Source organism: Sulfitobacter sp. L-8, assembly GCF_056859255.1.
Genome location: NZ_JBSXOD010000042.1, coordinates 111,845 through 169,515, shown reverse-complemented (window position 1 = coordinate 169,515; position 57,671 = coordinate 111,845). Strand labels below are relative to the sequence as shown.

The window sequence follows — 57,671 nt, the reverse complement described above, 5'->3', positions numbered from 1 at the left end:
TCAAGGTCGCGCCGTCTTTGAAGTGTTCGCGGGCAAGGATGGCGGCTGGCCTGCAACCGCGCGCGGCGAAGGTCGGTTGAGCTTTGGACAAAGCTGGCGGGCCGGTCGCTGGATTTCACTGTTCGGGATCGGCGCGACAGCGCTGATCTATGCGGTGGCCCCTGATCTTATGCTATGGTTGCTGCCGGTCTCTGTCCCGATGTCGGTTGCGCCCGCTCTTATCGCGATAACATCCCGCCCTTTGAAAAGCAGCGTATTTTCGTCCCCGCATGACTTGCATGTGCCGCCTGTTATCCAGACCTACCGCGCGGCCTTGGCGCAGATCTCGGCCGAGAAAGACCCATCCTATGGAACGTTCCCCCGCTCTGTCTGATCATCCGGGCCGCCCGACATCGCGCAGCGTATCCACCCCGGTGCGTGCGCGCGATGCCCGTATTGATGCGTTTCGCGGGTTGGCGCTGATCATGATTTTAATTGATCATATGCCGGGAAACCCGTGGGAGGCGTTGACCATACGCAATATCGGCTTTTCCGACGCGGCCGAGGCGTTTTTCATCATGTCCGGCATCGCGGCCGGCATTGCATATTCACCCGCGATCATTCGCTGGCTGAACCACGATACCCGCCTGTGGGATGCCGTGGGGCCGATGTGGAAACGAGCCTGGAAACTTTATACCGTCCACATCCTGCTGACTGTCGTTGCCATCGCCCTTTATGCTTGGGCAGCCGAGATGTTCTTGCGCGAAGAGTTCCGCATCGTCCACAATCTGGGTATTTTGTTTGACCGCCCTGGCCCCGCGATGATTGGGATGGTGACGCTTGGCTATCAGATCGGCTATGTCAACATACTGCCGACATATATGGTTTTGTTGATCATCGGTCCCATGGTAATCGCCGCCGGGCTGTACGCACCCCGCCTGACGATCCTTGCCGCCTTCGCGCTATGGCTATTCGCGGGGGCTACGCAACTGAACCTTCCAAACAATTCCGGTGGCGGAGGGTGGTTTTTCAATCCGTTCACCTGGCAATTCATTTTTGTGATCGGGTTGGTCATCGGGATAAGCCACCGGACCAACAGCCGCTTTTTCCCTTTGTCACCTTTGATGTTCAAGATCGCATTGGGTTTTCTGATCTTCGCATTCGCCTGGCGGTATATGCCTGTGCTGGGACCATTCATGAACCACAAGATGTCGCAACTCGGCGCATTGGGTGCCCCTGCAAATATCGTGACCCATGACAAATCAATGCTGGCGCTACCGCGTTTGCTGCATGCGGTTGCGCTGGTGTATGTGCTCGCTTCGCTGCCGGTCGTATCAAGAATTTGCGCACACCGCGCAGCAGCACCTTTGCGATTGATGGGAAGACAGGGCCTGCTGGTTTTCGGGCTGGGAACGGCGCTCGCGTTGTTTGGCCAGATCTTGATGGTGATCGAACCCCATGTCATGTGGCTCCCTTGGGTGCTGCCCGTGGTGGGAGCCGGACTTTGCTATGGTGCCGCTGTCATTGCTGACACCGCAAAACACCAGTTCCACAGCAAAGCCAAAGGACAGACATTCAGCACCGCCGCTCCGGTGTCCATTACTTGACCGTCCCCGGTGGTGGGAGCGAAAGAGCGTGTGGTTCAGCGGGAGGTCGCAAATTGACACTGCGCCAGCAACAGCCGGTCAAGGCCTGCCAACCCCGGTTCTGACCGGCGTTTTTCGTGCCCTGAACGAAAACAGGCGTCCGTCTGTCACGGCGAACCCCAGGCCAATGATGGCAAACCCGATCCAGGCATCAAGCTCCATTCTTTCACCAAGAAACAGCGCGCCAAGCCCAATGGCGAACGGTGGGATGAGCAAGGTGACAAGCAATAGATTGGCGGCTCCGGCGCGCCCCAGAATGGTGAAGTAAAGCACAAACGCCAATGCTGTCGACAACGCCGCCATACCTAACAGGGCACCCCAAACCTGTATTGAAAGTGCAAATTGCGGCGGACCGTCAAACACGAATACAATGGGGATCATCAACACCGTACTGCCGGTCAACATGCCCAAGGCATTCATAAGCGGTGGCTGGCCAGCAAGCGCAATTTTTGCCCACACACCTGCAAATGCGTAACACAATGTCGCTCCGAGGACGGCGAGCTGTGCAAGATTGCTGAGGCTGAAATTGGTCAACGCCTCTGGTCCCATGATAAAGGCCACGCCCGCGACACCCAAGGCTGCGCCCACAATCTTCTTCATTGTCAAAGGCTCGTCCGGCAGCAAAGCCCCTGCTACAACGGCCGCAAACACGGCGGTGGTGCCGTTCAGGATCGATACCAGTCCGCTGTCAATCTGCGTCTGTCCCCAAAATATCAAGGAAAACGGAATGGCATTGTTAAGTGCCCCCATGACTAGATATGCGCCCCACACCCGCAAAGATCGTGGAATCTCAATCCCCTTGGAGAGCACGACCAACGCCAATATCGGTGCCGCCCAAAATACGCGATGCAACGTAATGGTGAGCGGCGGCACCTCGGTCAGAGCGACTTCGCTAAAGAAAAACGAGCCTCCCCAGACTGCGGCGAGCAGTACCAACATGATCGTCGATTTCAGATCCAGGGTGAGCGCCGGGGCTTTGGTCATGTCTGACGGTTCCAGATGGTTAGGTTGCTATCCTCTGGTAACCTGGCAAGCCTGCTGAAAACGACCCGATTCGTGCGGATAGGATCAAGGCCGCCCATTGCGAGGCGTCAAGCCCCGTTACCACCGCGCGCGCCGTGGTGCGTTCCCAGTGAGGGCAAGACCACATACCAACTGCCACGCCTTCCAAGTTAGCCGTTCCAAGTCGCGCTCCCCCAGAGGGACGCCCCAACCAAAAAAGGCAACGCCACCAAAACACACAGGTGGCGTTGCCTCAGATCAAACTCGTTCCCGACACTGGTTATCCTGAAACTCGTGATACTCGTTAAAAAAACAATTCTGAAGAACCGCCCGCCGCTGACGCAAACAGGGGCGGAAATACGTTATTGCGCGTAATTTTCGTATTCCTTGCGCAATAGGTTCTTTTGGACCTTGCCCATCGTATTGCGTGGTAACTCGCGCACGAAGATGAGCGCGCGCGGCTGTTTGAACCGCGCCAGTGACGTCGAGATATTCCTCAATATCTGGTCCGGCTCGGGGTTTGCGGAGGGTTTTGCGACTACTATACCCAGGACGGCTTCACCGAAATCCGGGTGCGGCACCCCGATAACGGCGCTTTCCAACACTCCGGGTTGATCGTCTATCAGCAGCTCTATTTCCTTGGGATAGATATTATAGCCACCGGAAATGATCATGTCCTTGTCACGTCCGACGATGCTGACATAACCGTCATCGTCGATCCGGCCCAAATCACCGGTGATGAAAAAACCGTTCTCGCGTAGTTCCGCAGCAGTTTTTTCGGGCATTTCCCAATAGCCCTTGAATACATTGGGGCCACGCACTTCGATCTGGCCGATCTCTCCGTTTGCAAGGGTATCACCGGTGGCAGGGTCTGTTATCTTGAGCTCAACCCCCGGCAACGGGAAGCCGACTGTCCCGGCCCTGCGTTCCCCGTCATAGGGGTTTGAGGTGTTCATATTGGTTTCGGTCATCCCGTAGCGTTCAAGAATGCGGTGGCCGGTGCGATCTTCGAAATGAACATGTGTCTCGGCCAAAAGCGGTGCTGAACCCGAGATGAACACGCGCATGTCCCGGGTCCGGTCACGGGTAAACCGGGGGTCGTCCAGTAACCTGGTATAAAACGTCGGCACGCCCATCATCGCCGTTGCGCGGTGCATGTTTTCCAGCAGAAAATCCAAATCGAACTTGGGCAGGAAAATCATCGACCCACCCGCGGCCAGCGTCACATTCACCGCCACGAACAACCCGTGGGTATGAAAGATCGGCAAGGCATGAAGCAACACGTCCTGTGCAGTAAACTGCCAAAGCTCTGCCAGGGCTTGCGCGTTCGACAGCAGATTGTTTTGGGTCAGCATAGCCCCTTTGGACCGCCCGGTGGTTCCCGACGTATAAAGGAACGCAGCCAAATCATCGCCGTCACGGTCGACCGTGTCAAAGTCTGCTGGTTGCCGGTCTGCGCGTTTAGCAAGGCTGCCGCCCTGATCTTGGTCAAGCGTTTCAAGGAACACCCCGGCGGACTTGGCCAACACTGACATTTCGGCGCGACGATGGTCCTGGCAGACAAAAAGGGCCGCACCGGAGTTTTCGACGAAATAGCTTACTTCATCAGCCGTATAACCGGTATTCAGTGGTAAAAAGACCAGCCCCGCTTGCGCGCATGCTGCATAAAGCGCAAGCGCATCCGGTGACTTGTCGATTTGGGCAGCAACCCGGTCACCGGGTCTGACCCCCAGCGATACCATCGCATGAGCAAGTTGAGCCGCCCGCGCTAGAAAATCCGCGTGGCTTAGCGATGTGCCATTCTCAAGGTGCAAGAACGGGGTGGTTTTACCTGCGTGGCGGCCAAACAGGGTCTCATACAAAGGGTTGGACATCAGATCGTTCCTTTGGTGTCGTTCTTTTTGGCAGCTCGGGCGAGCGCTTTAACATCGGTCGAGGCAGCAACGGCGAAAGAATCCGCGAAACCCTCGTGGTTCTGCGCGTTTGCCGACAAATCATAAAGATAGTTCACCATTGCCCCATATGACTGCACCTGACCGCTTTCCGATGTGTCTGCCTTGACATGTACCGCATGTACCATCGCCCCATTTCCCAGATGAAACCGAGCGACCGGATCACGCGGTGCCCCGTCGTCGCGTTTTGCGTTCAACAGGTAATGCGCCGCGAGCGATTGAAGATTGTCCGGCGTGACGGTCTCCTCGATCCCCATATCCTTGGCCCAGGCGGCCAAGCCGGGTATGGGCGAAAGCGTGACAAACGTCTTGAGACCGGGAAGCTGTCTGGAAAGATCATCCACCACTTGCTTGATCAACGAGTTGCCAAAGGAAATACCGGCCAGTCCTGCCTGACAGTTCGAGATCGAATAGAACACAGCCGTGTCGGCCTTGTCGGCATCCAGAACATCGCGCCCGTCGGCAAGAACCTTCTGGATCGATCCGGGCACTCCCTTGGTCAACGCCACCTCGACAAATATCAATGGTTCATCCGGCATCGCGGGGTGGAAAAAGGCAAAGCAGCGCCGGTCCGTAGGTTGCATGCGCCGCCGCAGATCGCTCCAGCTATCAATGGCGTGTACGGCTTCGTATTGGATGATCTTTTCAAGAATATGCGCCGGGCTTTCCCAGTTTATCGGCATCAGCACCAGAAATCCGCGATTGAACCATGATGAGAACAGATGCCTGAAATCCAGGTCCAGAGCTTCCAGACTCGGGTTTGCCCGCGCCATTCCAAGCAGGTCGCGACGCATCGCCACCAGACTGCCTGTCGCGCTTGGAACCTGATTCAGCCTGCGCACGAACTCCTGCCGCCGGGGTTCTGCTGCCTCCATATAGGCCCGGTAATTCGCCTTTGACGGGGTCGCCTCGTACATCTCCAAGGTCGCACGTACCTGAGCAGGGTCGATATCGAGATCCACGGCGAGATGCGTGAAGAACCCCAGCTTTTCGGCATCATCCATCACGGCGTAACGGTCAAGAATTTGCCGCGCGAGGGTCATGCCGCGAATTTCGCCCCGATTCCCGATAAGATCAGCGATCAGTTGCTCTATGGGGCGGCTATCCCATTTCGCACGCGATATCGCCCGCGACGGCCGGTCAAAGACGGTCGATAGCAAGTCAGCCAGCAAGCTCATACCGCCGCCCCCATAACCAGATCCGGCAGCCATGTAGCGATCCCGGGAAACAGGCACAGCAACAGGATCGCCAACACCATGCAGAGAACGAATGGCATTGATCCTGACAGGATAGTCTTGAGCGGGATATCAGGCGCGATGCCGTTGATGACATAGAGGTTCAGCCCTACCGGCGGTGAGATTAGACCGATTTCCATGTTGATGGTCAGCACAACAGCGAACCAGATCGGGTCGAAACCCGCGGTCACGATGATGGGCAGCAGGATCGGAGCAGCCATCAGAATGACCGCGACCGGCGGAAGAAAGAAACCGGCAATCAAGAGGAAGATATTGATCGCCCCCATCAGCCACCAGCGGTTGACGTCCAGCGTGCCGATCCATTCGGCGATGGACTGCGTGATGTACAGGCTCGACAACATATAGGAAAACACACCCGCCGCCGCGATGATAAACAGGATCATCACCGATTCACGCGTGCTGTCACGCAGCACCACCCATAGATCGCGCGGGTTCCATAGTTTGTAGATCACCATTGCGATCAAAAGACACAGCAGCGCGCCGACAGCCGCAGTTTCCGACGGTGTCGCAATACCACCGTACATCGCGTACAGCACACCCAGGATGATGATCAAAAATGGCAATACACGCGGCAGGATTTCAAATTTTTCCCGCCAGCTATATGCGCGTGCGGTCAGCAGCTCTCGGTCGCCGGAGCGCGCGGTGGAATAAAGCGACCAAGCCATGAACAACCCGACCAGCATCAGACCGGGCATGACGCCTGCCAGAAAAAGGCGGCCGATCGAACTTTCCGTCGCGATCCCGTATACGATCATCGTTACCGAAGGTGGAATCAAGATACCCAATGTGCCGCCAGCGGCGATCGATCCCGCCGCGACCCCATCCGGATAACCGCGCTTGCGCATCTCGGGGATGCCCATTTTACCGATCGCCGCGCAGGTTGCCGGGCTAGACCCGGACATGGCTGCAAACAATGCGCAGGCTCCGAGGTTTGATATCACCAACCCGCCCGGCACACGGGTCAACCAGCGTTCGAGCGCCTCGTAAAGATCAGCGCCGGCCCGGGTGGAGGCAATGGATGACCCCATGATGATGAACATCGGAATGGCCAGCAGAGCGAAATTATCAAGTTTGCCAAACAATATTTCGGGCATCAGCTCTAGCGAGCGGGCACCATCAAACACCAGAAGAAAGCCGGCAGACACAATAAGCAATCCGATTGCCACGGATACACCGGAAAAGAGAACGAGAATCGTGGTCAGGGCGACAAGGCCGCTAAGCGTGAGCGGATCCATCAGGAATCCTCCAGTCCGAAAGGGAGATCAATTTTCAGTACGACAGCAACCAGGTCAGCGGTCAACTGAAGCATGAGAAGCCCCAACCCGACCGGCAATGACAGATAGGGTATCCACAGACGGACCCCCCAGACCGTATCGGATTTCCAGCCGCGCTCGTAAGCAAAGTGCCAGAATTCCGCACCATACCAGAACATCACCGCGATGATCGCAATGGAAATTGTCAGCGTCAGAATACACAGATAAAAGCGCACGGGTCTGGGTAACATCAACGGGATCAGGTCAACATTTACGTGCCCCCGTAGACGCTGCACATAAGGTAGACCGATCAGCGTGGCAGCGATCACCAGATAGACCACCATCTCGGTTTGCCAGATCGTCGAATGGTTCAGAACGAAGCGCACAAAGATCATCTGGCAGGTGATGGCGACAGCCAGGACGATCATGGTGGCAGACGTCCACCCTGCCAGTGTGGAAATAGCCCCAACAGCCTTGAGAAAATAGTTGTTGCCCACGCGCGCTTGCGTGACGGTTTGGTGGCCTGTCATCAGAACACTCACATATAGGAAAGAACGGGGATGAGGCGGCAGCGCCTGCCGCCTCGGTTAAGGCTATTCGACGGCCAAGGCCATATCGAGCAGCTTTTGTCCGTCTGGCGTGTCTTCCACGAATTTCGCGTAAGACGTTTTTTGTGCCAGCGCACGCCATGCATCGAAATCAGCCTGGCTCATCGTTGCGATCTCGACGCCAGCTTCGCGGAATACATCAGCCGAAGCTGCGTCTTCCTTTTTCGCTTCCTCAAGATAGAACGCCTGCGCCTTGGCGGCGGCATCAAGCAATGCAGCTTGCTGTTCTTCGTTCAGAGCTTCAAATGTGGATTTGTTCATCAACATCGGCTGATACATGAACCACAATGCCACATCACCGGCAGGCGTATAGCATTTCACCTGTTCGTAAATGCGATAGGACACAAATGACGATGAAGACGTGTTGGCAGCGTCCAGAACGCCGGTCTGCATTGCATTGTAAATTTCAGATGACGACATGGAGGCAATTGACGCGCCGGCACCGGCCAGCATCTGTTCAAACGCCTTGCCCGCCGCACGGGTCTGAAGCCCGGCTACGTCTTCGGGCTTGGTGATACAGCCCTTGGTGCCCGCGAAGCCCCCGGCCAGATAACCGTGCACCAGCACCATCACATCATCCTGGGCCATTATTTCTTGCAAGGCCTTCATGAAATCTGAATTGTTCAACCGTGCCGCGTGATCATGGTTTTTCACCAAACCCGGCATCAACGTCAGGTTATAGGCAGGTTGCTGGCCGCCGGCATAGGAAAGCGGCAGGATTGTCATGTCCAACTGACCACGGCTTAGCGGTGTATATTGCTCGCGCGCTTTGAACAGCGACTGAGAGCCGAAAATTTTGATGTCCAGATCAACATCGGCCGCAGCCACTTCGTCGGCGACGATTTGTGCAACCTTGTTACGGACGTCCTGATTTGACCATTGGTGCGACAGGCGCAATTCTTCAGATACGGCAGCCCCCGCGACGAAAGTCGCAAGTGCCGCAACAGTGGACAGCAGTTTCAATCTCATTGTGTTTCCTCCCAGAAAGCTCGGCCCCTTTTTTACAGACCTTACAGCGCACAGTCCTGCCTGCTGGATTACAAGTCAACCTTTTTGTATACAAGAATTACATCCTTGCGTTTATTTTGGCTCGGTATATCGTTGCCGCATGAACATCCGTACCGCTGACAAAATTTCAAAAGAACTGGAACGCCTTGTTTTTACCGGCGAATTACAGAATGGAGAGCGATTGGATGAGATAAAGCTCGCTACTTTATTCGGTGTCTCACGCACCCCCGTCCGCGAAGCGATCCAAAAGCTCGCCACCTCCGGGCTTGTCCGACAAGAGCCCCGGCGCGGGGCCTTTGTCCACCAGCCCGGCCCGATGGAGCTGATTGAGATGTTTGAATTCATGGCGGAAATCGAAGCGACCTGCGGGCGATTGGCGGCCAAACGTATTTCGGAAGAGGCGCTTGCTGAGCTCGAGCTTGCCAATGAAAAATGTCAGCGCTCTCTCGATCAGGGGGATGCAGACCAATACTATCTTGAGAACGAACATTTTCACCACCTCATCTACAAGAGTGCGGGAAACGAATTTCTTGAACGCGAAGCACTGAAACTGCACAGACGGTTGAAGCCGTTCAGGCGTATTCAGCTGCACCTGCGTGGGCGTATGAAACAATCCATGGACGAGCACCGCGAAATTGTGAAAGCGCTTACCGATGCGGACAGTACCCGCGCAGCGGATACCTTGCGCGATCACGTGGCAATTCAGGGCGAAAAGTTCAATCACCTGATGACGAGCCTCAAGGACAAGTCAATTTAGCGACAGTTCGGGTGACCCGCGCACCATCCCCGCCGAACGGAACCTACCCGATGGCGTTTTCCGTTCAGAGCCCAGGACAAAGCGCACCTACGGGCTTTCGACGGGCCAGCCGTTACGTCATACGATAGAAAGCGGGTGGACAAAGAGACAAATCCTCTATGTTTTCTGCAATGCTATGGCAAAAAAAGAGAGACTTCATGACAAATTCCCGATTGGTCCCGATGGCGAAGCAAACCTGGCTTACGTTGTTCGGGGCGTTTTTAGTCGCGCTCCTTCTTTCTTTCGTACCTGCCATCGCCAACGCGCAGTCGTTTTTTACCGGGGGATCGTCAAAGACTGAGGCCCCTGCGTCAGAAAGCCCGACAGCGGATCCGGCCAACGCGGACCCGCTGGCCACGCTGCTGACAGTTCTCAAGGACGACAAGGCGCGAGCCGCACTTATTGCGGATCTCGAGTCGTCCGTCGGGGGTGCCGCCCCGACCACGACGACCGACGTACCAGTCTTGGAAAAGGTCGTGAAAGTCGCAAAAGAAGACGGCACTTCGCTTGGGCGTCGTATCGCTTTGGTGACGCAAAGGGTCGGCGAAGATACCGTAGCAACGTTGTCGGGCTTCTGGGCATCGCTCAAGGGCGGCGGCGGCGTGTTTTCCGGGCTTAGTGGGGCCGAGCTTTCTGTATTGCTCGATGCGATCCCCGGCCTGCTTACGGTTATTGCCATCACTGTCGTCTTGTTCGTGGTCCTGCGCAGGTTGGCACGTGGTCTTTACGCCCGAATGGGCCGCACTGCCGAAAACGGCGGCTTGCTTCGGTCGATCGGCCTTTTTCTCGGGTCGAACTTGCTGGACGCGCTGATCGTCGTGGTCGCATGGGCAGCGGGGTATCTGATCACAATCCTAGCTGTCGGCGATTTCGGCCAGATAGGTATCCGCCAAACCATGTATCTGAACGCCTTTTTGCTGGTAGAAATGACCAAGGTCGTCATCCGGTCATTCCTGTCGCCTATCGCTTCGGGTCTGCGGCTGGTACCGGTCAGCGATTCAGCCGCAAGATCGCTGACGCGGTACCTTAGCATCGTGGTCAGCGTCCTGGGCTACGGTCAGCTGCTTATTGTACCGATCGTGAACCAAAGCGTGAATACAGCCGCGGGTGCCGGTGTGTCGGCGGTTCTGTCGGTTCTCGTGTTGCTCTATCTGGTCTATATCGTCCTGCGCCGCCGCAAGGACGTGACGCGATGGCTGCAAAGCGAAGCGGATCCGGCCATGGCCGAAGACGCCGAAGGCGTCGACCCCGTGGTTATCCAAAAAGCCCGGAACGGATTTATCGCGCGAATGCTGAACGGCTTAGCGGGTATATGGCACTGGGTCGCCCTGTTGTATATCGCGGTAATGTTCACCGTCTTGATGACGCAATCTGCCGAAATCACGCTGAATGCCATTGTCGGGTCGGGTAAGATACTTGCTGCCATTCTTATTGCCGCCTTGCTGTCGGGCTGGTTAACCAAAGCTGTACATCGCGGCATTCCGTTACCCGAAGATATCAATGCCAAGCTTCCGTTGCTAGAGCGCAGGATCAACCGGTTTGTACCGCGCGCCTTCAGCGTGTTACGACTGATCTTGCTGGTATTGGTTCTAATGTTCACTCTGGACGTTCTGGGGATGATCGACATGCGCGGCTGGCTGGAAAGCCAGGTCGGGTTGTCGGTAACCACTGCGCTTATCTCGGTCGGGTTGATCCTGTTCGTATCCTTCGCCATCTGGCTCGCCCTGACGTCTTTCGTGGATTATAAACTGAACCCTGAATACGGTGCGATACCGTCGTCGCGTGAAACCACGCTGCTGACATTGCTGCGCAACGCGGCCACCATTGCACTGGTCATCCTGACATTGATGTTTGTGCTAAGCGAGATCGGGCTGGATATCGGGCCGCTTCTGGCCTCTGCCGGGGTGCTGGGTCTGGCGATCGGTTTTGGTGCGCAAAAGATGGTGCAGGACATCATCACCGGCGTGTTCATTCAGTTCGAGAACGTCATCAACGTAGGCGATGTGATAACCGTAGGCGGCACTACCGGCACGGTGGAAAAACTGTCTGTGCGATCCGTTTCACTGCGCGATGTGCAGGGCGTGTTTCACATGATCCCGTTTTCCACTGTGGATATGGTCAGCAATTACATGCGCGGCTTTGCATACACGGTCACGGATATGGGCATCGCCTATCGCGAAAACGTCGAAGAAGCCAAACAGGCGATGTTCGATGCATTTGAGCGGATGATCGAAAAAGAGCCCGATATTTCGACCAACGTCATCGGAGATCTGGAATGGTTCGGGGTGCAATCGCTGGGAGACAGCGCCGTTGTCCTGCGCACCCGCATCAAGACTGAACCAGGCAAGCAATGGGGCATCGGTCGAACCTTCAATGGCTACCTCAAGGCTGTATTCGACGAACGCGGTATCGAGATTCCGTTCCCGCAACAGACGATATGGCTTGGCGAGAACAAGGATGGATCGACCCAGCCTTTCAAGATCGCACCGCCTTCGGATGGGCGCAGCGAGCCTACACCCCCAAATACCCCCACAAAGGAAATCACGTCTGACGATGTTCCAGACAGTGACGATTTCGACGCTGGCCCGGATCGCTGAGCCTTATAAACGAATAAAAAGCCCGCAGTCGTTGATCTGACTGCGGGCTTTCTGTCACCGTTCAGGTGTAATTCACATCACGGCTTCTATGAGATAGGGTCCTTTGGTCGCCAACCCGGTCTCCAGAGCCAGTTCCAGCGCTGCGCAATCGGTTACCTGTGTTGCGTCCACGCCCATGGATTTTGCCATTTCGACAAAGCGCAACGTCGGTTGGTCCAACGAAAGCATGTCGATCGCCTTGGGACCTGCGTTGCTGACGCCGACATTGGTCAGCTCACCCCGAAGGATCTTGTAGACCCGGTTGGCGAATATCACGATCGTCACGTCCAGGTTTTCCCGGGCCATCGTCCACAACGACTGAATGGTGTACATCGCGCTTCCGTCGCCCACCAAGGCAAGAACCTTGCGTTCGGGGCAGGCCACGGCAGCGCCGATTGCAACCGGCATGCCATAGCCGATAGAGCCGCCGCAGTTGTTCAGCCACGTATGCCGCGGCGCGCCAACGGTCGCCGGAAAAAAGCTGCGTCCGGTCGTGATTGCTTCGTCCACGACAATAGCGTCACGAGGAATGCTTCTGGCCAGTACATCGGCGATACCGCCCGGCTCCAACGGACCTGTGGGTTTATCTGGCACCGCGTTTGGCGCAATGCCGGCGGGTGGGGTTTCGGCGGCCCCCACGTTGTCGCATACAGCGTTCAGCGCCCCCGCGATATCCTGCGATGTCCGGCAAAGGTCGATGATCTGCGTGCCCTCAGCCGTCAGGATCGCCGGTTTGTCCGGATAGGCGAAAAATCCGATGGGCGCGCGGGCACCGATCAACACGATACGCTTGAACGGCTTCAATACCTCTAGTGCTTGGTCGATCGGGTATGGCACCCGATTTATCACGACCCGCCCTGCCCCACGTTCGAGCCGGGCGTTGGCCCACTCACACAACAGCTTGCAGCCGGTTTTCGCCGATATCCGACCTGCGATTTCCAGCATATCCTCGGTCAATGCCGCGCCGCCCAACAACAGCAGGCTGTCAGGACCCGATAGCGCCGCGACGGCATCATCCAAAGCGGTCGCATCGAACGGTGGCCGCAGTAGCGATGCCAGTGGTTCAGCAACCTTACCACCCGTGTTCCATGCGGTGTCACTGGGCAACATCAATGTCGCCACCTGCCCCGGTGCCAGATTGGCAGCCTGAACTGCCTTGGCCGCGTCTGCCCCGACGTCTGAGGCTGACATCGACGTATGCACCCAGTGCGAAACGGGTCGCGCGATCCCTTCGATGTCGGATGTCAGCGGGGCGTCAAGCTCGATATGGCTTACCGCGTGTTCGCCCACAATGTTGACGATCCCTGAACCGGCTTTCTTGGCATTGTGCAAGTTCGACAACCCGTTGGCCAACCCCGGCCCGAGGTGTAACAACGTGCAGGCCGGTTTGCGGGCCATCCGAAAATACCCGTCTGCGGCACCTGTCGCGACACCTTCCTGCAGCACCAGAATGGATCTCATTCCCGGCACATGATCCAGCGCGGCGACAAAGTGCATCTCGGAGGTGCCGGGATTGGTAAAGCACGTGTCCAGCCCGCTCTCAAGCAAGGTTTTCACCAGGCTTTCGGCACCATTCATAAGCGTATCATCGGTTGATTGACTCACATCTAATTCCTTTGAATCATGTTTTCACCGCGTCCCAAAAGGGTACCCGCAGTTCTTTTTTGAGGATCTTGCCGATAGAGCTGCGCGGCAGCGTATCACGGATTTCGACAGCGGAGAGCCGTTGGCTTTTCCCCAGCTTTGCATTGGCATCAACGCAGATCTGGTCACCGGTTCGGGTCGCACCTGCACGAAGCACCACAAGACCATAGGGGGTTTCGCCCCACGCTTCGGACGGCACGCCGATGACAGCGGCATCGATCACATCCGGATCCGCCAGCAACATCAGTTCAAGGTCATCAGCATAGATGTTCAAGCCGCCCGAAATGATCATGTCTTTCTTGCGGTCCGACAAGATCAGGAAACCGTCCTTGTCGAAGCGACCCATATCACCGGATCGGAAAAACACTCGCCCCGCATCGTCGCGCCAAATATAATCTGCCGTCAAGTCATCGCGCCCGTAGTATCCGGCCATCATGGTGGGGCCGCGGCCGCAGATTTCTCCGACTTCGCCGCTTGGCACTTCGTTCCCTGCTTCGTCAATCAAGCGGATCTCGTTTCCGGGGGCCGGTTGGCCGACCGTATGCAACTTGTCGGGATGCTCTGCCGAATTCAGGACGGTGACACCCCCGCCTTCGGTCAGCCCGTAGTATTCCAGCAGCTTGCCAGGGAACCGCGCCAGAACGTCGGCCTTGACCGCGGCGCGCAGCGGCGCAGAGGTCGAGAACTTGACCTTCATCGAGGTCAAATCGAACGCTTCGAAATCGGGAACGTCCATGATCCGTTTATACTGCACCGGCACAAGCATTGTATGGGTGATCTTTTCGCGCTCAACGATTTCCAGATATCCGCGCGCGTCGAATTTCGGCATCAGGTATACGGTGGACCCGCCGTATAGAGTGGGAAGGAATGACACAATCGTGGTGTTGGAGTACAGCGGCGTCGACAGCAAGGTTCGCGCGTCATCATCATAGCCGTTGGGGGACACCCGATCCATCTGCGCGGCGCGCATCCAGTGGTTATGCAGGATCCCTTTCGGCGTGCCGGTCGTGCCTGACGAATAGATCAGGTTAAATGCATCAGACATATCGATGGCGATGTTCGGGTCCGTGACATCCGCCTGTTCCACCGCCGCGCTGAAGGATTGGAAAGCCGGATGATCAAAATCAAGCGCGAACCGGGCGATATCAAGATCGGTGACAAACCCTTCGACAAGATCAAGATATTGCACCGCGACAAAGATCGCCTTTGCACCACAATCGGTTAACATTTTCTGTAACGCATCCGGAGACGCCATCGTCGACAGTGGCGTCACGCAGGCCCCCGCCCGCAGAATACCCATGAAAAGCGCTGCATACGGGATCGAGTTGGGCGAAATAATCGCGATGTTATCGCCCTTGGCAACGCCCATCGACAGAAGCAGATTGGCAATCTTGTTGATCTGCCTATCGAACTCTCGCCAGCTTATCGACGTGTTTTCACAGACCAGCGCCAGTTTGTCCGGATGGGTCTGGGCGTTGGCCCGCACGACTTCCACGATTGTGCGGGTAGGTGCAGTTGCAGGCGCAGGAGGATTGATCGGTAACATGGGGGCTTCCTGATTTGATTCACGCAAATACCGCGCAACATTATTGCGTCGGCATCACGTGAATCAGTTGTAACGATCAGGAAGAAACTTGCAAACGGATGTATCCTATTCCGTTTGCGTAGTGAGCGCCCTATACGCCTCGTGTTGGGACAGGAATACGCGGCCAGTCAGATCCTCGATGAAATGCTGTTTTTTCAAGCGATCCATTACAGGGCCTTTGACCTCTGACAGGTGAAGCTGAATCCCCATATCCCTGAGCCGGGCGTTTACTGCCTCGAGCGATTCCAGTGCGCTTAGGTCGATCTCGTTTATCGCGGAACACATCAGCACGACGTTCTTCAGCTTTTTGTCGTCCGCCAAGCGGTCATAGATGTAATCTTCGAGAAAATGAGCATTGGCGAAATACAGGCTTTCGTCGATGCGCAGCGTCAGCAACGTTGGGTCGGTTTCGACCTTGTGGCGGTGGATGTTACGAAAGTGTTCAGTGCCGGGGACCAAGCCGACTTCGGCAATGTGCGGTCTGGTGGTTTTATACAGATGCAGGAAAATCGACAGGATCACGCCGCAGGTGACCCCCAGTTCAACACCGTCCCCCAGCGTCACCAGCATTGTCGCCAACACAGCCGCGAAATCAGCCTTGGAATAAGCCCAGGATTTCTTGAGAATGCTGAAATCGACCAACGTCAGTACAGCGACAATAATTGTCGCGGCCAAGGTAGCCTGCGGCAGGAAAAACACCAACGGCGTCAACGCGAGGGCCGCGATGGCAAGTCCTACGGCGGTAAAGGCCCCCGCCGCCGGAGTTTCCGCCCCTGCATCAAAGTTCACCACAGAACGTGCAAAGCCACCGGTCACAGGAAACCCCCCTGTGAAAGCTGCGCCGATGTTGGCAGTCCCCAGGCCAATAAGTTCTTGATCGGGATTGATGCGCTGGCGTCGCTTCGCCGCCAGGGTTTGTGCAACTGAAATCGATTCAACAAACCCGATAACCGAGATCAAGATCGCAGGTAGCAGCAGGCTCCCCATCATGTCGAGAGAGAAGTCGGGAAGTGTCAGCGGCGGCAAGCTTTGTGGTACCGACCCCACAATCCGCACGCCCATGTCGGCAAGGCCCAAGATCCAAACCGCGACAGTGGTCAAGACCACTGCGGCCACTGGTCCGGCTTTGGTCGCCACGTCTGCGACCCTGGCACTGGCACCTTTTGATTTCAGAAAGGGTTTCAATCCTCTGCGGACCCAAAACAGAAACGCTGTGGCTGAGACACCGATGATCACCGTGACCCAGTTGGTATTGCCCAAATTTTGCCAAAGCGAGACAAGAAGCGAAATCAAGTTGTCGCCAGATGCGCTGATACCTAGGATATGCTTGATCTGGCTTGCCGCGATGATGACACCCGAGGCGGTGATAAACCCAGCGATGACCGGGTGTGACAGGAAATTGGCGAGAAAACCCAGCTTGAATACACCCATCGTCAGCAAGATCACGCCCGATAGAAACGCCAAGGTCAATGCGGCTACGGCATAGCCCATCGTGCCTTGGTCGGCGATATTGCCAAGCGCCGCTGCGGTCATCAGCGACACAACAGCCACCGGGCCTACCGCCAACGCCCGGCTGGTACCGAATACCGCGTATAGCAGGATGGGTACGATGGATGCGTAAAGCCCCGCTTCGGGCGGCAGCCCGGCCAGCAAGGCATACGCCAATGATTGAGGGATCAGCATGATCGTCACGATCACTGCCGCCATCAGGTCATTCGATAGAGTCGCCTTGTTATAACTGCGCCCCCAATCAAGTATGGGCAAATAGTTCCGCAGTCTTTGGGGCATCTTGACGCCTGCTTTCATTCTCTATCGCCCCCCCCTTGCTCGGGGGCGCAGTCTTTATCTCATCCTCTGGTTGCAGAGGTATTTATTATGGGGAAACGTCCTTTACGCGCGGATCACAAGCCATTCACCGGTACTTTCAGCACCGGGTTCCCGTCTTTATCCTTGGGCATATGACCAGCCCGCATGTTCACCTGAAGCGACGGAATAATAAGTTTGGGCATCGCCAGCTGCGCATCGCGTTCGGTGCGAAAAGCGATGAATTCCTCTCGGGTCTTGCCCCCGCCTACGTGAATGTTATGCGCCTTTTCCTCGCCGACCGAGGTCTCCCACTTGATATCGCGACCGTTGGGGCCGTAATCGTGGCACATGAACAAACGCATATCATCCGGGAGCGCCAGGACTTTTTGTATGCTGTCATACAGCTCTCCTGCGTCGCCACCCGGAAAGTCGGCGCGAGCGGAGCCGCCATCGGGCATGAACAAAGTATCCCCGGTAAAGGCAGCGTTACCCATGACATGCACCATGCAAGCGGGGGTGTGACCCGGCGTATACATCGCGAAACAGGTCATCTTGCCGACATTGTAAGTGTCGCCATCCTTGAACAAGGCGTCGAATTGCGATCCGTCGCGTTGAAATTCGGTGCCTTCATTGAAAACCTTGCCAAAGGTTTCCTGAACGGTCATGATCTTTTCACCAACGCCGATCTTTCCGCCCAGTTTTTCCTGAATATAGGGTGCCGCCGACAAATGGTCGGCATGAACATGTGTTTCAATAATCCATTCGACGGTCAGCCCCCGCCTTTCGACCTCGGCAATTAGCGTATCGGCGTGGTCATAGGTGATCCGCCCGGCGGCATAGTCGATATCCATGACAGAATCGATTATGGCGCAAGAGGTGGATTCCGGATCACGCACCACATAGCTGATCGTATTTGTGGCAGGATCGAAAAACCCTGATACCTCGGGCACGACGTTCATGTTAACAGGATAGCCTGACATCATCGTATACTCCGTCTTGTACGTACTGCGCTTGATCAAGAAGGCTTGCCAAGCTACTACATATTAAACATATTCATACTATGGAATTTTTAAAGGGGAAAGTGGTTTATGCAAATTGACAGGCGTGCGTTCCTGGCACAAGGCTTCGCGACCAGCGTCCTTCTTGGATTTCCGGGCCTGCTGCATGCACAGATGACGTTGGGGCAGATGACGTTGGATGTAGTCAGCGATGGCCATCTTGTCCTTCCAGGCAGCTTTGCGTTCAACGATATGCCCAAGGACGAGCTCATGCCGATCCTCGAACGGATGAACCAGCCCTTTGACCAGCTTACCCCCCCGTGCAATCTTAGCCTGCTGCGGGGCAACGGGCGTGTGGTGCTGTTCGACGCGGGATCCGGCACCGAATTCATGCCCACCGCCGGCAAGTCACTTGCGGCGCTGGAAGCATTGGGCGTCAGTCCCGATGATATCACTGACCTGATTTTCACCCATGGCCACCCCGATCACCTTTGGGGCGTGCTGGACGATTTCGGGGACTCGTTGTTCTCGAACGCCACGCATTATATGGGGCAAGCGGAGTGGGATTACTGGACCGACCCCAATACCGTCAGCACAATCGGAAACGCGCGGCAGGCTTTCGCCGTCGGGGCCGAACGCCGGCTTCAGGTTATTGCCGAACAGACAACGTTTTTCTCGGATGCCGAGGAAATACTACCTGGTGTGGGCGCACGTATCACGCCGGGGCACACCCCGGGACACATGTCTTTCGAGGTTCGCGACGGCAATAGTGCCGTGATGATCGTCGGTGACAGTATTGGCAATGACCACATCGCGCTGGCGCGTCCTGACTGGTTGTCACCAGCAGACCAAGATCCGATTTTGGGTGCGCAAACCCGCGTGGGATTAATCAATGATCTCGTGGCGGCGCAGATGCCTATCGTAGGCTTTCACCTGGGCCAGGGTGGCCTGGGGCGGATCGAGAAAACCGATGACGGATTTTCCTTCAGGACCGAGGTTTAAAGATATGAAGCGTTTCGTTTTTACCGCCGCTGTGGCGCTGACCACGGTGCCAGCCTTTGCCAGCGAAGATATCGCCGATCAATACCCCGGTTCGGTTCTGTATTCAAAACCGTACGAATTCATCCCCGGCGTCTATTCCGCTATCGGTGCGACGGCCCCGCCCACCTATGAAAATGCCGGTCATAACAATAACCTGAGCTTTATCGTCACCGGCGACGGCGTGGTTGTGATCAACGGCGGCGGATCCTACCAGCTTGCCAAGGCGCTGCACGACGAAATCAAGGCGGTTACCGACCAACCTGTCAAGCTGGTGCTGGACGAAAACGGTCAGGGCCACGCGATGCTGGGCAACAGCTATTGGGCTGAACAAGGCGTCGCAATCGTGGCCCACACTGACGCCGCCAAAGCGTTCGAAGAAAACGGCGCGCAATCCCTGCGGTCCGCTCAGTCCATCGCCAAGGAACGCGCCGACGGCACCGAACTGGTACCGCCCACCGAAACATTCGATGACAAATACGTTGTCGACATGGGGGATTTCCATATCGAGGCGCTTTACCTTGGCCCCGCGCACAGCCCCGGCGACATTGTCGTATGGCTGCCAGAGCAAAGCCTGGTGATATCTGGCGACATGGCCTTTAATGAACGTTTGCTGCCGATATTTTCCGATACGATAACATCAGAATGGCTGGAGACATGGGACAACGCGTTCGAGCCTCTGAACGCTACTTATGTCATTCCCGGTCATGGGCATCCGACAAACATGGCGCAGGTCCGTCGCGATACCAAGGGGTATTTGGAATATTTGCGCGGTAAAATCGCAGAGCATCTGGATGCCGGCGGCACGCTTGCAGATGCCTATTATGTCGATCAGTCCCCCTATGCCAACCTTGACACATTCGAGGAACTGGCGACGATCAACGCGGGTCGAGTGTTTGAACAGATGGAGTTCGAATAGAGGGTTTAAAACCCGTCCAGAGCGGTTTTGGTAATCTCATCCAACAGCGCCTGGACCTCTTGCATCGGACCGTCGGGGAACGTGGGGTATCCGACGGTGACTTTGCCTTCGATATCGGCAACGAAGATGCTGTACGGGCAATGTACGATATTCATTGGGTCTGCTTCCATCACCCGTCGCGATACCACGGCCGAACAGAATAGATACACGTCAGCCGCCTTGAATATCTCGACGTCGCTTCCGACATCGGGGCCGGTGCGGTTCAGCATTTCACCGGTATGGCTCACATAGTCGACGACCAATCCCTTACCGATGATCGCATTCTCGACCGCAAAGGTCGCGTCCTCGAAGCTGCCATCGTAGTCATAGGTAATAGCCTGCCCCTCAGCGAACACAGGAGTAGAAAGCGCGTAGATTGCGGCTGCACACAAAACTTGTCTCATCACTTAACCTTTCGCTGGGGAATGAAAATCGGGTTGGGACATTCTAGCATGCGGATATGCGTCACACCAACCGGGTAAGTGGGGCCGGCATAAAATCACCGCCCCCACTTGTTATAGTGCTACTTATTGCTGAGAGAACGTCGACAGGTAGGCGATCACCGCCTCAATGTCGGACTCTTTCTTCAGCCCACCAAAGCCCATTTTGGTGCCTTTGATATAAGCTTTGGGTCCTGCAAGAAAGGCAGCAAGGGTTTCATCGTTCCAGACCATCCCTTCGTCGTTCTTTTCCTTGAACGCCTTGGAATACTTGAAGTCTTCGATGTGACCGACGGTGGCTCCCACTACCCCGTTCAACACCGGACCCGAGCGGTTTTTCGCGCCGTCGCCAACCTGGTGGCAGGCTTTGCACTTACGAAACACCTTTTCGCCATCTTCGATCAAAGCAGGATCGACTGCGGCGATTTCGGCTTCCTGCTCTTGAGCAGGCGCAGGCTCGGGTGTGGCTGCGGGTTGCTCTGCCACGGCTTCTTCCTTAGGTTCCGTTGTCGCCGCGGTTTCTTCCTTCGGTTCCGTTGTCGCCGAGGCCTTGGTCTCGGTCGCACCGTCCGCAGTTTCGGGCGTTACGTCCAGTACTAGCGCGCGCATGGTCACTTCGACCTTGTCCTTGCAGTCTGTCATGCAAGGTTCGCCCGTCCACTGGGGAATTTCGACTTCCATACGGTTGTCCTGGATGAAACCATCGGCGTTAGGCATCTTCACATCCAGGAAGTTGTCTTTGGACAAGACGAAATCATCCTCCACCAAATCGTTGGAATACAAGATGTAGGCAACAATGGCATAGACCTCATCGTTGGTCAGGGTACCTGCGTTACCGTAAGGCATCGAGCGGCGGATATAGTCGAATGTGGTGGACAGGTAGGGCCAATACGACCCGACTGTCTTTACCGGATCCTCGCGGTTCAGCGTACCTTTGCCACCGGCCAGTTTCGGCCAGTTGTCAATACCTTCGGCAAAGTCGCCATGGCAGGCGGCGCACTTCGTGGCAAAGATCTCTTCGCCATCAAGCACGTCACCCTCACCGTCGGGCAGACCCGTCCCGTCAGGATGGATGTCTAGATTCCACGCAGATATTTCTTCGGGCAGAGCGGCGCGCCCCAACCCCAGAGGCTGAGCAACAGCCGGTAGCGACAACATCGTCGCGACGGCGGCTAGAGACAGTGATTTAAGAAACTTCGACATTTTCGGCCTCCCCATTCGGGCGTACCCACCAGGTTTGAATACAGTTATTGTGATAGATCGAGTTCAAGCCACGCACCTCGCGGAGCTGCGTCTTGGTCGGTTGGACGTACCCGGTTTCGTCCATCGCGCGAGACTGCAGGAACATCTCCTCGCCATCCCAATCGACGTCCAGATAGAAACGTGTCAGGGCGCGCTTCTCACCTGGCTTGGCCAACCGGGCAGTTTCCCAGGTTTTGCCGCCATCTCTGGACACGTCCACGCGGGTGATTGCGCCGCGTCCCGACCATGCCAGACCGGTAATGACCAACGGGCCCTTCCCGTGCGTGATCGGTGCCTGTGGACTGGGGGATGTGACAACCGATTTGGCGTCCATTTCCCATGTCCATTTGCGGCTGATACCGTCCGCCAACGTGTCGGTGTATTTCGACGTTTCTTCGCGGCTCTCGACGGGGGCATCCATCACTTCGATACGGCGGATCCACTTGATCCACATGTTGCCTTCCCAGCCCGGCACGACCAGACGAACAGGATAGCCGTGTTCCTTGCGCAATGCTTCGCCGTTGGCCTTGAAAGCGACCAACACATCGTCCAGCGCCTTTTCCATTGGAATGGACCGCCCGTTCGAGGACGCATCGGCACCTTCCACATAGACCCATTTGCCAGCAGTGTCATAGCCGGCTTCTTCGAGCAAAGTCCGCAACGGCACACCGGTATATTCCATGTTGTGGATCATGCCATGGGTGAACTGAGCACCGTTCAACTGGGCCCCTGCCCACTCCATGCCTGTATTCGCCGCGCATTCACAAAAATACACGTGATTTTCGCGTGGGAAACGCTCCAGGTCCGCATATGTGAAAACCAACGGCTTTTCGACCATACCGTTGATCATCAAGCGATAGTCCTCCTTGCGCAATTCGATCGCGCCGGAATGGTGGCGTTCAAATGCAGCACCCTGCGGGGTAATTGTCCCGTCAAGCGCGTGGATTGGCGTGAAGTTGATCGAGCTTATTGTATCCGCAGTCAGCCATTCGACGTTGCGGCGGATAACATCGTCCTCAAACCGGATCGGCATGCCATAGGGCGTGGCATCGACGCCGTCACCAAAAGACTGCGCCCATTCCTGGGGTTCAGTGATCAGCGGGTCCGGCGTTTCGGCGCGGGCTGTGCCCGCGGCCATCGCACCGACCCCGGCAGTTGCTGCACCACGCAGGAATGCGCGGCGGCTTGGTCGCAAGTTGTCAAAGGCGTCCGACATGACAAACTCCTCCTATATATTTGAGTTATTTAGGTTACGCGCCGTCGACTGTGACGCTGTTATTCGGGTCAAGAGATACGGTGCCCAACTTTCGAATGTGGCTTTCCACAACATCCCAGATCGGAGGACCTTCCGTGCCTTCGTTTACGCTGGCCCAACCTGCAATCTGATAGGTCTTGGCCGGATCAATCATTTCGCCAGTCTTGAGCAATGTCATTTCGGTGATGCGGCTGCCTTGTGGCTTTGACACGTCAATGCGGTACCCAAGCCCGCCGACACGCACCATGTCACCGCCCTGCTGGTAGTATGGGTTCGGGTTGAAGAGGTTGTCGGCCACGTCTTCCAACACGACGTGCAGGAATTCGCCGGTCATCTCTGTGCGATAGGCGTTGGGATACGTCATCGAGGTCACGTTCCAGATATCCTCGCGGGTGATATCCTGCCCTGGCAAGATCGACGGCCCCCACCGGACGCCCGGGCTCAGCGCAATATCTGCTTCGCGTTCGGAAAGCAAAGCGTCGCAGATCAGATCATCCCAAGAGCCGTTGAAATTGCCGCGACGGTACAGCAGCGTGTCTTCGCCCGTACGCCCGATAACCTCGGCCAGCTGCTCGGTATAGGGGGCACGCTGTTCGTCGATCACGGCGGTCACGGCCGTGTCAGGTTCAATCACATCCGAAAAAATCGGGATCAGCTTGTGGCGGAAACCCATCATACGCCCGTTCTGGACATCAAGATCGACGCGGCTGACAAATTTCCCGTTCGATCCTGACGCAACGATGATGGTTTCGCCCTCCAGCGCCGGTTCAGGCAGCGCGTCATGGGTATGGCCCGACAGGATCACGTCGATGCCCTTGACGATACCCGCCATCTGCTTGTCGACGTCGAACCCGTTGTGGCTGAGACAGACAACCAGTTCCGCCCCTTTGGCGCGAACTTCGTCCACCATTTCCTGCATACGCTCATCGCGGATGCCAAAGGAGTATTCGGGGAACATCCAGCCGGGGTTGGCGATCGGCATATACGGGAACGCCTGACCGATGACCGCTACTTTGACACCGCCGGTTTCATAGAACTTGTAAGGGGGGAACAGGGCGGTAGGTTCGTCCCATTCGGCGTCAAAAATGTTTTGACCGAGAGCGGCAAAAGGTAGGCCTTCGACGATTTCATTCACACGCTCGGACCCCAACGTGAATTCCCAGTGAAAGGTCATCGCGTCGGGCTTCAGAGCATTCATCACGTTGACCATATCCTGGCCTTGGGTCTGGTAACACGTATAGCTGCCGTGCCATGTATCGCCGCCATCCAGCAGCAACGCGTCGGGCCGGTCCGACCGGATCTTGTTGATAACGGTGGATACGCGATCAAGCCCGCCCATCTTGCCGTATGCCTGTGCAAGGGCGGTAAAATCATTGTAGGTCAGTGCATAGGCCGAGGGGCTACCGTCTTCGATTCCGTATAGCTTGCGAAAGTCGGCACCTGTGACGTGTGGAACGACCCCGTTGTTATTTCCCATCCCCAGATTGATTGACGGTTCCCGGAAATAAATCGGCTTAAGTTGCGCGTGGATGTCGGTGATGTGGATCAGACTGACATTACCGAAGGTATCGAACTCCAGCAATTTGTCTTGGGTCAGGGCCTGCTGCGCGGCCAACTTGCCCCAGTTACCAAAGGAGGATGCCCCATAAAGAGCAGTTGCAGCCATACTGGCTTGAAGAAAGTCGCGACGAGAGATCATTCGGAGGCCTTGTCTCGCGCATTCACATGCGCATGTTTGAATGGGTTAAGTAAAAAAACCGCCTCGCACCAGGCGAGGCGGTTTCAGAATACTAGTTACGAACGGAGGGGCCCTCGACAGACAGACCGTTGCCACGTGAGCCTACGTACAGCTCAAGCGCCACAAACTCGGGGCTTCCGGGCTTGAAGGTTTCGGCACGCGTATCACGGACACAGCCCTTGAAACGGGACTGAACAGCGTTCAACTTGTTGTTTTTCAAGCGATAGGTTGGAAATCCGTTGATTTGACCTTGGCTCAGGTGATCAGCGCGGATCATGTTGCCATAATTGTCTTCATGACAATTTGCGCAAGACAACTCCAACTGACCAAAGCGGGTGTAATAGATCTCTTTACCCTTTTCCCAAGTGGATTGCGCAGGGCCGTCGATTGCCACATTCACGGGAAGACCGCGGGAAACAGATGACAGCAAGGCGACCATATTGACCATCTCGCCGCCGGTGTAATCCCACTTTTCGGCCCCCATGCGGTTTTCCCGACAATCATTGACCTGCATTTCCAAGGTGCGCACTTCACCAGCCGCTTCGACATACTTGGGATACACGGGGCGTACCCCTGCCATTTCGGACGACGCGCCGTGGCAATCTGCACAGGATTTACCCTCTGAACCCTCGGCGGTATTCCAGGCCTCTTCGCCTTGTTCAACGAAGATCATGCCCGGATTATCGAAATCATCGGCCTCCATGGCACGCGTTTCTTCCCCTCTGAACAACCAGCCCGACATGATTTCATCCATCGTATCGGAAAGATGCGCCGGCGCTTCGGTGCGGGTGACTATTTCGATTTCACCGTTGATCACCAGATTGTCGTCCGCAGCTTCGGCCATAGCACCTGATGCCGCAAAAAGCGCCATCATACCGGTAGCCAGACCTCTAGTAAGCATGTTCATTATTGTCCCTCCCAAGAATACAGACGTTTATCCGATCGCGATCTCTTTGCTCTCTTCATAGATGTCGCCATCGTCGTCATACCAGGTAAACTTGAACGTCCCGGCCTCTGGCACGACGGCGTCAAATTCTAGATATGGGTTTGTTGAAATTGCCGGATCAAGCTCAATATCCACTACGTTTTGATCGTTAAAATCGCAAGTGAAACGATTGATGATCGACCGGGGAATCAAGTTGCCATCGCTGTCTTTGCGCTGACCTGATTCCATCTTGTGGCTGATCAAAGTCTTGATCGTGATCGTTTCGCCAGCCGCAGCCGACTTTGGTACCTTGACGCGAGGTTTTACACCAGTTGCCATGTCATATATTCCTTTAAAACCTTAGCCGCCGCAGCCGCCGATTGTCACTTTTACTGTACTAGAGGACTTGGCGAAGCTTCCATCGGCCAGCTTGGCGATGGCGATCACGTCCTGGGTGCCGGCAAGACGAATCCGTGTGGATGCGTGCTGCGAACCCGCCAGAGGGCCAAATTTGAATGTCGCAACCTTTGGCGTGGGGTTACCCATCGCCAACACCATGATCTCGGTGGCACCAGGTGCATCAACCTCGATCGGCACGGTATTGCCGTTTTCAGCAATCTCCGGGGCCGTCAGGGTCACACCTGTATCAGCCATTTCCGCTCCGCCGGTGAAGGCCGCTATCACGTCATCGCCGGCAGATGCCAAGGCGAACCTCGGCATAGACAGTACGGCAAAGGCGCTTGCGCCCATGACGATTACATTACGTCGTGTAAATTCCATTATTTTACTCCTGAACAAATCCCTAGGAACGGGATCTTAATCTTTAAGTGTAGCGAGATACGCCACCACATCTTCGACCTGCTGCGCCGACAAAAGCGGGCCCAACGTATCATCAGCGGCCTCGCCAGTGAAAGCCTTACCCGGACGGATAAAACCAGTGTCCTTATAGAAGGCTGGCATCATCGTCCCCTCGAACATCATCTTGGCATTCGCCACGATTCCGCGCAATTCGGCTTCGCTCCAGCGATCACCGGCACCATCCAGCACCGGGCCGATTCCGCCCTGCCACGGCACATCGGCCAACGCGGTAACCTGATGGCAAGCAACGCAGTTACCCAGCTTTTTGCTGCCAATGATTTTTGCCCCCTCTTCGGGGTTACCCGCAACGCCGGTCAGCGATTGCTCCACCGCGCCGTCGGTATAAGTTACGGCGGTCGGCGCGATCTCAGCGGCAACCGCGCTTGCAGCCATCCCCACGGACGCCACCAAGGCCATTACGGAAATTTTCATGCGTCCTCCCAAAGACTCTTATTTGCTAAATCCTAGACTCCGCGCCATTATGACGCAACTATAAATTCGATTTTTTGAATTTTATAATGAAGCAAAGTTAATTACCTTGCGCCGACAATTCGCGCGCGAGGTACTTCTGGAAACTCTCATCCCCCTCGTACGCTTTTTCCTCGACCCATTTCAGCATGCCAAAGGTTGTCCCCGGCCCAAAGGCACCCGGCACCGTGGCAACAGCCGCTTGAGCCGCCGACTGTCCATCGTCGACCGTTTCGGGCAAAAATACCATGGTCGGCGTGAAAAGCATGCCCCACTTGCGTACCATGTCTTTCTCGGGAAGCGCCTCACCGTCGAAATCCGTGACCTCCACGTCTCCGAACATGTTGAGCTGCACCACAAAGAAGTTTTCGCGGATATAGGCATCGATATTCGGCAACGGAAAGATTTCTTGATGCATCTTGGCGCAATAGATACATCCACGCTGCTCGATGATCAGCATCAGACGCTTACCTTCCGCATTCGCGTCCGCCAGGTCCTCTCGGAGATCCTTGAAGGTTTCTCGCATCCAGGTCGTCTTGTGCAAGCCGTCGTCGCCCATTGTAACGGCTAGGGCTGCCGTGGAAAACATGGAAAGTAGAACAATCAGGCATCTACGAATAATGGCCATACCCCATATCCCTTAACCAATGGCAGTGAAAATCGGAAAGGTTTCAAGCATCCACTGCGCAATGTAGTTTACCGAATTGGTGGCAATAAGTATACCAAATAGGATTAAAAGCGCCCCCATTACCTTTTCCACGGTACCCAGGTGCTGCCTGAAGCGTGCCATCCAGCGCATGAATGGCCCGATGAAAACGGCAGCCAGCACGAAAGGAGCCATCATCCCCGCGCCGTAGGTGAACAGAAGCAGTGCCCCGGTTCCGGCGGTATCGGCCCCCGCCGCGGTGAACAGGATTGCCGCCAGCACAGGCCCCACGCAAGGGGTCCAGCCAAAGGCAAAGGCAAGGCCGATTACATATGCGCCCACCAGGCTGGATGACCCGGTGACACCGGCGTCGGCGCGGAATTGGCGGTAAAGAATGCCGATGCGGATCACCCCCAGAAAGTGCAATCCCATCGCGATGATGATCGCAGCCGCCAGCCAGCGCAGAATATCGAAATAGTCCCGGACCACCTGGCCGAATACCGTGGCGACCGCCCCCAGGCCGACGAAAATCGTGATGACCCCTGCTGCGAAAAACAACGATGCAAGCAATGCCCGGCGGCGTACAGATGCATCGATCGGGCCGTCGGCGGTGATCTGGTTCATCCCGACGCCGGCCAGATAGCTAAGATAGAATGGGACTATGGGCAGTACACACGGGGACAGAAAGGACAACAGTCCCGCGAATGCGGCGCCATAATAGGTTATATCAAACATTCGTGAGGCCTTTGACTTGTGTCATTCACATATTCACATTAGGTAGTATGAAATCAACAGGTGAATTTATCATGCGTTTGCGTACTGCTCTTTTTGCTATCGCGACCTCGTTTCTGCTTGCAGGTGCTGCATTTGCGGAAACCGCTTTGATCATGGTCGAAGAACAGGGCTGCGTCTGGTGCGCCCGTTGGAACAAGCAAATTGCCCCGATCTACCCCAAAACTCCCGAGGGCAAGGCGGCCCCCTTGCGGCGCATCGATATCAACGCCGAACGACCCGATGACCTGACTTTCGCCCGAAGTTTGCGATTCACGCCGACTTTTGTATTAATGATCGATGGAAATGAGGTATCACGGATCGAAGGCTATCCGGGAGAAGACTTCTTTTGGGGTCTTCTGGGGCGTATGCTCTCCGAAGCCGAGGTCCCAATTGCGCAGGGAGGCAGTTGAATTCATGACGAAAGCGATGTTAGACCCCGTGTCGCCTCTTTGCTCCCCCCTTGAAAACCAACAAGGAACATAGTCTGTGGGTCTTCCCGTTTTCGACAAAAACATGTGCGCAGAAGATCTCGATAAAATGGCTGACAACGCGGTCAGAGCATCGAATTTTCTGAAGGCCATCAGCCATGAAGGTCGGTTGATGATCCTGTGCCATTTAGCCTCCGGCGAAAAATCTGTCACCGAACTCGAAGAATTGCTGTCGGCACGTCAGGCGGCAGTCTCTCAGCAATTGTCCCGGCTCCGGCTCGAGGGGCTGGTCGTACCACGCCGGGATGGGAAGACAATCTTCTACCGCCTCGCTGATGATCGTCCCAAGCAGATCATGGAAGTGGTGTATGATCTCTTCTGCCGGGCGGATTAGATAAGGTGACAGCCTTTGGTGCGGCGCTGCTGGAGATGTTTTCAGAACCGACGCTCATGGCCATGGCGGGGCTGTTCGGAGGCATTTTGCTTGGGCTCGCGGCCCGTATAGGGCGGTTTTGTTCGTTAGGGGCCATCGAAGACCTTTACTATGGTGCCAGTTCGGTCCGGTTTGCCATGTGGGGGATTGCACTCGGTGTCGCAATCATAGGGACGTTCGGACTGTCCAGTGTCGGGGCGTTGGCCTTGCCTGACACGCTCTATTTGGCGATCGCATGGAACCCCTGGGCCAGTGTGGTGGGTGGTCTGATGTTTGGGTACGGCATGGCGCTCGCGGGCAATTGCGGCTATGGAGCACTGGCCAGACTCGGCTGCGGCGACCTTCGGTCCTTCGTGATCCTGTTGGTCATGGGCATGTCAGCCTATATCGCGCTTGGCGGTCCCATGTCATCTCTGCGCCTCGCGCTTTTCCCGATTGAACCGGCAGCGGAAACCCCGGGAAGCATCGCCTATCTGCTCGCTTCTTACCTGCCCTTTGACCTACACGTCATCGGCATCGCCATCGGCATTGCGATAATCGGGGTCACGCTTTTGCACGCTGGCCTGCGCAAGAATCCTGCCGCACTGTGTTGGGGGCTGATCGTGGGCGTGGCGATTGTTTCCGGCTGGGCCTTCACACAGTGGATATCAACCCACGGATTTGCCCCTCACGTCGTCATCTCCCACACCTTCACGGCCCCCGTCGGCGAAACAGTGCTCTATTTCATGACCTCATCCGGCAACTCGGTAAGCTTCGGCACCGGCTCAGTCCTGGGGGTGATACTGGGCGCTTTCATCGGCTGCTTGATAAAGGGCCACGGCCGCTGGGAAGCCTGCGATGACCCGCGCGAACTACGCCGCCAGATCGGCGGGGCCGTGCTGATGGGGTTCGGTGCCGTAATCGCCGTCGGCTGTAGCATCGGACAAGGATTATCCGCATTTTCCGTATTAGCCTATGGCGCACCGGTGACCTTGGCCTGCATCGTCATCGGGGCCTTGATCGGCCTGCGCCAGCTGGTCGAAGGGTTTCGCCGGTTCGCCTGAACGCCCTGCCCGCCTCCCCCCTGCTGACTTGGCCCGCCGTCCTGCCGCCTTTGTCATCCCCTGACCGCAGGAGCGCCGCACTCCCGCAGCCCCTCGGACACCCCAAACCGGTGGGTCTGCCTCATCGCGAAACAAAACGGTCGGTATATAGAAAATCGCGGCTCCCCTTCCAAATGGTCTAAAATCCTCGCCGAAGGCTCCGCCGATTGCCTCCGCCAGGATCAGCCCTTATATCGAGCTCAGCTCTCATCCATAAGGCCCGCTCATATGACTTTCGACAGAACCGTGAAAATCGCCCCTTCCATCCTCGCCGCCGACTTTGCTAATTTCGGTGCGGAATGCGCCGCTATTGAAAAACAGGGGGCAGATTGGGTCCATGTCGATGTGATGGACGGTCATTTTGTGCCCAACATCAGCTTTGGCCCCGCCACGTGCGCGGCAATCCGTCCCCATATCAAGGGCGTGATGGACGTGCACCTGATGATCGCACCGGTAGATCCGTATATTGATGCGTTTGCCCAGGCTGGGGCCGATGTCATCACCGCCCATGTCGAAGCCGGGCCCCATATTCACCGCACCCTGCAGGCAATCCGGGCGGCAGGTGTCAAAGCCGGTGTCGCATTGAACCCGGGCACGCCCGCCGCAGCGGTCGAACATCTGCTCGATATCGCCGATCTGGTGTGCGTGATGACGGTGAACCCCGGCTTTGGCGGCCAGAAGTTCATCGACATGACCGACAAGATCAGAACCCTGCGCGCCATGATCGGGGATCGCCCCGTGCACATTGAAATAGATGGCGGTGTCGACGTGAACACGGCGCCGGGCGTGACACAGGCCGGCGCGGATGTGCTTGTGGCGGGCTCCGCAGTATTCAGAGGTGGATCGGTCAGCAATCCTGAGCCATATGGCGAAAATATCCGCGCCATCCGCGCGGCCGCTTCGGGCACTTACGTCTGAATACGCAACCAGCATTGCGCAACAACCTCGCGGGTGGGGTATCGCAAATACCCCACCCATATTTTCTAAACCCTGTCAGGCAAGCTCATTCTTGAATGTCTCGATCAATTTGTGCTTGAGAATTTTACCTGTCGGGGCCGCAGGAAGCGCAGTGCCAATGATGAACTGGCTGGGGCGTTTGTACCCTGTCAGGCGCTCTTTCACGAAAGCGCGTAGCGTTTCAGGGTCAAGTGTATCGCCTTCAGCGATCTGGACAAAGGCCAACACTTCCTCGTCGCCATCCTTTCTGCGACCGACCACCGCTGTCTGGATAACCTGGGGGTGGTCATTGATCGCGGCTTCGACTTCGGGTGGATACACGTTGAACCCACCATGGATGATCAGTTCTTTGGAACGGCCAAGAATATGCAGATGGCCTTGCTGGTCAATCGTGCCCAGATCGCCGGTTCGCAACCAGCCTTCCGCGTCGATTGCTTTTGCGGTCTCTGCCGGGTTTTTGTAATACCCTTTCATGATATGTGCCCCGCGGGTCAAGACCTCGCCACATCCCGGACTGCTGCCAGCCACGGTGTCGTCGATCTTGATTTCTACCCCTGGCAAGGGCGGGCCGACCGAAATGTCTGACGACCCCAGTGGGTTGCTGGTGGCAGACGTACCTGCGGTGGTTTCGGTCATGCCATACCCGTTCTGGATCGCGACGCCATAGAACGCCTCTGCCTTGCGCTTCCAGGCGGGGTCCAGCGGTGCGGCCCCTGACGAGACATAGCGCAATGTCTCGGATCCAAGCTGCGTAAGGCCTTTTTCCTTGGTATACTGCATCAGCAGCGCATGCATTTGTGGAACGGCAGACAGGAAATGCACGCCGGTGGTCAAGGCCGTGTACAGCTTTTCAGCCGAGAACCTCGCCTCGAGCCGGACATGCGCCCCGGCACAGCACGACGCCGTCATGACCGAGCATAGGCCAAAGACATGGGTCAGCGGCAGAACCCCGTAGACGACATTGCCCGCGCTGATCCCTCGAAGCTTGGCAGAGGCTTTCCCGCCAAAGCGCACGTTGTCATGGGTAAGCATCACGCCTTTCGGGTCGCCGGTGGTTCCGGTGGTGTACAGCAAAACCGCCACATCGCCCAGGTCAGCGTCCGGATTGGACGCGATCGGGGTTGCAAGGTGCAGACTGCCAAATGCCCCGGTTAACTCTTTGCCGCCCATGGCATCGCTGTGTTTGACCGCGTCGCTTGATGCACAGGTTGTCATCAAGATCGCCGCGGGCGTTGCATGATCGATGATGCGTTTAATTTCTGCGGGACTTTGGCGGGCATTGACTGGAATGATCACCGCGCCCGCTTTCCAGGTGCCAAAGACCGTGGCGACGGCCGCGGCGCAATTTTCGGAAAGCATCAGAACCCGGTCATTGGGCTGTACACCTGCGTCGCGCAGCAGCGTGGCGACGTCATCGCTGGCTCTGTCAAACTCATCAAAGCTCCACTGGGTGCCGATGCTGTCGCTCAATGCCGGCTCTGCGCCGCGGATAGCGACCTGCTCGGTCAGAAATTCCTCTACGCGTCTCATGTTCCTCCTGCCTCCCCGCAGTCATTCAGTCCCGGCGCAATTCGTTCGAATCCACCGGGCACAGGCATATTCGGCAGCCTGTCAGCCGCCGTAATTCGGTTTACGCTTGTTCAGAAATGCCGCGATGCCTTCGGCGGCCTCATCTGCGCCGGTGGCGTGGGCCATGGCATCGCCTTCGGCATCCAGTTGCGCAGCCTCGGTAACGTCATAGGCTTGTGCGACCAACCCGCGAATAGCGGCTTGAGCGTCGCGCGGACCCTCGGCCAGACGATCGGCCAAATTCATTGCTTCATCGAAAGCCTTGCCTTTGTCCGTAATCACATTGACCACGCCAAATTCGGCCATCCGATCAACGGTGACCGGCGCGGCAAGCAAACACATTTCCATCGCCAATTGCCGTGGCAGCGCACGCGCAAGAGAAGCAGTCAGCCCCCCATCGGGCACCAGCCCTGCCTTGACATAGGCCGCCGTAAATTTAGCACCCGTGGCCGCGACGATCAGATCGCAGGCCATCGCAAACGACAATCCGGCCCCCGCCGCCCCGCCTTCGACAGCGGCGATCACCGGGACAGCGCTGGAACGGATTGCACGAATCAGATTGTGCAGCTCTTCGATTTTGCCCCGGCGCTGGTCTTTATCCATTTCGCGCCGGGCGATCAGAATGTAAAGATCGCCTCCGGCGCAGAAAAAGTCACCCTCTGAGGTCAAGATCACTGCGCGAATGCGCGGCTCCTTGGCCAGTTCCATCGCCTGCCCGATACACGCATAAAGCTCTGGCGACAGGGCACCGCGTTTGTGTGCGTTGCCATTCCAAACGACAATCCGGTCGCCTTTGTCTTCGATCCGTGCGGTCATTTCAGTTTCTCCTGGGGGACCCGTTTGAACACGCCGGTGGATGTCGCAATGACTGTGCCGTCTTCGTGGACCAGTTCGGCGTCGATATACAACAAGCTGCGCCCGCCGCCTTTGACCGTCCCTGTTGCGGTGACACGTCCGGGCAGGCCAGCGGCGAGGAACTGTGTCGTCAGCGAGATTGTCAGAAACGGGTGCATGCCGGTTGGGTCGACGCTCAGCGATCCGGTCATACCGCACGCGTTGTCCAACAACGTGGCCGCGATACCGCCATGGAGAACCCCATGGCGGTTCAGGTGCTGTGGGCCCAAGTCTAGATAGCAGCGCCCATGCGCCGGATCGGATGTATCAACGACATATCCGACCAGCGTCTGGGTGCCGGTCTCGTCCCGGATCAGCTGGCTTTCATCAGGCTGCGGCGATAGCAATGTAGCGCTCCAGATGATGGTCCGTGTCGCCAAAGCGGTGGTCTGACATGATGATACGCTTGGCGATATGGGCCAGTTCGTATTCTTGCGTCATCGCGATTCCGCCATGCATCTGGATGCTGTCTTCGGCAACCAGGCGGCCCGCGCGGCCCAACAGGTTCTTGGCGGCTGAAACATGGCTTTCGCGGCTTTTGTACTCAGCCTCAAGATGGCCCGCCGCTACGATCACTGCCGAGCGAGCCTGCTCCATCTCGATCAGCAGGTCGGACATGCGGTGCGCCAGCGCCTGGAACGTGCCGATGGGTTTGCCGAATTGCTTGCGGGTCATCAGGTATTCGCGGGTCAGGCGGGTTGCCGTTTCCATCGCACCCAGTGTTTCAGCACAGATCGCGACATTGGCCGCAGCGACGCGCGCTTCAATCGCCTTGAACGCCTTGCCAGCTTCACCCAGACGGGCAGAAGCAGGAACGGACACGTCATCCAGCGTGACTTCGGCGGCACGACCACCGGCCAGCAGTGCATAGCCTTGCAGCGTGATGCCCTTTGTATCCGCCGGCACGAGGAACAGCGAGATCCCGTTTTCGTCGCCTGCCTCGCCGCTTTCGCGGGCAGAAACGATCAGCATGTCGGCGTTTTCAGCGTTGACCACAACCGCCTTGCGACCGTTCAGCACCACGTTGTCGCCGTCGACTTTCGCCGTTGTGCTCACGCGGTTCAGGTCATAGCGGCTGTTCGGCTCGCCGTGTGCAAATGCCAGTTGCAGCGTGCCACCGATGATCGCTTCGACATGCGCTTTCTGGTCGTCACTGCCCAAGTCGGCAATCAGACCGCCGCCCAGAACGGCGGTATCAAGGAAGGGTTCAACCACGCCCGCGCGGCCCAGTTCCTCGAACACGACGGCGATGTCGAAACCAGCGCCGCCAAAGCCGCCCTGATCTTCGGTGAACAGAGCGCCGATGACGCCCAGTTCGGCCAGACCGTTCCAGATGTCGGCGGAAAAGCCGGTGTCGCTTTCAAGGATCTTGTTGCGGGTCGCAGTGTCGTATTTGTCGCGCAGGAAACGGCGCAGACTGTCTTGCAGCATTTGGCGTTCTTCTGTCAGGTCGAAGTTCATGCTCCACCTCCCATCGTAGTTTTGGCAATGATCTGGCGCTGGATTTCGTTCGAGCCGCCAAAGATCGACAGTTTGCGGTTGTTGAAATATTGCGCGGCGACGGGGCCGGCGTTCAACGGATCAGGCAGGGCCAGGTTCGACCCTTCGATCGCTTCGGATGCGAATGGCATTGCATAGGCCCCTGCCGCACGACGTGCGAGGTCGTTGATTTCCTGACGGATGATCGTGCCTTTGACCTTCAGCATGGACGATTCAACACCCGGTGCCGCGCCCGCTGCCGCCTTGGAGACGATGCGCAGGTTTGTGGTGCTCATCGCCATCAGGTCGATCTCGACCTGTGCCACACGTGCCGCGAAATGCGGGTTCTGCATCAACGGCTTGCCGCCGGACATCTCTGCCTTGGCGATACGTTTGACCGCGGTCAAACCCGCTTGCGAGAACCCGACGCCCGCGATGTTGGTGCGTTCGTGGGTCAGCAGGTACTTGGCATAGGTCCAGCCTTTGTTCTCTTCGCCCACCCGATTCTCGACGGGCACCTTGACGTCGGTGAACCAAACTTCGTTCACTTCGTGGGTGCCATCCAGCAGGATGATCGGGCGGACTTCGACGCCGGGTGTATCCATGTCGATCAGCAGGAAGGAAATACCCTCTTGCTGCTTCACCGTCTTGTCGGTGCGCACGAGGCAGAAGATCATGTTCGCGTGCTGACCCAGCGTGGTCCACGTCTTCTGGCCGTTGACGATGTAGTGTGTACCTTCGTCGTTCAGAACCGCTTCGGTCTTGAGCGACGCAAGGTCCGATCCCGCACCCGGCTCGGAATAACCCTGACACCACCAGTCTTCGCCCGACAGGATGCGGGGCAGCCAGTAATCGTTCTGCTCTTGCGAGCCGAATTTTTGCAGCACGGGGGCCAGCATCGACAGGCCAAAAGGCACGATGCGCGGCGCATAGGCGGCGGCGGCTTCTTCTTCGAAAATGTGGCGCTGAACCGCGTTCCATTCCGCACCGCCGAATTTCTTGGGCCAGTTCGGAGCCAGCCAGCCCTGTTCGTTCAGGATCGCATGCCAGCGCTCCTGCCCCTCTTTACCCAGTTCTTCTCCCTTGCGAATTTTATCGCTCATTTCCTTGGGGAGCTTTTCCTCAAGAAAGGCCCGCACTTCGGCGCGGAATGCCTTTTCTTCGTCGCTATAGCTGAGATCCATTGTCTTCCTCCGGTTGATGTCGGTCGGGCAAGAGCCCAAATTCATTTATCTTGCTGCGTCTTTATTCAAATCGTCGAATGTGCGGCCCTCTGCCACAAGCTGTTTCAGCAACGGCGCAGGCTGCCAGAACCAGGCATCTTCGGTGGCGTATCTTTCGATGTCAGCCAGAAGCGCGGGCAAGCCTTGCAGGTCGGCCCATTTCATCGGGCCACCCCAATAGCGCGGGAAACCGTAGCCAAACAGCAGTACCATATCGACGTCGAGAGGCCGCTTGGCGATGCCTTCACCCAGCAGTTTCGCCGCCTCGTTCACCATCGCGGCCATGTAGCGGCGCACAATTTCAGCATCGGTGAAATCGCGCGGGGTGATGCCGCGTTCGGCGCGTTCGGCGTCGATCAGCTCGGGCACTTCAGGGTTCGGCACGCCACCCCGGGTGCCAGCCTCGTAGACATAGAAACCCTTACCGGTCTTCTGGCCGAAATTGCCCGCTTCGCAAATTTTGTCAGGATAGGTCGGCACCCGTTCCTCAGCATGGCGTGTCGCGGCCTTGCGCTTGCGCGTGGCCCAGCCAATGTCGAGCCCGGCAAGGTCGGCCACGGCGAACGGCCCCATCGCAAAACCGAAATCGACCAATGCCTTGTCGATCTGGTAAGGTGAAGCACCATCCAGCACCATATGATCAGCCGCCGTGCGGTAGGTTGCCAGGATCCGGTTGCCGATGAACCCGTCACACACACCTGCCCGAACCGATATCTTGTTCAATGCTTTACCAAGGGCGAACCCCGTCGCCACCACATCCGGCGCGGTCTTCTCGGCGACAACGACTTCGAGAAGTTTCATGACATGGGCCGGAGAAAAGAAATGCAGTCCAATCACACTTTCGGGACGCGACGTGCTGGCGGCAATTTCGTTGATATCAAGATACGAAGTGTTCGAGGCAAGGATCGCATCCGGCTTGCAAACAGCGTCAAGCTTGCCAAACACATCCTTTTTCACCGCCATATCTTCGAATACCGCCTCGATCACCAGATCAACCGACGCAAGGCTGTCATAATTGATCGACACCTCAAGCGCGACCGTCGTCAATGTCTTGAACTGCAACTCCGAGATTTTACCGCGTTTCAGCGCCCCCGACAGGTTGCCCGATATACGCGCGCGCGCAGCTTCGGCGGCGTCCAGCTTCATTTCGATCAACACGACGTTAAAGCCTGCCAGCAACGCAGCAGTAGCAATGCCCGCCCCCATCGTGCCGCCGCCGATAATCCCGATCGATTGCAGCGCGCGTGGCTCTACGCCTTTCAGCTCGGGCAGGTTACCGACGGCGCGTTCCGAAAAGAACGCATGGATCATGCCCTGACGCTGGTCTGTTCTCATGAGGTCCATGAATATTTCGCGTTCGGCCTGCATCCCTTGGTGGAACGGCAATTCGACTGACGCCTGCACAGCGCGGACCGCTTGCGCCGGTGAAATCTGGCCGCGACCTTTTTTCAAGGTCCCGTCGTATGCAGCGTCCCAATCAATTGGGTCCGGTGCCTCCATCTCGCTTATGGGGCGTCGTGGTGCATTCGACGCGACCAGCTTTTCCGCATAGGCCAACCCGACTTCCTCGGGGTCGCCTTCAGTAATCTCGTCAATGATGCCAAGCCTGTCGGCCTCGTCTGCCTTGACTTGGCGACCAGTCGTGACCAGATCGAGCGCAGCGTCCACGCCGATCAAACGCGGGAGCCGCTGTGTCCCACCGGCACCGGGAATCAGACCCAGATGAACCTCGGGCAACCCCACCTTCGCGGAGGGTTGCGCAATGCGGTAATGTGCCGACAACGCGACTTCGAGCCCGCCCCCGAGCGACACACCATGCAGGGATGCGACGACGATCAGTGGCGAATCCTCGATCCGTTTGCACAGGTCAGGAAGAAAGGGCTCAAGCGGGGTTTTGCCAAATTCGGTGATGTCGGCACCTGCGATAAACGCGCGGCCATCGCCTACGATGACCACCGCTTTGACGCCATCATCGGCTTCGGCCCGGTCCATACCCGCCACAAGCCCCTCACGGACAGCATGGGACAGTGCATTGACCGGGGGGTTGCTGATCCGCAGAACGGCAATGTCACCTTTGCGCGTATATCCAATCTTGTCAGTCATTTAGCACATTCCTTGGTCTTGAATTAATCTCGTCGGCTCAGCGCCGGGGTACGGCCCGTGCGGTTTTCCAGCCCGCGCACGACCTCCCTCAGGGCTGGTCCAACCTCGTTTTGGATCCGCAGATCGGACAGATCGTTCGGCATTGCCCCTGACGTAAAAGCGACTGGTTCGCCAAATTCCTCGGCAAAGTAAGGCACGCTGACGGCGTTGATGGTGCTGGCATAACGAGTGCCTTCCAGCGCATAGGCAAAGCCTTGTCCGATCAATTGTGAATATCCCTCCGCGCGGAACCTTCGCATATCCGGTTCGGGCGTCAACTGTTCAAACCGTTCTTCGCTAAGTGACGCCACGACGGCCATGCCAGAAGACGACCCAAAGACAGGGATCCGGTGCCCCGGTTCCAGCCAGATCGTCGACGCGTTTTGTGGTCGCCACGTGCGTACCAGCATCATCTTGGCGTCATCGCGTACCGCGACAAGGGTCAAGGTACCTGTATCATCGGCAAGCTGCTGCATGTCGTCAGATACCAGATCAAGAAAATGCACCGCCACGGATGCCACCGACCCCAACGCAATGGCCGACGGGCCAAGCCGAAACCGGTCGTTGCGTCCGCCGTGGCTGAGATATCCCAGTTCGCACAAGGTATACGTAAGCCGTGACACCGTAGGCTTTGGCAAGCCGGTGCGCTCGGCGATTTGCGCGTGGGTCAGGCCACTGTCGCTGGCCCGAAACACCCGTAACACCGCCAATCCTCTTGCCAGCGTATTTGCAAACTTGCGATCTGCATTTTCGCTGCTCATCGTGCCGCCATCGGGATCAGCAACGATATCATCGGGAACGACATGATCAGGATCAGCACGATGATATCGACGCTCAGGAAACGCGTGATTCCTGCAAAAATCTTGTCGATAGGTGCGTCCTTGCCAACCACGTTGGCGATGACGAAAACATTCAACCCGACCGGCGGCGTGATCAACCCGATCTCCAACAGCTTGATCACCACGACACCGAACCATATCAGGTTCAGGTCGTAACTTTCGACCAACGGGATCATCAGCGGCAATGTCAGCACCATGATCCCGATAGGATCAAGGAACATGCCAAGTAGCAAGTAGATTGCGGCAATTGCCAGCATCAGTACAACCACCGACAGTTCGGCCTGCGCCACGACGTTGACGATCATCGGGGCGACATTGGTCAGCGCGATGAATGCCACAAAGATCTTGGCCCCCGCCGCGATGAAAAAGATCGCCGAGGTCTGGATGCAGGTTTCCTTCACCGCGTGCCACAGCCCCTGCAACGTCAGTTTGCGCTGCGCGAATCCGATCAAGGTAGCAGCAACGACGCAAACCGCAGCGGCTTCGGTGGCGGTGAAAATACCGCCGTAGATGCCGCCGATGATTAAAACGAACAGCAAAACCGCGGGCCAGCTTTCCGCCGCCGCGCGCAATCTCTCCGATGTCGCATAGCGTGTTGCGGTCGATGGCGCGATTTCAGGCGAGCGCCAGACCCAGACAGCAATCACCAGAATGAAGCCCGCCAGCGTCAAAAGCCCCGGCAAAACCCCCGCCAAAAACAGCGACGAGATCGACGTTTCGGTGAAGATGCCGTAGATGATGAACAGCACGGACGGCGGGATCAACGACCCCAGCGTGCCGCCTGCCGCGACCGAAGCAGTTGCCAGACGCGGGTCATACCCCATGCGCAGCATCTCGGGCGTACAGATCTTCCCCATGGTCGAGGCACAGGCGATAGAGCTGCCGGTAATGGCCGAAAACCCGCCGCAGCCCATCACGCTTGCCATAGCCACACCGCCGGGCAAGCGCGTGAGCCAGACCTTGGCCGCGTGGTAAATCTTGGTCGTGATATCCGCGCGATAGGCGATGTGCCCCAATGCGACAAACAGCGGTATCATCGACAGATCATATGAATGGATCAAATCGAAAGAGTTCGAGAAAACCATCGACGTGGTGGCGCGGATCGCACGTTCGGGCATAAATGTGCCGGTGCGAAACGCAAAGATAAAGAACGTCGCAATAGTCGCGACGCTGGCCAGTGCAAATGCAATCGGCACCCGCAAGGCAAGCAGTAACAGAACCGCGCCGAACGCGATCAGACCAATGGTTGACGCATCCATTACAGCACCTCGTTTTCGGCAAGAAGCTCGATGGTGTGATCTTGTTCATCGGATACGACGCCACCGGACAGAATGGTGCGAATATCACGGATGGCCAGTTCTGCCAGCCGCAGCCAGCATGAGGTGATACCAATAACAAACAGCAACCGCCCCGGCCACTTGGGCAGGTTCAAATCACCGTAGAAAAAGCTACCCTTTTCCCAGACACTCAGAAATTCACGGGTACCGGCATAGATCAGGGCGGCCAAGGCGATCATCCCCATGACCGACCCCAATACTATCGACCAGGATCGCAACCGTGGCGAAAACCGGTCCGAGATGAACGCGACACTGACATGCGCGCGATTTGCGGTCGCAGCGGCCAAAGGCAACAGAATGGCCGCAACCATCAACTCTCGGACCATCGTGACGCTGTCTGGCACACTGGACGCAAACACCGCCCGTGCGACCACGTTGGTAGTGATCAATATACCCAGCAGAATGACCGCGGCAGCGCCCAACCCCAACAGGATTTTCTCAAGTGGTACCAACATGGCCCCGGCTCCTCCCAAAGCTGTGTCTTAGTTGTTTTTCGCGGCCCAAGGGTACCCGTTGGTGTCACGTTGAGCAGTGTATTTGGCGATCAGCGCCTGATAGTCATCCAGCAACTTCTGGCCGGGAAGGCCGGTTGCATTTGCTGTTTCCACCCATTCGGCCAGGAATTTCTGGCCTGCATCGACCAACTTCGCACGCTCGGCATCCGGCAGCTCGACCACCTCGACGCCCTGCTCTTTCATGGCAGCAATCGCGTTGTCGTTGGCCGCAGTAATCATCCGCCCAAACTCATCGGACATATCCTCACCTGTCGCCATCAACACCTGTTGCTGATCGGTGGTCAGGCTATCGAACATGTCTTTGTTCATGAAGATGCCAAGCCCGCCGACCTGTCCCCAGTTAAGCAGGGTATAATTGTCCATCACCTCGGCCTGCTTCAGCGCCGCTACCGCATATGAATAGCCCTGACTGCAATCAATCAATCCGGTATCCAGCCCTTGATAGGCGTCATAGATGGACATGTTTACCATGTTCGCACCTTCATCGCCAAAGACCTTGCCGTAGGCACCGACGCCACGCACTTTCTTGCCAGAAATGTCAGAAACCGATCGAATCGCATCGCCCTTGCAGCCGATGTTCACCTGGCTGGTGGTCCAAGTGCCTATATATACAAGATTTTTTTCAGCGAGGTTTTCAGCGATTTCGGGGCTTGTGCGCATCAATTCATCTGTCGCGCGCATACCCACCCAGGCATCAGGGTTGTTAACGGGCAAATCTGCGATGCCATAGCCAGCCATTTCCTGCGGGTAATATACGGCAATCACGGACCCCATGTCGGCAACGCCGTCGCCGATGGACTGCACTGCGGCGTTGGATTTGAACAGCGCACCACCCCACTGGATGTCCAGACGCAGATCATTTTCGGATCGCTCGGCGACCTGATCGGCAAACCACTGCAACGCGTTGGCACGCGCGCCTCGGTTGGGGCCAGCCTCGCCGTGGATTAGCACTGTTTCAGCGCCAGCGACCGACGCGGCAAATCCGAATACAGCGGCGACCGCCAGGTTTCTAAGATGGGTCATGAATCCCTCCCAAGGATTGTTTCACTATGCGAAATATCGTTTCATTATATCTCGCCGCACCCTAGGGATGGAAATTTTAAGCTGCAAGCAAAACTTGGGGCAGTACCGAAATAACAGCACTGCCCCAACAATTAATCATTATTTACATATACTTAGAGGATTGAAATTTAACCTATTGCCGCTGGTAGATGAAACACCTGCCTGGAACGGCATCTTTCGGAAGGGCGATTTCCTGCAAATTTTCGAAATACATTTTGTCGCTTGATACCATCACACCGCCCATGGCCAGTAGCGGTTCAACCAACGGTGAAATGGCCTTGGCAAACGCATCGTTTTTTTCAAGGTTGTGACCGCCGAGGTCGGCGTGGATCAGTCCTGCGGTCGCACCGAACCGTGAAAGTGCAGCAGGCAGGGTATCGTACACGTCCCCAAGGATAAGCCTGTCGTCGGCGGGGGTGCTGTCGGGGTTTGACGCAACGGCCCGTTCAAACACGAAAATATCGCGGTCGGGCATAATTTCACGGATATGATGATACGTTCGGCCATTACCAAGCCCCAATTCGAACACTGGGCCTGGCTGGTCTTTTGTCAATTCGGCAGCATGGTTCAGGCAAGCCCGCTGCGAAACCATACGGTTGATGAAAATATCTAGGCGGCTCATTTGCTGCTCCTTTTTTTGCACGACAAGCTTGATAGATGGGGATTGCACCTGACAATGTGAAGCGAAACGGGACTTTAACATGGGACCCCTAGACGCTGTGGGTTTTTTCGGCTTCACTCCGGCACGACGTGTTCTTTCTGTCACCCCCGGAGTCTCATGACCGCGCTTTTACATGTAAACGACCTGTCCATCGGATTTGGTAAAGATGCACCTGTGGTGGATAGGGTAAGTTTTTCGGTAAATGCCGGTGAAACGCTGGCCTTGGTTGGGGAAAGCGGCTCGGGTAAAACGCTGACGTGCCGATCAGTGCTCCGGGTGCTGCCCGAGGCGGCGCAGTTGCGTGGTGGCTCTGTGCAGTTTGCCAGCCAAGGGCAGACGGTAGATCTCATGAATCTGCCGGAAAAAGCCATGCGAGCGATACGCGGCGACAGGATTTCGATGATCTTCCAGGAGCCTATGCGCTCGCTTTCGCCTCTCCACCGTTTGGGAAACCAGGTGGCAGAAGTCTTGTGGCTGCACCGAAACATGGGGCGCGCCGAAGCAAAGCGCGTGGTGCTTGAAGAGTTTCGCGAGGTTGGATTTGCCAACCCCGAGCAGGTGTGGAACAGCTATCCGTTTGAAATGTCGGGCGGCATGCGCCAGCGCGCGATGATCGCGATGGCGATGGTTGCCAAACCGGATTTGCTGATTGCGGACGAACCCACGACCGCGTTGGATGTGACCACTCAGGCCCAAGTGCTGGGTCTGATCCGAACGCTTCAGGCAGACACCGGAATGGCTGTGATACTGGTCACGCACGATCTGGGCGTCGTTGCCAATATGGCACAGCATGTCGTTGTTATGCACAAGGGCCGCGTGATGGAACGGGGCTTGGCACGTGACATCCTGAGGGCCCCGGCCCACCCCTATACGGCAAAGCTTTTCGCAGCGGCACCGACGATACCAAAGGTGGCGGCACCTGCGCGGCCATCCAATGATCAGGATATCATCCTGAGCTTAAAGGACGTATCGAAAACCTATACGATGCGGGCCGCAGGCTGGCGCAAACCCGTCGCCGTGCCCGCCTGCCAGCACATCGACCTGCAACTTGCGCGCGGCAAGACGCTGGCCATTGTCGGCGAAAGCGGGTCGGGCAAAACCACCTGCGCCCGGATCGCCATCGGGGCTGAACCCCCTGACACCTGGGGCGAGGTGTTGTTTCGTCCGGCGACGGGGGCACCCCCCCTGCCCGTTCACACAATGACCGGCACCGAGCGGAGCGCATTTCAGCGCCAGGCGCAAATGGTCTTTCAAGATCCGTATTCATCGCTAAGCCCACGCATGCGGGTGCAAGAGGCATTGACTGAACCGATGGAGATACACGGCATCGGATCTGCCGGTGATCGGCGTGACAAAGCTGCGGAAATGCTGCGTTGGGTCGGATTGAGCCCTGACATGCTGCGGCGGTTTCCACACGCTTTTTCCGGCGGGCAACGCCAACGTCTGTCAATCGCGCGTGCCCTGACATTGGACCCGAAACTGTTGATATGCGATGAACCGACTTCGGCTTTGGATGTTTCTGTCCAGGAACAGATTTTGTCGCTGCTCGAAGATATTCGAGAGCGCGCAAACCTGAGCTATCTGTTTATCAGTCATGACCTCGCTGTCGTTGCACGTATTGCGGATGAAGTCGCCGTGATGCGCCGCGGCGTAATCGTCGAACAGGCCGCGCCCGACACGTTGTTTTACAATCCCCAGCACCCCTACACCCGTGCCTTGATCGCCGCGCAGCCCGAACCGGATATCAGTCGCCCAATTGACCTGGACCTGGTGGCCAAGGGGGCCGGCTCTCCTGCGCTTTGGCCGGAAAGCTTTCGTTTCACAGATGACAATCCCCCCGCCCTACGAGAGATGGAGCCCGGTCATATGGTGCGTTGCCATGCATAGACCGGTTTTGATGGCATTTGTCATGATCGCAACGCTCGTGGCGCTGCCGTTACGGGCGCAGTCAATTCCTTCGGAGGTTCACGAAAGCACGTTCTGGGCGCAGGAAGTCGACAACGGGAATATGCCACCGATCGAACAGCGCCTGCCGAAACAGCCGCTGGTCGTCGACCTAGAGGCAAAGGGGCGCAGTTTCGGGGCCCAGGGCGGGACTTTGCGGACGTTGATTTCGCGGTCCAAGGATGTACGCCAGATGGTGGTTCACGGGTATGCGAGACTGGTAGGCTATCAACCCGATTACTCGATTGCCCCGGATATCCTGGCCTCTGTCGACATCGAGGAAGATCGGAAGTTCACGTTGCATCTGCGGCCCGGTCACCGTTGGTCTGACGGTGCCCCGTTCACGTCAGCCGATTTTGAATACTGGTGGAAATACGTCGCAAACGATCCCGATGTAACGCCAAGCGGCCCGCCTGACTTCATGATAGTCGACAACAAGCTGGGCAAGGTCAGCTTTCCAGATCCGGAAACCGTCGTGTTCGAATGGGAGATACCAAACCCCAACTTTCTGCCTTTACTCGCGCAGGCCAGCCCGCCGTTTATCTATCGACCCGCGCATTACCTATCGCAATTTCATGTAAAATTTGCCGATCCGGATGAACTGTTGGAGGAAGTCAAAGAGGCCCGGGTCAATAGCTGGGCGGCGCTGCACAACAAACGCGACAGCATGTATAAATACGACAACCCCGCCCTGCCAACGTTGCAGCCCTGGATCAATACGTCGGACAATGACAGCTCGCGCCTGTTGTTTGTGCGTAATCCGTATTACCACCGCATCGACAGCAAAGGTGTGCAACTGCCCTATATCGATGTGGTCGAAATGACCGTTGTCGGCGGCGGACTTATCGCCGCCAAAGCCAATGCCGGCGAAGTCGATCTTCAGGCACGGGGATTGGATTTTCCCGATATCTCGATCCTCAAGAAGGGGGAGTTCGACGGAGGAAATTACCGCACCTTGCTGTGGGCGAATGGCGCGGCCAGCCAGATAGCCATTTACCCAAACCTCAATTTTGCTGACCCGGTGTGGCGTAAGGTAATGCGCGACATCCGTTTCCGCCACGCCCTGAGCCTGGGCATCGACCGCCGCATGATCAACCGGGTCCTGTACTTCGGGTTAGCGATGGAGGGCGGCATGACGGCGCTCCCTCAAAGTCCCCTGTATCGGGAAGACAACATGAAGGCTTGGGCTAATTTCGATATCGACCGCGCCAACGCGTTGCTCGACGAAATGGGCCTGACCGATCGCACCCCGTCGGGGCTTCGCAAGCTACCCGATGGCCGTCCGATGGAGTTCGTGATCGAAACTTCGGGGGAACGAAGCGAAGAGGAAAACGCCCTGACGATCATTACCGATACATGGCGCGAACTTGGCATTCGCTTAATCATGCGCCCCTTGGACAGGGACATCCTGCGCAATCGGATCTACGCCGGAACCACGATGGCTTCGGTCTGGTTTGGATGGGACAACGGCATACCGCGATCCTCCACTTCGCCGATGTATCTGGCACCCACCAACCAGGAATTCTTTGCCTGGCCGATGTGGGGGCAGTATTATCAGACATTGGGCCAAAACGGTTATGCGCCCGACATGCAGCCCGCAAAGCGGTTGATGCTGCTGGCCAACGATTGGAACCACACACAAAACCCCGAGCAACGCCTGGAAATTTGGCAAAAGATGCTTGCCATCCACGCCCAAGAGCAATTCGGGATCGGCATCATCTCGGAGGCACCGCAACCGATAGTGGTGTCAAAGCGGCTCCGGAATGTTCCGGATGAAGGTATCTGGGCGTTCGACCCCGGCGCCCATTTCGGCATTCATCGCATTGACGAATTCTATTTCGACGACCCACATGTACAGGTAGGCAGATGATCTTTCTTAAATATGCAGTGTGGCGATTTTTCACGATGCTGCTAACCCTTTGGGTCGTCTCCATTTTGGTGTTCGTCATCATCAATCTGCCCCCTGGTGACTACCTCTCGAACCAGATCGCCGAACTGCGTGCGACCGGTCAAGCCGAAGGTGTGGCAAAGGCCGAGTTCTTGCGCCACGAATACGCGCTCGATCAGCCTTTGTGGAAACAATACATGATCTGGGCCGGCATCGCCCAAGGGCCTCAGGGCTATTCCGGACTGGTACAAGGGAACTTTGGATGGTCGTTCGAATTTGACCGCCCGGTCAGCGAAATCGTGGGCAGCGCACTGTGGATGACGGTGCTGGTCAATCTTGCGGCGGTCCTTTTCGTCTATCTGATAGCGCTTCCTCTTGGCGTGCTGGCGGCTGCCAAATCGGAAACCTGGGTTGACTATTCCGCAGGGTTTCTGGGCTATCTGGGCTTGGCCACCCCGAACTTTCTTTTGGCACTGATCCTGTTTTACTATGGCCACAAATACTTTGGCTTGCCCATCGGCGGTCTGATGGCCCCCGAATTGGAAGGCTATCCGATGTCATGGGAGAAGGTGCAGTCGGTGCTGCTGCATCTGATTGTGCCCACTTTCGTCATCGGCACTGCCGGAGCCGCCGCGATGATGCAACGCTTGCGGGCAAACATGCTTGATGAGTTGGGTAAGCCCTATGTGGAAACCGCCAAGGCCAAGGGGCTGGCCCCGGCCAGGTTGCTGGTAAAGTATCCGTTGCGCATGGCGTTCAATCCGTTCGTTGCCGACATCGGCAACCTGCTTCCGGCGATGGTCTCGGGCTCGGTTCTCGTGTCAGTTGTTCTCGGGCTCCAGACCATAGGCCCGTATCTGCTGACGGCATTGAAATCCCAGGACCAGTTTCTGGCGGCCTTCATCTTGATGTTTGTCGCACTGCTTACCCTGATCGGCACGATGATCTCAGACATGCTGCTGGTCTTGCTTGATCCCAGAATTCGCTATGGGGCCAGAGGCACGTGAGTATCCAACCTGATAACCGCTTTGTCGATGTGGCACCCTGGACCGATGACGCGGACCATTTAGGACCCGAACGCTCCGACAGGGATGTGTCAGTCGCACGTCTGATGTGGCGCAAATTCCGCCGTCACAAGCTGGCGTTGATCTCAGGGTTGTTCCTTGCCTTTTGGTATCTGCTTCTGCCGGTGGCTGGGTTTATCGCGCCGTATACGCCGAACCAGCGCGATGCCGAGCATCTTTATGCCCCTCCCCAAAGCATCAACTTTTGGCACCAGGGCGAATTTATCGGCCCCTATGTATATGAAACGACCGGCGAGGCTGATTTGGTCAATTTCCGCTGGGTCTACGAGACAGACACCACCTCGCCTCGAAAGTTGGAATTTTTCTGTGAGGGTCAGCCATATAACCTGTTTGGGCTGATCCGGTCAGTTACGCATTTGTTCTGTGCTCCCGAAGGTGCCACCGTGTTTCTGTGGGGGTCGGACCGTTTGGGCCGGGACGTGTTCAGCCGTATCCTGTTTGGCGCGCAGCTTTCATTGACCGTGGGCCTGATCGGGATCACCGTCAGCTTTGTTCTAGGCATATTTTTTGGCTCAATCGCGGGCTATTTTGGCGGCAAGACCGACTGGGTCATCAATCGGATGATCGAGATTCTGCGGTCGCTTCCCGAACTGCCCCTCTGGCTGGCACTTTCCGCCGCGGTTCCATCCAACTGGAGCCCGGTGGCCGTGTTCTTTGTCATCTCCATCATTCTCGGCATTCTGGACTGGCCGGGGCTGGCGCGGGCTGTGCGCTCCAAATTTCTTAGCCTTCGCGAAGAAGAATACGTCAAGGCGGCCGAGATGATGGGTGCCAAGCCATCGCGGGTCATTCGCAAGCATTTACTGCCCAACTTCATGTCGCATCTGATTGCGAGCGCGACATTGTCGATACCTGCGATGATCCTGGGTGAAACGGCGCTAAGCTTTCTGGGGCTGGGGTTGCGCGCCCCTGCGGTCAGTTGGGGCGTGATGCTGAACGACGCGCAAAATCTGGCAAGTATCGAAATTTATTGGTGGACCGCCATTCCGATGCTGCCGATTATCGTCGTCGTGTTGGCGTTCAACTTTCTGGGCGACGGGCTGCGAGCCAGCCTTGATCCCTACAAGACATAGCACCTGCGCCGGAGTCGGGAAACCGGCGCAGGTGCAGACCGGGCTTAGTACCAATCGCCCATTTTGACTTCGATGCCACTGGCCACCTTGCGGGCAAAGTCAGCCGGGTCCTGAGTACCACCGTCACGCCCGCGATAGTGATACGGATAGACGAAGGACGGCTTGAATTCGGACACGGCGGCGGCGGCTGCATCAGTGTCCATCGTGAACGGCAAGTTCATGCACACAAAAGCCAGATCAATGTTTTCGAGCGCACGCATTTCCGGGGTCCCCTCTGTGTCGCCCGATATATAGACGCGAAAATCTGGCAGGTTCACCACATACCCGTTATCTCGTCCCTGAGGGTGAAACTTCTTGCGATCTTCTGTGGTGTTATAGGCGGGGATCGCCTCGATCGGGATATCCTTGAACGTGGCTGTTTCACCGTTTGCCACCTTGCTGGCTTTTGTCTTCAGCGCATCGGGCAGCATGTCATAGACGGCAGGGTTCGTGATAATCTGCGTTGTATCACCGATCACACCATTCAACGTATCCACGTTGAAATGGTCTCCATGCTCGTGCGTAATGAGGATCAGATCAGGCTTGGCAAAATCCGAATAATTTGCAACGTCGCCTACCGGATCGGCATAAATGACGCCTGTCGGCGTTTCCATGACGAACGACGCATGATCCACGGGGTGCACGGTGGTTTTCGCATCACCTGCCATGAAAACATTGCTGGCATGCGCGGCGGCCTGAGCGGCGTAGGGCAGCATCGTTACCACACCTGCGGTCGCGGTAGAGCTTATCAGAAATTGGCGTCGGGACTGAAGCATGTGTCGTCTCCTTGTTGATTAGGTCGCGTTTTTGATTAGGTCGTGTTGTATCTACTGCCGAAGTAGCGCGGAACGGCCCCATATCAACAAGCCGATCCTCCGATCGGTCGGTGGTCGCCTAGCGATCATCTCCATTCTGTTCAGGTTGTTCCTGCAAGTCGTCTTGCATTGACGCGTGTGCGGCGGCGGTAACCGCTTTGCGTTCCTCATCGTTCAGATCTTCGACTTTACCGTCCGCCAGACGCACCGTTACCTCGCGGTGGGCAAAGCGGATCCCCTCGCGTTCAAACAGTGCGCGTATCTCTTCATAGACCTTCTTGCGGACCAGCCATTGATCCCCCGGCTTGGTCATGAATTTAACCCGGATGATCATCGCGGAATCCTGCATCTCAATGACACCCTGAAACTTCAGCGGTTGGATGAAGTTATCCCCGATCACCGGATCATCAAGCAGTTCGACACCTAGCTTCTTGATCAACTTGCGGACCTTTTCCACATCCGTGTCATAGGTCACACGCAAAGGGAGCTTCATGATCACCCAATCGCGGCTGTAGTTGGTCATGACCTGCAATTCACCGAACGGAATAGTATGCAAGGCCCCCAGATGATGACGCAATTGAAATGACCGCACCGAGATCTTCTCGACCGTGCCTTTCACCCCGCCCACGTCAAGGTATTCACCCTTTCGAAACGCATCATCGAACAAAAAGAACGCGCCCGCGAAAATGTCCCGGACCAGCGCCTGCGACCCAAAGCCGACCGCGACACCAACAATCCCTGCGCCCGCGAACAGCGGCCCGACGTTGACGCCAAACTCCATCAGAACGATCAACACGATGGTTACCACCACCACGATAAGGACAAAGTTGCGAAACAGCGGCAACAAGGTGGCAAGCCGGCTGGCAGAAGATGCCCCGCTGCCTTCATCGCCCAACTCGGCTTCTGGCTGGTCGCCCACCTCGGCTTCGATCTTGGTGTCGATCCATATGCGGAACGCATGATAGATCACGTATCCGATGAAGATGATCACCAAGACATCAAGCAGCCGGTCAGCATAGCTTTCCAGCATCAGCGCGCTTTCGTTATCCCAGATAAAAAAGAACGCATAGGCCCCCGCGACGAACGCCAATATCCCGGCAACTCGTCGCGCCAATGCCTCAAAGGAATTCATCGTGCGGCGGGGGATCATCTGACTGCGCGCCTGTTCTTCCTCCAGCGCCAGGCGCTGCGCCTGTTCGCTGTCATGCGCGCCGCCATCGGCCTGCGCAGACGCTAATGGCTCTTGCTCTTGTGCGTGACGTGCCTCACGGAGTTCGTTGATCCGACGCACCATTCGCGCGCGGGCAAAACCGCGTTCGATCCCGAAATTTATGATACCGTAAACCACGATGATTGAGACAAGGATACCGTAAGCCCCGGCGATAAGCGGGATGGAGCTTGGGTTGGCCAACACCAGATCATAGGTCAGTTCGACCCAGGCAAAAATCACATAGAAGATCACCAGCGGAACCCACGTACGCGACAGCACTCGTGTCACCGCGCTACTTTCGGCAATCGGTTTGCCGTGACGCAATGCGTTTGAAATCGCGCTTCGATTGACGATCACCATGACAATATTGATCAGCACGATAACAGCCGACAGCAAGGACGAGATGAAGGCATAGACATCATAGTTCAGCCCCAGCTCGCCGATCCAGATGCCGAACAGGATCGCACAGGCATCGAAACTGGCCAGCACCCATAGCCAACGGTGCAGCCGTCTGGCGTCGCGGTCGCTCAGGACCGGGATGCGGTACTGAGGGAGATACGGCGACAGGATCATGCGCCATAACCCGGCGACGAACCGGCTCACGAAATAGCCGATATTGATCAAGGTGACGGTGAATTGCACTGCCGTATCTTCAAGCGGGCCGAAAAACAGCGCGCCCAGTACATAGGCAACTGCCATCGACACCAAGATGCCTAGCACCCCCATGAAAAAGCGGAAGACCAGGAACGGCATTTTTTCGCTGTACCCAACCGGGTGGTCCATCACCTTGGACGTGACGAACTTGCGCGCGATCCGCTTGCCGAAGATTTCGCGCTCTACCACCGCACCAACAGCGAACAAAATCAACGCAATCAACAGCGTCCTGCCGAAAGCCCAAATCGTGCCGTCGGGGCTGGCGGCTCGCAGGATATAAAGCACTTCGTTTATCGCGACGGGAAGCTGCACGATACGCTCGATCAGCGCGGCTCTGAACCGGTTCGTGCGCTCTTGAAATTGCATCAGCGGGGAATGAGCCTGCATTGCCTCGGGACTGTCCATCGGTCCCTGCCCGTGGGCTTGCGCCGGGGCCGCATCCAGTTGGTTCAACAACTGCCCGTTTTGGTCGATGACCACCACGCCCACGCCGCTTTCCGCGGCTTGTTTGATGATGTCTTTTATCCTGGTGTCGTCCTGGTTGCGCGTTTCCTGGCCCGATGGCAACAGCGACAAGAGACCTTGAGCATCGCCGGAAATCGGTAGCGCACCCCAGAAAACCGACATCAAAAATATAAGTAAAAACTGTCGCACGATGCCCCGCTGATGGCCGGTAAAGCCTGTGCTGACGCTAAGCCAGGCTTCCAGTTATTGCAATCTTGGTGAACCGTCCCCACCTAGAGCGTTCATGCCGCATTACCCGAGGTTTTGCCGGTTCGCTCACCACCTTGACAACACGCCAACACACGCCGCGATGCATGCCCTCCACACGTCCCAACACTCGCAATATCTGTCCCTTTTCCAATGAGGGGCCAGTGGAGTGGCGGACACCGCAAAATGCGGGGTTCGCTATGGTCACAGTCCCCTGCACGGGCATTTTGTCTGTCTTATGTGCGGTTCTCTTTGACATTAAAGGCGTATTTCGCAAAACAGGAACCAACCTGCGGCTGTAGGCGAAAGAAAATTAGTTAGGATCGGCCCATGCCCGACACGGCCCCGACATACCTCCGTGAAAAAAAGCCTGCCCGGCGGGTGATTTTTTATAGCCATGACACCTTTGGGCTGGGGCACCTGCGACGGTCGCGAGCATTGGCGGCAGCGCTCATGGACGGCGATGAAAAGGCGTCGGCGATTATTCTGACCGGATCGCCGGTCGCGGGGCGGTTTACCTTTCCCCGTGGGGTGGACCATATTCGCCTGCCCGGTGTCACCAAGCTGGCCGATGGCAGTTACGTGTCGCACACGCTTGGGCTTGATATAGACGAGGTCACTTCGCTTCGCGCCGGGTTGATCAAAACTGCGATCGAACAGTTTGCGCCCGATCTGTTGATTGTTGACAAGGAACCGACCGGTTTCCGGGGTGAACTGTTGCCCAGTCTTGAATGGCTGCGCGATACCGGCAAGGCCAAGACGGTTCTGGGACTACGCGATGTTTTGGATGAACCCGAGGTGCTGGCTACGGAATGGGAGCGCAAAGGTGCCGTTGCCGCGACAGAAGAGTTTTACGACGAAATCTGGGTTTACGGCGTACATGATGTGTATGATCCAACCAAGGGATTGCCCTTATCGGATAGTGTGCGCGACCGGATGCACTGGACAGGGTATTTGCGACGCGAAGCAACTGACGAGAACGAGGTACCCGACGAACCCTATATCCTGATCACCCCCGGCGGCGGCGGTGACGGTGCCGCGATGGTGTCACTTGTACTTGATGCTTATGAACAAGACCCCGAACTGACCCCGAACGCCAAGTTGATCTATGGCCCGTTTCTGTCGGGCGAGGTGCGTGATGCCTTCGATGAAAGGGTCGAAAAGCTGAACGGGCGGGTGACTGCACTGGGCTTTGATAGCCGTATTGAATCGCTGTATGTGGGGGCCCAAGGGGTTATCTGTATGGGCGGGTACAATACGTTCTGCGAGGTGCTTTCATTCGACAAGCGTGCCGTGATCGTTCCACGGACCGTACCGCGTCTTGAACAGTGGATAAGGGCCAGCCGCGCCGAAGAACTCGGTCTGGTACGCATGCTTGATGAAACCCGCGACGGCATGACCCCCGAAGCGATGATTGCAGCGATCCGCAACCTACCGCAGCAACGCAAACCGTCCGAAGCCGGGGCCGATGGCCTGCTCGACGGGCTAGATGTCGTCGTGGAACGCGGTCGCGCGCTTATGGATCAGGTCTCATGACTGATGCCCCTCTCGCCGTGGTGGTCAAAGGCTGGCCGCGCCTGTCTGAAACCTTTATCGCGCAGGAACTTGTCGCGCTAGAGCAAGCCGGTCTGCGCTTTGACATCTGGTCGCTTCGTCATCCCACCGACCAGAAGACCCATCCCTTGCATGACCGGCTAAAGGCCCGGGTGCGATATTTGCCTGAATATCTGCGTGACGCGCCTGAACGCGTCGCCGCCGCACAGAAAGCAGCGCAGACCATGCCGGGTTATGACGCCGCGCTGGACATTTTTGAACGCGATCTCGCGCGCGATGATACACCAAACCGCCGCCGGCGTTTTGGTCAGGCCTGTGTAATGGCACATGAACTGCCGCCCGGTACCCTGGGTATTTACGCGCACTTTCTGCACACGCCGTCGTCGGTTGCACGATACGCCGCCATTTTGCGCGGCTTGGAATGGAGCTTTTCAGCCCATGCCAAAGACATCTGGACCTCACCCGAGTGGGAATTGCGCGAAAAGCTTGATCCTGCTCGCCACGGGGCCGCATTCGGGGCAACCTGCACTGGCTTCGGGGCACGACACCTGCAAGATTTGGCTGAAGATCCGGGGCGTATCGACTTGGTTTATCATGGTTTGGATCTGGGTCGCTTTCCGGCTCCACCTTCACGCGCGCTGCGCCGTGTGAACGACAGCTTCCGTATGATGTCGGTGGGCCGCATGGTCGAAAAGAAAGGCTTTGATAACCTGATCGACGCATTGGCATTGCTGCCAGCCGCTCTGGATTGGCATTGGACACATATCGGCGGCGGCGACCTTTCTCAGGCCATGAAGGCTCGTGCCCAAGCGCTTGGCATAAGCGGTCGGATCACCTGGCGCGGTGCATGTGATCAGCCCGAAGTCATCGACGCCATGCGTGCCGCTGATTTGTTTGTTCTGCCCTCGCGCATCGCGCAAGACGGTGACCGCGACGGGTTACCGAATGTGTTGATGGAAGCGGCCAGCCAAAAGCTCCCCATCCTGAGCACACCAGTATCTGCCATCCCCGAGTTCATTATTAGCGGCCAGAGTGGCGTGCTGAGCGATGATGCCCCCGAAGCTTTAGCCGCCGCGGTTCAAAGGTTCGCCACCGATCCGACGCTTGGTCCCAAGCTGGCCGAGGCCGCATTCAGCCGCCTGAAGGCTGATTTCACGATGGCCCCTGGCATCGCCCAATTGCGGGCGCGGCTTACAGCTATGTTAAGCCGCGCAGGCTGATGCAGCTAGCGTTCTACGCGCCGCTGAAAGACCCAGGCCATCCGGTACCCTCGGGCGAACGGACGATGGCACGGTCCCTGATCGCGGCACTTGAATGGGGCGGTACCACCGTCACGTTGGCCAGCACCCTGCGCAGCCGTGACGGTGTCGGCGATCGACATGTCCAGCGGCTCGTGCTGGACCAAGCGCAAACCGAAATAAGCCGGCTTGTGCCGCAAGGGCGTCTGGAACGCTGGCAGGCCTGGGTGACCTATCATAATTATTACAAGGCCCCTGACCTGATAGGGCCCCAGGTGGCACAGCGCTTGGGTATTCCGTATCTGCTGATCGAGACAAGCCGCGCTCGTTCGCGGCTCACGGGTCCGTGGTCGCAATTTGCCGAGGCCGCCGAAAGGGCGAGCGATGCGGCCAACGTCATATTCTACCTGACCCAACATGACGCCGAAGCCATCGAACGGGATAGACCTGACGCGCAACACCTTATCCATCTTCCGCCGTTTCTCGCCCACGAGACCCTGCCAGCGCCTTCATCGGGCGACGGTCCCATGCTCGCTGCGGGTATGTTGCGGCACGGCGACAAGTTCGAATCCTACAAGATCATCGCCGAAACGCTCGCCACGCTTCCTCCGCATGGCTGGTCGCTGAACATCGCAGGCGACGGCCCTGCCCGTCCCGAAGTCGAAGCCCTGATGTCCGCTTTCGGCCCGGCGGTGACTTTTCTTGGCCAATTGGACAGGGCGTCAATGGCAAGGGCCTATCGCGATGCCTCGCTGTTTTTCTGGCCCGGCGTGAACGAAGCTTTCGGCCTGGTCTATCTTGAGGCGCAGGCTTCGGGCCTACCGGTGGTCGCGCAGAACCGCCCCGGCGTCTGCGACGTCTTGGCACGCGCGGCCCCTTCGGCCCCTCACCAGGGCGTAGCCCCTCTGGCTGCCCAGATTACCGAGCTTTTGACAGACACGCGATTGCGGACACGACGCGGCGCTGAGGCCCGCCGTCATATCGCGGCCCATCACCTGTTGCCAACCGCGGCCCGGACCCTTCAGGCAGGGCTGGCTGCGTGCGGGGTTCTGCCGTGATCCGACTTGCGTTACTACGCCACGGGCACACGGGTTGGAACCGCTTGGGGCGTATCCAGGGACGTACAGATATCGCACTGGATGAAGAGGCCCGCGCGCAGCTTGCCGGGTTAGGTCTGCCTACGCCCTGGGATCAGGCCGATATCGTTGCCAGCCCGTTGTCGCGGGCGGTTGAGACCGCGAAACTTGTCTCGGGTCGCACACCCGAGACGTCGCCAGCGTTGATGGAAATGGATTGGGGGACATGGGAAGGCAAGCGTGGAGTCGACTTGATCGCCGACCCGTCAAGCGGATTTCGTGATATAGAATACTGGGGCTGGCACTTTCGACCGCCCGGTGGCGACAGCCCCGATATCCTGCGCCGTCGATTATTGCCTTGGGTCGCAAGCTTGAGCCGCGATACAGTGGCAATCTGCCATATCGGGGTGATGCGGGTCTTGCTTGCCCACGCTACCGGTTGGGGCTTCGACGGGCCCGCACCCTTTCAGATCAAACGCAACCGATTATATCTATTGGAAATCTCGCCTTCCGGCTGGCGTGCCATACCTGAACCGATAAGACTGGAACCCCGTCCATGAAGGTCTCAATTGTCGTCACACATCTTTTGGGAACAGGTCATCTGGCCCGTGCCCTGACCTTGGCTCGCGCCTTTGTTGCTGGGGGTCACTCCGCGACTGTCATTTCGGGTGGCATGCATGCGCCCCATCTTGATGGCGAAGGAGTGGAACAGGTGCAGTTACCACCGCTGAGGTCGGACGGGGCGGATTTCGCGCAATTGCTGGATCAGTCAGGTCACATCGCCGGCGATGCGATATTTTCGGCGCGAAGCGCCATGTTGGCCGAACACGTTCAAACCGCCCAACCTGATGTTTTGATAACCGAGCTGTTTCCATTCGGCCGCCGAACCCTCACTGCTGAATTCGTGGCACTTCTTGAGGCTGCCCATAGGCTGCCCCGTCGACCGCTGATTTGTGCGTCGATCCGTGACATCCTTGCCCCGCCTTCCAAGCCCGCAAAAGCAGACCGCACGGACGATCTGGTCGAAAGGTTCTATGACACCGTGCTGGTTCACGCCGATGCAGACGTCACCCCCCTCTCGCTCAGCTGGCCGGTGTCCGACAGGCTTGTCGGCAAGTTGCACTATACTGGCTATGTCGCGCCACCGCCGCCGTTGCCACACCCCGGCAGGCAGGGCCAAAGCGAAATTATCGTCAGCGCCGGCGGTGGCGACGTCGGAGCAAAGGTGTTTGACACGTGCCTTGCCGCAGCC

At 57.0% G+C, this 57,671-nt stretch carries 52 protein-coding genes (2 of these 52 running past the window's edge); 19 read left to right on the top strand and 33 right to left on the bottom strand.

The window, feature by feature from the left end; all coding sequences use genetic code 11:
- Positions 1-373 carry the 3' end of a glucans biosynthesis glucosyltransferase MdoH gene (gene mdoH / locus AC13DE_RS07030; protein ID WP_483047471.1) on the top strand. 1,397 nt of this gene lie to the left of the window's left edge, so only the last 373 of its 1,770 coding nucleotides appear in the window; its start codon lies beyond the left edge, outside the window; the stop codon is at positions 371-373.
- On the top strand, positions 348-1,586 hold the full coding sequence (locus AC13DE_RS07025; RefSeq protein WP_483047470.1) for an OpgC family protein: 1,239 nt from the start codon (positions 348-350) through the stop codon (positions 1,584-1,586). Before mdoH ends, AC13DE_RS07025 begins: the two co-directional genes overlap by 26 nt.
- 78 nt (positions 1,587-1,664) lie before the next feature.
- On the opposite strand, the gene AC13DE_RS07020 is transcribed toward AC13DE_RS07025, so the two are convergent.
- The 6 genes from AC13DE_RS07020 to dctP form a co-directional block, all read right to left on the bottom strand.
- Positions 1,665-2,609 carry a DMT family transporter gene (locus AC13DE_RS07020; protein WP_483047469.1) on the bottom strand — a complete coding sequence of 315 codons (945 nt, stop codon included), beginning with the start codon at positions 2,607-2,609 and terminating at the stop codon, positions 1,665-1,667.
- Between the two features lie 380 nt (positions 2,610-2,989).
- Positions 2,990-4,501: a malonate--CoA ligase gene (locus AC13DE_RS07015; RefSeq protein WP_483047468.1), complete on the bottom strand. Its 1,512-nt coding sequence runs from the start codon at positions 4,499-4,501 to the stop codon at positions 2,990-2,992.
- Positions 4,501-5,757 (bottom strand): malonyl-CoA decarboxylase, encoded by a 1,257-nt coding sequence (locus AC13DE_RS07010; RefSeq protein WP_446295397.1) that lies wholly within the window; start codon positions 5,755-5,757, stop codon positions 4,501-4,503. Before AC13DE_RS07010 ends, AC13DE_RS07015 begins: the two co-directional genes overlap by 1 nt.
- On the bottom strand, positions 5,754-7,070 hold the full coding sequence (locus tag AC13DE_RS07005; protein WP_446295369.1) for a TRAP transporter large permease: 1,317 nt from the start codon (positions 7,068-7,070) through the stop codon (positions 5,754-5,756). Before AC13DE_RS07005 ends, AC13DE_RS07010 begins: the two co-directional genes overlap by 4 nt.
- Positions 7,070-7,618: a TRAP transporter small permease gene (locus AC13DE_RS07000; protein ID WP_446295370.1), complete on the bottom strand. Its 549-nt coding sequence runs from the start codon at positions 7,616-7,618 to the stop codon at positions 7,070-7,072. The genes AC13DE_RS07005 and AC13DE_RS07000 overlap by 1 nt, the downstream gene beginning before the upstream one ends.
- A gap of 63 nt (positions 7,619-7,681) precedes the next feature.
- Positions 7,682-8,665: a TRAP transporter substrate-binding protein DctP gene (gene dctP / locus AC13DE_RS06995; protein ID WP_413842242.1), complete on the bottom strand. Its 984-nt coding sequence runs from the start codon at positions 8,663-8,665 to the stop codon at positions 7,682-7,684.
- Between the two features lie 139 nt (positions 8,666-8,804).
- Between dctP and AC13DE_RS06990 the strand changes: the two genes are divergently transcribed.
- Together AC13DE_RS06990 and AC13DE_RS06985 are read left to right on the top strand one after the other, a co-directional pair.
- On the top strand, positions 8,805-9,461 hold the full coding sequence (locus AC13DE_RS06990) for a GntR family transcriptional regulator (RefSeq protein WP_413842244.1): 657 nt from the start codon (positions 8,805-8,807) through the stop codon (positions 9,459-9,461).
- A gap of 197 nt (positions 9,462-9,658) precedes the next feature.
- Positions 9,659-12,097 carry a mechanosensitive ion channel domain-containing protein gene (locus AC13DE_RS06985; protein ID WP_483047467.1) on the top strand — a complete coding sequence of 813 codons (2,439 nt, stop codon included), beginning with the start codon at positions 9,659-9,661 and terminating at the stop codon, positions 12,095-12,097.
- 72 nt (positions 12,098-12,169) lie between these two features.
- Here AC13DE_RS06985 and AC13DE_RS06980 read toward each other — a convergent pair whose 3' ends face one another.
- The 4 genes from AC13DE_RS06980 to AC13DE_RS06965 form a co-directional block, all read right to left on the bottom strand.
- Entirely contained in the window at positions 12,170-13,714 is a 1,545-nt protein-coding gene (locus tag AC13DE_RS06980; protein ID WP_483047483.1) for an acetolactate synthase large subunit, read from the bottom strand.
- 43 nt (positions 13,715-13,757) lie between these two features.
- Entirely contained in the window at positions 13,758-15,326 is a 1,569-nt protein-coding gene (locus AC13DE_RS06975; protein ID WP_483047466.1) for a class I adenylate-forming enzyme family protein, read from the bottom strand.
- 105 nt (positions 15,327-15,431) lie between these two features.
- Positions 15,432-17,153, bottom strand: coding sequence for a SulP family inorganic anion transporter (locus tag AC13DE_RS06970; protein ID WP_483047465.1), 1,722 nt, complete (start codon positions 17,151-17,153; stop codon positions 15,432-15,434).
- Between the two features lie 113 nt (positions 17,154-17,266).
- On the bottom strand, positions 17,267-18,151 hold the full coding sequence (locus AC13DE_RS06965) for an MBL fold metallo-hydrolase (protein ID WP_446312553.1): 885 nt from the start codon (positions 18,149-18,151) through the stop codon (positions 17,267-17,269).
- A 108-nt stretch (positions 18,152-18,259) separates the two neighbouring features.
- Here AC13DE_RS06965 and AC13DE_RS06960 point away from each other — a divergent pair, with 108 nt between their 5' ends.
- Positions 18,260-19,171, top strand: coding sequence for an MBL fold metallo-hydrolase (locus AC13DE_RS06960; protein ID WP_483047464.1), 912 nt, complete (start codon positions 18,260-18,262; stop codon positions 19,169-19,171).
- Positions 19,172-19,175: 4 nt separating this feature from the next.
- Positions 19,176-20,126, top strand: a complete 951-nt coding sequence (locus AC13DE_RS06955; protein ID WP_446295377.1) for an MBL fold metallo-hydrolase — start codon at positions 19,176-19,178, stop codon at positions 20,124-20,126.
- Positions 20,127-20,131: 5 nt separating this feature from the next.
- Here AC13DE_RS06955 and AC13DE_RS06950 read toward each other — a convergent pair whose 3' ends face one another.
- The 10 genes from AC13DE_RS06950 to AC13DE_RS06905 all read right to left on the bottom strand — a co-directional run bounded on the left by AC13DE_RS06950 (position 20,132) and on the right by AC13DE_RS06905 (position 28,472).
- Positions 20,132-20,569 carry a DUF302 domain-containing protein gene (locus AC13DE_RS06950; protein ID WP_446295378.1) on the bottom strand — a complete coding sequence of 146 codons (438 nt, stop codon included), beginning with the start codon at positions 20,567-20,569 and terminating at the stop codon, positions 20,132-20,134.
- A gap of 123 nt (positions 20,570-20,692) precedes the next feature.
- Positions 20,693-21,808 carry a c-type cytochrome gene (locus tag AC13DE_RS06945; protein ID WP_483047463.1) on the bottom strand — a complete coding sequence of 372 codons (1,116 nt, stop codon included), beginning with the start codon at positions 21,806-21,808 and terminating at the stop codon, positions 20,693-20,695.
- Entirely contained in the window at positions 21,792-23,063 is a 1,272-nt protein-coding gene (gene soxC, locus AC13DE_RS06940) for a sulfite dehydrogenase (RefSeq protein WP_446295380.1), read from the bottom strand. The genes AC13DE_RS06945 and soxC overlap by 17 nt, the downstream gene beginning before the upstream one ends.
- Positions 23,064-23,097: 34 nt before the next feature.
- A complete protein-coding gene (soxB, locus tag AC13DE_RS06935; protein WP_483047462.1) occupies positions 23,098-24,801 on the bottom strand; it encodes a thiosulfohydrolase SoxB in 1,704 nt (567 codons plus the stop codon).
- Positions 24,802-24,892: 91 nt separating this feature from the next.
- Positions 24,893-25,747 (bottom strand): sulfur oxidation c-type cytochrome SoxA, encoded by an 855-nt coding sequence (gene soxA / locus AC13DE_RS06930; protein WP_446295382.1) that lies wholly within the window; start codon positions 25,745-25,747, stop codon positions 24,893-24,895.
- Between the two features lie 27 nt (positions 25,748-25,774).
- Complete coding sequence (gene soxZ, locus AC13DE_RS06925) at positions 25,775-26,104, bottom strand: thiosulfate oxidation carrier complex protein SoxZ (RefSeq protein ID WP_446295383.1); 330 nt, start codon at positions 26,102-26,104, stop codon at positions 25,775-25,777.
- Between the two features lie 21 nt (positions 26,105-26,125).
- Positions 26,126-26,545 carry a thiosulfate oxidation carrier protein SoxY gene (gene soxY / locus AC13DE_RS06920; RefSeq protein WP_446295384.1) on the bottom strand — a complete coding sequence of 140 codons (420 nt, stop codon included), beginning with the start codon at positions 26,543-26,545 and terminating at the stop codon, positions 26,126-26,128.
- Between the two features lie 36 nt (positions 26,546-26,581).
- On the bottom strand, positions 26,582-27,055 hold the full coding sequence (gene soxX, locus AC13DE_RS06915; protein ID WP_446295385.1) for a sulfur oxidation c-type cytochrome SoxX: 474 nt from the start codon (positions 27,053-27,055) through the stop codon (positions 26,582-26,584).
- Positions 27,056-27,152: 97 nt separating this feature from the next.
- Complete coding sequence (locus tag AC13DE_RS06910; protein ID WP_446312548.1) at positions 27,153-27,719, bottom strand: SoxW family protein; 567 nt, start codon at positions 27,717-27,719, stop codon at positions 27,153-27,155.
- A gap of 12 nt (positions 27,720-27,731) precedes the next feature.
- Positions 27,732-28,472 (bottom strand): cytochrome c biogenesis CcdA family protein, encoded by a 741-nt coding sequence (locus AC13DE_RS06905; RefSeq protein WP_446295387.1) that lies wholly within the window; start codon positions 28,470-28,472, stop codon positions 27,732-27,734.
- A 71-nt stretch (positions 28,473-28,543) separates the two neighbouring features.
- Between AC13DE_RS06905 and AC13DE_RS06900 the strand changes: the two genes are divergently transcribed.
- From AC13DE_RS06900 to rpe, 4 genes are all read left to right on the top strand, one after another.
- Positions 28,544-28,921 carry a thioredoxin domain-containing protein gene (locus tag AC13DE_RS06900; protein WP_446295388.1) on the top strand — a complete coding sequence of 126 codons (378 nt, stop codon included), beginning with the start codon at positions 28,544-28,546 and terminating at the stop codon, positions 28,919-28,921.
- 76 nt (positions 28,922-28,997) lie between these two features.
- Positions 28,998-29,333 (top strand): ArsR/SmtB family transcription factor, encoded by a 336-nt coding sequence (locus tag AC13DE_RS06895; protein WP_446295389.1) that lies wholly within the window; start codon positions 28,998-29,000, stop codon positions 29,331-29,333.
- A gap of 26 nt (positions 29,334-29,359) precedes the next feature.
- A complete protein-coding gene (locus tag AC13DE_RS06890; RefSeq protein WP_446312554.1) occupies positions 29,360-30,415 on the top strand; it encodes a YeeE/YedE family protein in 1,056 nt (351 codons plus the stop codon).
- A gap of 267 nt (positions 30,416-30,682) precedes the next feature.
- Positions 30,683-31,372: a ribulose-phosphate 3-epimerase gene (gene rpe / locus AC13DE_RS06885; protein WP_446295390.1), complete on the top strand. Its 690-nt coding sequence runs from the start codon at positions 30,683-30,685 to the stop codon at positions 31,370-31,372.
- A gap of 75 nt (positions 31,373-31,447) precedes the next feature.
- On the opposite strand, the gene AC13DE_RS06880 is transcribed toward rpe, so the two are convergent.
- The 11 genes from AC13DE_RS06880 to AC13DE_RS06830 all read right to left on the bottom strand — a co-directional run bounded on the left by AC13DE_RS06880 (position 31,448) and on the right by AC13DE_RS06830 (position 43,093).
- The gene (locus tag AC13DE_RS06880; RefSeq protein WP_483047461.1) at positions 31,448-32,941 is read right to left on the bottom strand and encodes a class I adenylate-forming enzyme family protein; all 1,494 of its coding nucleotides are present in this window, start codon (positions 32,939-32,941) and stop codon (positions 31,448-31,450) included.
- Between the two features lie 81 nt (positions 32,942-33,022).
- Entirely contained in the window at positions 33,023-33,796 is a 774-nt protein-coding gene (locus tag AC13DE_RS06875; RefSeq protein ID WP_483047460.1) for an oxepin-CoA hydrolase, alternative type, read from the bottom strand.
- Entirely contained in the window at positions 33,793-34,221 is a 429-nt protein-coding gene (locus tag AC13DE_RS06870; protein ID WP_446295393.1) for a PaaI family thioesterase, read from the bottom strand. Before AC13DE_RS06870 ends, AC13DE_RS06875 begins: the two co-directional genes overlap by 4 nt.
- Positions 34,202-35,335, bottom strand: a complete 1,134-nt coding sequence (locus AC13DE_RS06865; RefSeq protein ID WP_483047459.1) for an acyl-CoA dehydrogenase family protein — start codon at positions 35,333-35,335, stop codon at positions 34,202-34,204. Before AC13DE_RS06865 ends, AC13DE_RS06870 begins: the two co-directional genes overlap by 20 nt.
- Positions 35,332-36,537, bottom strand: coding sequence for an acyl-CoA dehydrogenase family protein (locus AC13DE_RS06860; RefSeq protein WP_483047458.1), 1,206 nt, complete (start codon positions 36,535-36,537; stop codon positions 35,332-35,334). Before AC13DE_RS06860 ends, AC13DE_RS06865 begins: the two co-directional genes overlap by 4 nt.
- Positions 36,538-36,582: 45 nt before the next feature.
- A complete protein-coding gene (locus AC13DE_RS06855; protein ID WP_483047457.1) occupies positions 36,583-38,679 on the bottom strand; it encodes a 3-hydroxyacyl-CoA dehydrogenase NAD-binding domain-containing protein in 2,097 nt (698 codons plus the stop codon).
- A gap of 23 nt (positions 38,680-38,702) precedes the next feature.
- Positions 38,703-39,479 (bottom strand): IclR family transcriptional regulator, encoded by a 777-nt coding sequence (locus tag AC13DE_RS06850; RefSeq protein WP_446295697.1) that lies wholly within the window; start codon positions 39,477-39,479, stop codon positions 38,703-38,705.
- Positions 39,476-40,816, bottom strand: coding sequence for a TRAP transporter large permease (locus AC13DE_RS06845; protein WP_446313465.1), 1,341 nt, complete (start codon positions 40,814-40,816; stop codon positions 39,476-39,478). Before AC13DE_RS06845 ends, AC13DE_RS06850 begins: the two co-directional genes overlap by 4 nt.
- Positions 40,816-41,349, bottom strand: coding sequence for a TRAP transporter small permease (locus AC13DE_RS06840; RefSeq protein WP_483047456.1), 534 nt, complete (start codon positions 41,347-41,349; stop codon positions 40,816-40,818). Before AC13DE_RS06840 ends, AC13DE_RS06845 begins: the two co-directional genes overlap by 1 nt.
- Before the next feature lie 27 nt (positions 41,350-41,376).
- Positions 41,377-42,432 carry a C4-dicarboxylate TRAP transporter substrate-binding protein gene (locus AC13DE_RS06835; RefSeq protein ID WP_483047455.1) on the bottom strand — a complete coding sequence of 352 codons (1,056 nt, stop codon included), beginning with the start codon at positions 42,430-42,432 and terminating at the stop codon, positions 41,377-41,379.
- 172 nt (positions 42,433-42,604) lie between these two features.
- The gene (locus AC13DE_RS06830; RefSeq protein WP_446295693.1) at positions 42,605-43,093 is read right to left on the bottom strand and encodes a class I SAM-dependent methyltransferase; all 489 of its coding nucleotides are present in this window, start codon (positions 43,091-43,093) and stop codon (positions 42,605-42,607) included.
- A gap of 156 nt (positions 43,094-43,249) precedes the next feature.
- Between AC13DE_RS06830 and AC13DE_RS06825 the strand changes: the two genes are divergently transcribed.
- From AC13DE_RS06825 to AC13DE_RS06810, 4 genes are read left to right on the top strand one after another with little or no spacing between them, the layout of a single operon-like run.
- On the top strand, positions 43,250-45,019 hold the full coding sequence (locus AC13DE_RS06825; RefSeq protein WP_483047454.1) for an ABC transporter ATP-binding protein: 1,770 nt from the start codon (positions 43,250-43,252) through the stop codon (positions 45,017-45,019).
- On the top strand, positions 45,012-46,946 hold the full coding sequence (locus AC13DE_RS06820; protein WP_483047453.1) for an ABC transporter substrate-binding protein: 1,935 nt from the start codon (positions 45,012-45,014) through the stop codon (positions 46,944-46,946). Before AC13DE_RS06825 ends, AC13DE_RS06820 begins: the two co-directional genes overlap by 8 nt.
- Positions 46,943-47,971 (top strand): ABC transporter permease, encoded by a 1,029-nt coding sequence (locus tag AC13DE_RS06815; RefSeq protein ID WP_446295690.1) that lies wholly within the window; start codon positions 46,943-46,945, stop codon positions 47,969-47,971. The genes AC13DE_RS06820 and AC13DE_RS06815 overlap by 4 nt, the downstream gene beginning before the upstream one ends.
- Positions 47,968-49,122 (top strand): ABC transporter permease, encoded by a 1,155-nt coding sequence (locus AC13DE_RS06810; protein ID WP_483047452.1) that lies wholly within the window; start codon positions 47,968-47,970, stop codon positions 49,120-49,122. The genes AC13DE_RS06815 and AC13DE_RS06810 overlap by 4 nt, the downstream gene beginning before the upstream one ends.
- Before the next feature lie 44 nt (positions 49,123-49,166).
- Here the strand turns inward: AC13DE_RS06810 and AC13DE_RS06805 are convergent, their stop codons facing one another.
- Both AC13DE_RS06805 and AC13DE_RS06800 read right to left on the bottom strand, forming a co-directional pair.
- Positions 49,167-49,937 carry an MBL fold metallo-hydrolase gene (locus AC13DE_RS06805; RefSeq protein ID WP_483047451.1) on the bottom strand — a complete coding sequence of 257 codons (771 nt, stop codon included), beginning with the start codon at positions 49,935-49,937 and terminating at the stop codon, positions 49,167-49,169.
- 118 nt (positions 49,938-50,055) lie between these two features.
- On the bottom strand, positions 50,056-52,467 hold the full coding sequence (locus AC13DE_RS06800) for a mechanosensitive ion channel family protein (RefSeq protein ID WP_483047482.1): 2,412 nt from the start codon (positions 52,465-52,467) through the stop codon (positions 50,056-50,058).
- A 414-nt stretch (positions 52,468-52,881) separates the two neighbouring features.
- Between AC13DE_RS06800 and AC13DE_RS06795 the strand changes: the two genes are divergently transcribed.
- The 5 genes in view from AC13DE_RS06795 to AC13DE_RS06775 are tightly spaced (each overlapping or abutting the next) and all read left to right on the top strand, a layout consistent with a single transcriptional unit that may run on beyond the window.
- Positions 52,882-54,087: a glycosyltransferase family protein gene (locus AC13DE_RS06795; RefSeq protein WP_446295687.1), complete on the top strand. Its 1,206-nt coding sequence runs from the start codon at positions 52,882-52,884 to the stop codon at positions 54,085-54,087.
- Positions 54,084-55,325 (top strand): glycosyltransferase family 4 protein, encoded by a 1,242-nt coding sequence (locus AC13DE_RS06790; RefSeq protein WP_483047450.1) that lies wholly within the window; start codon positions 54,084-54,086, stop codon positions 55,323-55,325. Before AC13DE_RS06795 ends, AC13DE_RS06790 begins: the two co-directional genes overlap by 4 nt.
- Positions 55,325-56,401 (top strand): glycosyltransferase family 4 protein, encoded by a 1,077-nt coding sequence (locus AC13DE_RS06785; RefSeq protein ID WP_483047449.1) that lies wholly within the window; start codon positions 55,325-55,327, stop codon positions 56,399-56,401. The genes AC13DE_RS06790 and AC13DE_RS06785 overlap by 1 nt, the downstream gene beginning before the upstream one ends.
- Positions 56,398-56,979, top strand: coding sequence for a histidine phosphatase family protein (locus AC13DE_RS06780; protein WP_483047448.1), 582 nt, complete (start codon positions 56,398-56,400; stop codon positions 56,977-56,979). Before AC13DE_RS06785 ends, AC13DE_RS06780 begins: the two co-directional genes overlap by 4 nt.
- Positions 56,976-57,671, top strand: partial view of a glycosyltransferase family protein gene (locus tag AC13DE_RS06775; protein WP_483047447.1) — the 5' portion only. The gene runs 444 nt beyond the window's last position; the window shows 696 of its 1,140 coding nt (coding positions 1-696); its start codon is at positions 56,976-56,978; its stop codon lies beyond the right edge, outside the window. Before AC13DE_RS06780 ends, AC13DE_RS06775 begins: the two co-directional genes overlap by 4 nt.

Coding starts and splice junctions, on each gene's coding strand:
- AC13DE_RS06880 (WP_483047461.1), bottom strand. CDS start 32,941: ATGAGACGCGTAGAGGAATTTCTGACCGAGCAGGTCGCTATCCGCGGC.
- rpe (WP_446295390.1), top strand. CDS start 30,683: ATGACTTTCGACAGAACCGTGAAAATCGCCCCTTCCATCCTCGCCGCC.
- AC13DE_RS06845 (WP_446313465.1), bottom strand. CDS start 40,816: ATGGATGCGTCAACCATTGGTCTGATCGCGTTCGGCGCGGTTCTGTTA.
- AC13DE_RS06795 (WP_446295687.1), top strand. CDS start 52,882: ATGCCCGACACGGCCCCGACATACCTCCGTGAAAAAAAGCCTGCCCGG.
- AC13DE_RS06785 (WP_483047449.1), top strand. CDS start 55,325: ATGCAGCTAGCGTTCTACGCGCCGCTGAAAGACCCAGGCCATCCGGTA.
- AC13DE_RS06825 (WP_483047454.1), top strand. CDS start 43,250: ATGACCGCGCTTTTACATGTAAACGACCTGTCCATCGGATTTGGTAAA.
- AC13DE_RS06865 (WP_483047459.1), bottom strand. CDS start 35,335: ATGAACTTCGACCTGACAGAAGAACGCCAAATGCTGCAAGACAGTCTG.
- soxA (WP_446295382.1), bottom strand. CDS start 25,747: ATGAACATGCTTACTAGAGGTCTGGCTACCGGTATGATGGCGCTTTTT.
- AC13DE_RS06990 (WP_413842244.1), top strand. CDS start 8,805: ATGAACATCCGTACCGCTGACAAAATTTCAAAAGAACTGGAACGCCTT.
- soxY (WP_446295384.1), bottom strand. CDS start 26,545: ATGGAATTTACACGACGTAATGTAATCGTCATGGGCGCAAGCGCCTTT.
- soxB (WP_483047462.1), bottom strand. CDS start 24,801: ATGATCTCTCGTCGCGACTTTCTTCAAGCCAGTATGGCTGCAACTGCT.
- AC13DE_RS06905 (WP_446295387.1), bottom strand. CDS start 28,472: ATGTTTGATATAACCTATTATGGCGCCGCATTCGCGGGACTGTTGTCC.
- AC13DE_RS06855 (WP_483047457.1), bottom strand. CDS start 38,679: ATGACTGACAAGATTGGATATACGCGCAAAGGTGACATTGCCGTTCTG.
- AC13DE_RS06955 (WP_446295377.1), top strand. CDS start 19,176: ATGAAGCGTTTCGTTTTTACCGCCGCTGTGGCGCTGACCACGGTGCCA.
- AC13DE_RS06970 (WP_483047465.1), bottom strand. CDS start 17,153: ATGCCCCAAAGACTGCGGAACTATTTGCCCATACTTGATTGGGGGCGC.
- soxC (WP_446295380.1), bottom strand. CDS start 23,063: ATGTCGGACGCCTTTGACAACTTGCGACCAAGCCGCCGCGCATTCCTG.
- AC13DE_RS06860 (WP_483047458.1), bottom strand. CDS start 36,537: ATGGATCTCAGCTATAGCGACGAAGAAAAGGCATTCCGCGCCGAAGTG.
- AC13DE_RS06800 (WP_483047482.1), bottom strand. CDS start 52,467: ATGTCGGTTTTCTGGGGTGCGCTACCGATTTCCGGCGATGCTCAAGGT.
- AC13DE_RS06820 (WP_483047453.1), top strand. CDS start 45,012: ATGCATAGACCGGTTTTGATGGCATTTGTCATGATCGCAACGCTCGTG.
- AC13DE_RS06900 (WP_446295388.1), top strand. CDS start 28,544: ATGCGTTTGCGTACTGCTCTTTTTGCTATCGCGACCTCGTTTCTGCTT.
- AC13DE_RS07000 (WP_446295370.1), bottom strand. CDS start 7,618: ATGACAGGCCACCAAACCGTCACGCAAGCGCGCGTGGGCAACAACTAT.
- AC13DE_RS07020 (WP_483047469.1), bottom strand. CDS start 2,609: ATGACCAAAGCCCCGGCGCTCACCCTGGATCTGAAATCGACGATCATG.
- AC13DE_RS06980 (WP_483047483.1), bottom strand. CDS start 13,714: ATGAATGGTGCCGAAAGCCTGGTGAAAACCTTGCTTGAGAGCGGGCTG.
- AC13DE_RS06975 (WP_483047466.1), bottom strand. CDS start 15,326: ATGTTACCGATCAATCCTCCTGCGCCTGCAACTGCACCTACCCGCACA.
- soxX (WP_446295385.1), bottom strand. CDS start 27,055: ATGAAAATTTCCGTAATGGCCTTGGTGGCGTCCGTGGGGATGGCTGCA.
- AC13DE_RS07025 (WP_483047470.1), top strand. CDS start 348: ATGGAACGTTCCCCCGCTCTGTCTGATCATCCGGGCCGCCCGACATCG.
- AC13DE_RS06815 (WP_446295690.1), top strand. CDS start 46,943: ATGATCTTTCTTAAATATGCAGTGTGGCGATTTTTCACGATGCTGCTA.
- AC13DE_RS06965 (WP_446312553.1), bottom strand. CDS start 18,151: ATGTCAGGCTATCCTGTTAACATGAACGTCGTGCCCGAGGTATCAGGG.
- AC13DE_RS06835 (WP_483047455.1), bottom strand. CDS start 42,432: ATGACCCATCTTAGAAACCTGGCGGTCGCCGCTGTATTCGGATTTGCC.
- AC13DE_RS06805 (WP_483047451.1), bottom strand. CDS start 49,937: ATGCTTCAGTCCCGACGCCAATTTCTGATAAGCTCTACCGCGACCGCA.
- AC13DE_RS06910 (WP_446312548.1), bottom strand. CDS start 27,719: ATGGCCATTATTCGTAGATGCCTGATTGTTCTACTTTCCATGTTTTCC.
- AC13DE_RS06950 (WP_446295378.1), bottom strand. CDS start 20,569: ATGAGACAAGTTTTGTGTGCAGCCGCAATCTACGCGCTTTCTACTCCT.
- AC13DE_RS06840 (WP_483047456.1), bottom strand. CDS start 41,349: ATGTTGGTACCACTTGAGAAAATCCTGTTGGGGTTGGGCGCTGCCGCG.
- AC13DE_RS06850 (WP_446295697.1), bottom strand. CDS start 39,479: ATGAGCAGCGAAAATGCAGATCGCAAGTTTGCAAATACGCTGGCAAGA.
- AC13DE_RS06945 (WP_483047463.1), bottom strand. CDS start 21,808: ATGTCGAAGTTTCTTAAATCACTGTCTCTAGCCGCCGTCGCGACGATG.
- AC13DE_RS06830 (WP_446295693.1), bottom strand. CDS start 43,093: ATGAGCCGCCTAGATATTTTCATCAACCGTATGGTTTCGCAGCGGGCT.
- AC13DE_RS06790 (WP_483047450.1), top strand. CDS start 54,084: ATGACTGATGCCCCTCTCGCCGTGGTGGTCAAAGGCTGGCCGCGCCTG.
- AC13DE_RS06875 (WP_483047460.1), bottom strand. CDS start 33,796: ATGACCGCACGGATCGAAGACAAAGGCGACCGGATTGTCGTTTGGAAT.
- dctP (WP_413842242.1), bottom strand. CDS start 8,665: ATGAGATTGAAACTGCTGTCCACTGTTGCGGCACTTGCGACTTTCGTC.
- AC13DE_RS06985 (WP_483047467.1), top strand. CDS start 9,659: ATGACAAATTCCCGATTGGTCCCGATGGCGAAGCAAACCTGGCTTACG.
- AC13DE_RS06960 (WP_483047464.1), top strand. CDS start 18,260: ATGCAAATTGACAGGCGTGCGTTCCTGGCACAAGGCTTCGCGACCAGC.
- AC13DE_RS07015 (WP_483047468.1), bottom strand. CDS start 4,501: ATGTCCAACCCTTTGTATGAGACCCTGTTTGGCCGCCACGCAGGTAAA.
- soxZ (WP_446295383.1), bottom strand. CDS start 26,104: ATGGCAACTGGTGTAAAACCTCGCGTCAAGGTACCAAAGTCGGCTGCG.
- AC13DE_RS07005 (WP_446295369.1), bottom strand. CDS start 7,070: ATGGATCCGCTCACGCTTAGCGGCCTTGTCGCCCTGACCACGATTCTC.
- AC13DE_RS07010 (WP_446295397.1), bottom strand. CDS start 5,757: ATGAGCTTGCTGGCTGACTTGCTATCGACCGTCTTTGACCGGCCGTCG.